This is a genomic window from Mesorhizobium sp. ESP7-2 (genome assembly GCF_020164715.1).
Classification (GTDB): Bacteria; Pseudomonadota; Alphaproteobacteria; order Rhizobiales; family Rhizobiaceae; genus Mesorhizobium.
This window is the reverse complement of sequence record NZ_JAIUGQ010000024.1, coordinates 57,672-101,640: the sequence shown is the minus strand read 5'-3', so window position 1 is coordinate 101,640 and position 43,969 is coordinate 57,672. Positions and strand designations below refer to the sequence as shown.

Genomic DNA, 43,969 nt, shown 5'->3' with positions numbered 1-43,969 from the left:
CATAGACATCGACTGTAGCCCGCGGGTTCCTGCATGAGAGGCTTTCGTACGCCTGACGGCACCCGAAACCCTTCCCAGAGTCAGACATACCTGTGAATCTCTGCGCGGCCCCAAAGCAGACATTGGATCCAAAATCGCCTAACATATCCTATGGAAATGGAAAATATGCTTAAAATATAACATCTTAGATAACCTGCTTAGCAACTGTCATAATATCATCGTCCAGTTTGTAGAGGCTTTGGCCGACAAAGGCCTCCTCGAACGCCTGTAAGATACCGAACATCGAAAGGCTCTCGAGCCGCCGGCCTGGCGTCCGCAGCTGCATGAGCAGGCGGAATAGCTGAATCTTGAAGAGCAGTATTCGAATTGCCCTTGGTGACGGCCGGCGTCCGATCGTGCGAAAATATCCCGGAACCAGCCGCTCGAGCTCGCCAACCTCGTCACGTGTAAATCGGACGTCGGCCGCACCAAAGGACGGCTCTGGTGTGTCCGCCTGGGCATTTCCAGGATCTTCCTCGGAGGTTTGTGCGAGGAGGCGCCTATATGTTTCTGCTGCCTGCTTGGCTTCGGCGGCGGTTTGGTCCCGGTGCCGCACCACGTCCGGATTTGCAGCAAGCCGCACCTCCGGTGTATTGCCGCTGACTCGTCTATTCCAATTCTCAGCCGCACTGTTTTGGTGCGTCCTGGCGCGCATTTCGTGTGGGAGTGCCTCCATGCCAACATCATTCATTCCGGGCACGCCCCTAAGCCGCCGATTCGACGGGGCGTCGACGTCCACAAGCTCGCGCCTTTTGCCTGTAAGCACGTCCTGCACGACCGCCTCGGCGGCCTGTTGTGAGCTTTGAGCGCGTTTCATATCCTGTTCAGCTGTGAGGAGCCGGGCTGCTCGCCTGGCCCGCTGGTCTTGTTGTTGCTTTTGCTCGATGATGTCGAGCTCACGCGACGAAAGTCGAAGAACCAGGTCGGCGACGTCATGATCGCTGAGCGTCGGAAATCTCAGGTGGCAGGCAAACAGTTTCTCACTCTGTTCCGCGACAATCTCCTGGCTCGCTAAGAATTTGGCATCCGTAAGAGTTGCCACAGGGAACTCGCCGGCTCGCTCTTCGATCATTTTTTCATAACGCTTGGCGATTGCATGCGCCAACACCCGCTCGTCGACCAGCATAAGGACTTGAAGCCTCTGACTGATGCTTGGGTCGTCGACTAAGAGCTTCATATTTTCGATGACGTTCAACATTTCGTCGGGAGTGCAACGATCAAGATCATCGATGATCAGCAACACCCGGTTTGGGGTCACCTCTTTGAGCATCCAAGGACCAAAAAGCGTCACCGCTGCCAATGCTATCCAAGCAACCAGAAGGATCCAATTCCCGAGTTCCCCGCCTGACTCGACAGGACCCACGAAAAGGTCGCCCAACCTGATGATAAGTCCTTTCGGAAGGAAGCTGGACAAGAACTCGAAGCCAGTGATTAGGAGCCCGCTTTGAGGCGCTTTCGACTGGCCAATCAGCCCATAGATCCAGCCCGTTGCCACCAACAAAAGAACAAGCGCCGGAGCAATCAAGCGCGCCGCGGGTCGCGGTTCTGCCGGCCGCGCAGTGCCCTGGGCGGGCGGAGCTTGGCTCTCGGAAGAGGAAGCGCTGGCCGGCTCGGTCGTCCAAGCCAGAAGAAGCGCCTTAATGTCCTCCCCGACAAGCGCCAGCATGCCCAGACGTTCAGGTGTTGAGCCAAGCCGTGCGCTCTTCTCGAAAATAGTTCGAATTTTGGTGCCAACCTTGGGCGTAATTGCCGCAATGTGTGCGAGTGCTCCCACGCCGATTAACGAGCCAAGGATGGTGGCGAGCTGCACAGTTGCGCTGAGCGGGATCGCCAAGAGAGCGAGCGCCACAAGTGTGCCTACGAGCGGCCAGGGCCCGTAGCGGAAGTGAGCCGTTCTCGCAGCCAGCGCCGCTTTCGCTGGCGTACTCATGCCCGCGCTCGCCCGATCTACGAGGCTTTTGTAGAGATAAATCCAGGCTTCAGGCGGCTGACGGTATTTCCAGGCATTGTGATGGACGACGTCGTAATGCGTATCTGCTGATGGAATTTCCGATAGCTTGATGGTCTTTTTGAATTTCTCTGGGAATTCGAGCAGCGGCGTTAGGAGTCGTGTTAGCGTGGTTTTGCCGCTTCCCCACGGTCCAAAGAGCGCGAATGTGAATTCACCTTTTGCGGTTCGCAGAATCGTGGCGAGCCCGATAGCATATTTTTCAACGCCGAGCGCAAGCTCATCATCATAGGCTTCTCGTACCATTGCCGGCATGCGGCCGGCGCTTGTTTTTCCCCCTCCCCTGATGGCGTCCACCAGTCTCCCGATATCAGGATTTTCAATGCGCCGCTCGGAAAGGCCTGATTTTGGATCCTCGAAACTCTGCTGGATGATGTCGGTTATGTGGACCTGCTGCGCACCGCTTAAACTCGTCAAAACCTGTCTCATTCCGGGCCCAAAGCGGACACCAATGAACTGTTCTGCTGCCGGGATTTGTTCGAAGAGCCGTATGGTCGGGGTGGGCGTGTCCCTAAAGAAATCATCTGCCATTGCTTCAAGTGTGGTCGCGTATCCGTCGTTGACGATTTCGCCCCAGGCCCGCAGACGGCCAAGCTCGCCGTCCGATAAATAGCTCTCAGCGCTGGGGCTTGTATCGGCCAGCAATCGTGCCATTAGCAACGTGTTGAGGAAGACGGTCGTGGTCGACAGGATATCGTGTTCGGCTCTCTTCGCCCGCAGGGACCTGACGCATTCAAGCAAGATATGGGCACAGACGGGACTGAGTGCATAATCCCCCAACTCCGAAGCATTCGCGAAAAGATTGCTGAGTAGAGGTTCGATCTGCCTTCGAACCACGTCGCTGGCGTTTGGCACAGTTACGGTCGGCATCGCTTGCCCCACTATCGCGGTGAACTGAGGTCGGCGGCGAACACAGGAGGGACACTCGCCAGACTTAGCGCGAGAAAGACAAGGGCCGGCCACCAGGCTGTCATTGCACGCACCCCAGGTCCCGGCTCGCTGTGAACGCAATCACCACGATTTGCGCATCGTACCATGGATCATTTCGTCGGCCTTGAGCCGCGCCTCCGACAGCACTCTAAGCGACCATCACTGGACAAAGGCGGCACCGCCTTGACTCCGGTTGACACAGTCACTGGAGGCAGCGTTGGAGTTTGAGAGCACTGCAAGAAGCTTGTCCCAATTCGTTGCCACGGTGGGGTGCTCCGACTCGGAATATTCCGCCCAGTTAAGAACGGCATTTGCGTCCTCCTGATAGTCGAAAATTGGACTGCCCTTGCTGAACAAGGCAAGGACAAGCTTTTTGACGTCAGGCGAATATAAGGTCACGGACTTCTTCGTCGGCTCGGTGAAGGTGAGCGATCCCGGCAGCAGCCAATGCGTGCCGATGGCATCGCGCAACACCCGAGGCATATCGATCTCATGCACGGTGGCGATCGATCCCTGCGGTCCGTGCTCGCAATAGATGTCGTGTATGTCTGAGAACACTTCGCCCTCCATTCCCAGGCCGAGCTGTCCACCCGCTTGCAACACCGAATTGAAGCCAAAGCTCTCAGTATACCCTCCCGCCGAAGCAGAGACATCGGCAATGACGATGCGCAGCGGCGCCAAGGACACTGACTTGTCCAACGATTTCAAAGCGTCCCGAATAAAAAGGTAGAGCGTCATTGCGCCGCGATTTTCAACTGCGCCGCCGTCCGTCACCCAATAGCGCTGTCGAACAGAGTCTTTTTCACTCGGCAATACATCAATGGCTGCGTCGGAGAAGACGGGCGGAAAATTCGCACTAAGAGCAGCGGCGCGGGCGATCGAGAGGCTTACGTCATCGATAGGGACGATTTTCATTGCGGCCGGCTCATTTGTCGCTGCCCCGTTTGACGCCTTCTGGTTTGGCGCCTTGAGGTTCGTCAGCACGAGCCGCCCGCCCGCGACGCTGCCGTCCAGCTGTTTTGGACATTTTGAAATGAGCTCTGGAAGTGAAAGATCCTTATCACCGCAGGTTGGCTTTGCATCGAACGAACCCAACATCGACGTGTTGAATATAAGGCCAAAGGACGGGGACTCCATCGTCCCCGCGCCCATGTTGCAGACGAACGATTCTGCAAGGATATTGCCTAAACGGGTTCGCGCTGGCATCCACCCGGAGACCTGTTCGTTTTTCTCCGGCTTTTTTTCACCGCATACCGCCGGCTGCCAACTGCGACGTCCAAAGGTTGTCCTCAGGTCGCCGGCCCTTTCGAGAACGTCCTCGAAAAAGGGATCTGCCATAACCTTCGAGAAATTCGCCCAAGCATCCTCATTTGGGTTACCGGGTCGTCGAAGTTCGCTCTCATGCAAAGCAAAGTAAGCCAGAGCGGCACTACCACCGGATACACCGCTGACGAGGACGACGTTACAGATCTTGCCTTTTTGGGCGAGACCGTGAAGAACCGACGCCGTGTAGATGGCGGCGCGAGTGCCGCCGCCAGATGCGGCGACGGCAATTCTGGCATCGCTTGGGCCTAAGGGCGGGCACTCCCCTGTTTTCCCAGTCTCAGACGCGAGCAAACTTGCGGGGTCAAGGCTCCTGGACGTCGCGCGATGGATTTCCAGTTCCGGCGGCTGAACCGCGTAGAAGAACGAGATCGAAGACGGTCCTGCGATTAGTAGGAAGGCCAGGGCGCCTGTGATTACAGGAAAGACCAAGGCAGAACGTTGAAAGTTGCGCACGCTTGGCAGCGGGTCGGGAAACAAGCTCTTTGTTTCCGGCATCTGTTCGATCTGCTGGCGAAAGGTGGCTAGCAGTTCCGATGGGGTCTCGAACTGCAAGGCTGCCCCTTGGGCTTCGTATCCCTCCTCGTACTGGCCCTGAATTTTCAAACGCCCTGCCCCATGCAGGGCTATGATACGGCCGTCCGGCTTGACCGGACTGAGATGCTGTTTGCCGATATAGTTGTATCGCACCTCGAATGGAGGCCCAACGGCGACACTACCGCCGAGCAGACGGATAACCCTGCGCGCTGCGAACTGATCGCACCAGAAGGCATAGTACCAGGCCGCCAGATAGCAAAGCGCGAGGTAACCCATGATTTTGGTGTTGCCGTATCCGGTGCTGCCGGCGTTGAATAGATAAGTGATGTAGTGGACGTCGTTTAGGCGTGCCAGGGCAACGACAATGACCAGCAGGCTAATGGCAAACTGCGGGCCGACGAAGAATAGACGACCGACGGTCTTGAGGATCTCCATCAATCTCTCAAAAAGCGCGCCAAGAAAGAGCCCTATCCAGGCTAGAAGGCCCGCGATGACAAACACCCACGACAGAAAACGATCTGGTACAAAGAGCACCAAAAGAGATCCGGGAAAAAGGAGCTCGACTGGGTACCGAACCGGAACAATAAGCCATGCAGAAAACAGCGCGGCGAAGGGACTTGTGCCCATGAAATCATAGCGATTTGTCGGTGGAAACAGGTCGACTGTTGGAAGCGCCCGCGCAAGTTCGCCTCGTCCATTGGGATTGAACAATCGCACGGCTATACACCACGCTATGCAGAGCGCGATCGCCAAGATGACGATAATCGCAACGCCAATGTGCAACCGTAGAGATCCTGAATGATCGTCGTAGGTTTCAGGTTGGGCGAAGAGAAGGATTGGGGTGATCAAGACACCCAGGATCACAAGCTGCCCAGCAAGAAGGTATCGCTGGATCCATGGCTGCAACCACGCTCCAATATGAAGCGCGAGCTGCAGCATCAGTCCGAATATCAACAGCTCGATGGTCGCGGGGACGAACCGGAATGTCGGGCAGCCAAGCGCGATAACCACGATCAGCATGGCAGACATGGCTGGCACATACCAAGCATAGCCGTCCGGAGCGACCCAGCTCCAATACCATGCCCGGCCCGTCGGCAATGGCTGGTTCACAAAGCCATCGAACCTTCGCCACAAGCGAACGAGCTTCCTCGTCTTGGCACCCAGCCAATTATAGAGGCCCGACTGGTCAATTGCGGTATTGGGCTGATCCAAAGCAAACTCCTTGGCTTTCGTCATGTATCGGATGGCCCATTCCTGTCCGGTCTATCGTGAATACGCGAGTCCGAATGCTGGGTGTTTATACGCCCCACCCAAGGCTCAATCAGGCTTTCCGCGACACTCGGCATAGCCATGCTGATCTGGCCGGCGCCATTCCTGCGGGTCAGTTTAACGGGGTTGTGGACTTTCCCTGGTTCCATTTCTCAAGCTTCCCCAGGAAGCCCCACGCTGCAAGGCCAAGAAATATGGGCATTGTGAAAGCGCTTAACCCGATGCTTGGCGTGATACTCGACAGGGCAGTCGCCACCCCAGTCAGAACAGGCTCGACTGGCGGAACACATGGCGGGACATATGGCACGACAGTCGAAACGCCCGGTATAACAGTCGGAACACCCGGCGGCACAGTCGAAGTCGCCAATTTGGAAAGCAGCTGCGTAATGATCGCACCTCCAATACCAATCGCCGATTTCTTTCCGTCGAGCAGGTTCCCGATCGTCTGACCGAGCGCGCCGTTCACCTGACCTAACGGTGCGTCCTTGGCTTGGCCGGGGAGCAGGATCGCCGAGACCAGATCAAGTGCCTTCCGCAAGCGATCGTCCTGGCTGCCGCCCTGATTAACAGGCGGGACGGTGTTCGCTATGCGTTGGACTGCACCTCCCAACGCACTGACAATGTCCGGGATGTCGCTGTTCACGCCGGCCGGACTTGCACCGGCAGGCGAAGGCACCTTATCGGGCCTTTCGGTCAACGAACGAATAGCGGCCTGCAGAGATTCGAGCTTCTCGCGAATATCATGCGCACCAACATCTGGCCCGGGCTGCAACTGCCGGTCAATCGCCGCGATCGTGAGACGATCTGCCAACCCGGTATCGTCCAGTCCGTTCAGTTGCTGAAAGCGCGACAAAGCTGTCCTGGTCAGAGGGCCGCTCCTCCCGTCTTCGACCAGCTGCGGGTCTGCTCCCAGGGCGTTCAAGGAATGCTGAAGCCAGACAACATCCTTGGCCATCTCATCATCTGGTTCCACGCTTGTCGCGCCGCCGCTCGCATCGATGCTGATTGTGGGGTCAAGACCGAGCAGAGCCTTCAAGATCACTGCGGTCCCGAGCTGCGTGTCGACAAAATTGGGGTCGAAGACATGGTCTTTGACATACTTGCCGCCGCGCGCCTCGGGCGGCCCGTACAAGGTTGACCCACCGTAAAGGTACGGAGAATTCACGCCTTTTCCGTGATAGCCATAACCATTGAACCCCTCGAGCCTGAACAGAGTTCGCGCAATCCCCCAGTCGCTCGCGCCGACAAAGCCCTCCAGGCGCAGCGCGTCCAGGGCTCCGTCGACAAAAGCGTTCGGCCCGGTGAATGGCCCACGGCCTTTGGGAACGATGGTGGTGCGCTGGCCAAGAGGCTGGCCATTGCCGAGATAGGTGCCGAAGTTCAACGAGGACTCGCGGTAATGGCAGAGTCCGACGAACCACCACGGAACACCTGTCCGGCTCTCGATCTGGGTATAAATCGCCTTGCCATCCAGGATGCGCTTGGCTTCCTTTTTGACGACGACGGCTCTGTTGGATCGAATTTCCAGCCTCCCCCAGTTATGCTCATAACCGTCCTTATATTCATCAAAGAGTGCCATTGCCCATATCCCCTTCGAGTAACTACGCTAGACTTTCGGTCCCTCCCGTTCAGGCCGGCTTGATGCGGTATCGCCCCTGCGAGACAGCAGCCCGGTTTCTGATCTTGTTTTGCGGCACTCCTCTGAGCACCTGGACGATGTCGTTTCGAACCACGGGAAACACCCGGTAGTACTGATGTTCTTCCGGATCCTTGGTAAAGGACGTCACATCAGCGCAGTCGATTGCGGTGACCTTGTCGCTGATTGTCGCCATATTGTCGGGACCATCGCTTCCCAGCCGCGGCCCGTTGAATTTTGTCCTGTCACTCAGTGTGTTCAGAACCCAGTCCTTCAATGAATGGTATACGGAAACCGACTGGCCGATCCTGGGCAGGAACTTCAACTTTGCCGGGTCGTCAAAGGCGTCGGCATCCTCATCGGCTGCGGCGAGCACGATCTTGTCGAACGTTCGCCTCAGAACCGAGGGGTCGGGCACATTCTGGGGCAGAGGCACCATGTCCGAGACGGCTTCGCCCGAGTGGCTGGCCACCGCCGGGTCAGGTAGCCGCATGAGCGCCTGCAGCGCATTGCGAAGAACGTAATTGCCCATGCTGTGGCACAGCAGATGGATCGGCTGGTCGCATGCCAGATCAGGGGGCAAGGAATCCACATAATCATGCAGGCGTCGGATCGTGCGCGCGACGGCCGGACCCGACATGAGAGCGGTTTTCCTGTCGTGCGTGTAGTCAGTGTAAGGTAGGGGAACGCCGAGTGGCGAACCTCGCGACGGCCAGGTGAAAGCGAACATCTTGGCATCCAGACCATAGAACGCCGAAATCCAGCCTGCGCGCTCGATCGCGTCGGTGAAGCTGTTGCTGAACCCATGGATGAAAGCGATGGTCGGCCGCTGGGACGTTTTCATGTCGTTGCGCAGGGCGTCGAATATCGTAGAGCTCCCCAGCTGCGGCTGACCGCCTTGAGCGGGAATGAGCTGCTCGTCCGCCACATGCAGGGATCCCGCGACCATCGTGTTGGTCCGCGCGTCGAGATCGACGTCCACATCGGCGCTGCCGTAACGCACATTGAGGCCGCCAACCGGTCCGGGATCGTCTCCGAACCGGGTGATCCTGCCGCTACCGGGATCGGTGTAGGGCTGGCGATTTGTCGCAAAGTAGACTTTGACGGCCACGTCTTGGCTCCGCATTTACATAGGAGAATTGGCTCGGACTGCGCAGCGAGGTCGGAGATTTCTTGGCAATGCCCTTGAGGAGATGACCCATCACCTCCCCCAGGCGTGGGTTTCACCGGTAGTGAAGGGCCGGCCCGGTGCCGAGCCCGTATGAGACCAGGTCCTTTAGTCTGAAGCCTGTCCCGGTCACGGGTTGCCACAAAGGGTCGAGCGACAGGTAGGACATGCCGTCGCCGAACAACAGTCCAAGGAACGCCTCCGCCACGATACGACCGCCCACCGGTCCAAGCTGCGGCGTGGCACGAATGCCGCCACCCGTTACCGGGATAGGCATGTCTGTCTTGTTCATTGCCGCTTCGGCAAGGACATAGGTCCAAAGTGGGCAATTGTCGGCGAAGACATTGCCGTCGCCACCTTTGGCTTTGACGGCATCGATGATGGGGCCCACGACGTCGCCAGCCTCGGGGGGAGGGTCCACAGCCTTGCCGATTATGATGTCCGCATCGACCATTGGAACGATGCCCATGGCGCGTGCGACGCTCTGGCCAGACGGCAGGCCGAGGAGCCAGCCCCGCAAAAGATTGCGCTCGCCCAGTGAGGCCGGGGGGTCACCCGCCACGGTTTTCGGCAGATGGTGCAGGAAACCGACGAGGGATGTGTCGATCCGATAGGCAAATTGCAGCCGATGCATGTTTGCCGGATCTCCAGTCTCGGGATCCGATCCTCCGGCGCGTTCGTCAATATCGATAAATCGACCCCAATCCAGGGCGCGACCCGGCTTCATTGTCTGTAAACCGGTAAGTGCCTCTTCATGCGGCTGGCCGCCAGGTGGGAAGATCGGCAGCAGCTTGTGATCGTTCAGCCGATAACCCGGCCTTATCATCGAATGGCCAAGCCGGTAGGCCGCGACCGAAAATTCCACGGGCATGAACGGCAGGTTGCGCCAGTGGAAGTACCGCAATTGCTTTCGATCGAAGCGGCCGTCGGTCTTGAGCGCGGCAAGGATTGGTGCCGAAACGATCCTGGCCAGGAGGTCATTGACGACAACATACTGGTAGTGGAAGCGGACGAGCTGCTGAATCGCTTCAAAATCCAGGCCCGGATTGTCGTCGATCATCCGGTTGTGCACATTGAGCATCAGCCCTTGCAGCTGCGACACCAGACTGTTTTCGTCGTTACGGGGGTCACCGATAATTGCCCGTCCGGCGAAGCGCGGCAGATCGTGTCCGTGCTGGCCGCCCGCTCCTGTCATTGCATCGCCGTGGCGGAACCGTCCCTCTTTTGTGTACATGTAGGGCTGGTCGGCCGGACCCCGGCCATAGACATTGTCCAGGTTGAAGCTCGGCGTGCGGAAATCCGTCAGCCCATCGGGGTCCAGCGATTTGCGCAAGGTGCTGACGGGATCGAAGGTGATGTCGTGGTCGACGAACTGGCCAAAATAAGTATAGAGCGCAGGAATCCCGCTTTCTTCGGCGTCGAGCCCATCTTTCGGCTTGTCAATATCGGCAGACATGGCGGCACCGAGCGCCTTGAGGTTACGCCGGTTGTCATCGTCGGTTGCCCCGAACGTTGCGGGGGCCAGATTTCGGAACATACGGCCGAAGCGGCCTTCGAACAGCGGCGATCGTGTCGCATTAATACCCCGGGGCGGAGTGCCATGCGTTCCCATTTTTGATCTCCCTGTCTTGTCGGTTGCCGATTGCAGGATGGCTTTGTGTTGAAGAACCCGCCTACGCCGCTTCCCAGCGGCCGCGAGGCACATAACCGGCCCGCCCCAGTCATGGCCCCGCGGCGGCGCTCCGGGAGGATGCGAGTTCACGCCGATCTTCAGTCGTCCCGATGCGTTCCGGTCCGGGTGGTCTGGGCCGGCGATGGTCGAGATGACCTTTCTGAATTGACCTTTAGACCAGCCAGCGTGAAATCAGCGTGAGATGGGACCATCTTTGGCTCCCGTATTTTTGCGGAGCCTGGACCCTCTTGCACGCAACGTTTTGTTGACCCGATCAAAATCGTAAGGCGAAAGTGGCAGACAACAGGGAAAGGTTTTCTTCAGCAGCGAGGATGGTGATTTGACCGCCGCTAATGCGTTTGAACTGGCAGCGCGATTTTGTTCACGGCCGCAAGAATTGGCGCCCGAGCAGGCTGCAATGGCACGCGGGTTGCTCAGTGCTCTCGGCTACCTTGACTCTGGCGACATAGATCCAGACCTGAGGGTGACAAATAATCGCCAGGGATTGCTGTCAGCAGCGGCAGATTTTGGCAATCTGTTCCGCTTGCACGCCCGCTACGCACCGGGGCTGTACTTCTTTGGTGCACAGGTACACCGCAACTGGGGAGATTCTGTCTCAGCCACTTCTGCCAGCTTCAGCGGTGTCGGCCTCACGCCGGGGCGAGCATTCGAGGCCTGCATCGGCGAGGGCATCGAATATCACAGCGAATGGCACGTGCCGCACGGGACGATGAACCACTCGAGCGCAGATGCTGTAAGCCATTGGCAGGACGCCCGACTGGCCGAACACCTGGACGATTTCCGTGTGCAATCCGGTTTTGGTGAAAGTGACCGGTGGGTGCCCGTGCGGCGGCTGGACGACGACCGACAGGGCTATTTGCCCGAGACACTTTTCATTCGCAGCGCAGCCCGAGGCGCCTGGGTGACCAGTTGCGGATGCGCCGCGGGGATGACCCACGAGGCTGCCCTGACCTCGGCGCTGCTGGAAACAATCGAGCGCGATGCTGCCGCCGCCTGGTGGCGCAGCAGGCGCGGCGCCCGGTTGATCGGACTGGAAGCGCTTGCCGGCTGGGGTGCACTCGATCTGCTTGCACGGATAAGGCAAGAGAAGCCCGGCAGATGCACCCAGTTGCTCGACATATCGGGTGAGTTTCCATCGCCTGTGATCGCGGCGCTATCCTTCGACGCGGATGGTGGCGGCCTGGCGGTCGGGCTGGCCTGCAGGCTGGACGCGGGCAGCGCCCTGAAGGCGGCGCTGCTCGAAATGTGCCAGATGGAGTTAGCTCTCGACCTGACGGCGATGAAGCACAGGGAGCAGGGAGATGAGACACTCGATGAGGTCGAGCGCCTGCAGGCGGAGCGCTCCCAGATCCCTGGCGCAACCGACACTGGCCTCGTCTCACACCTGTCCGGTGGCTTGCTGATGGACAAAAATGCCGAGAAGGGCTTGAATTTCGTATCCTTGGTTGGCGAAATGCTTAAAAAGCAATACCGCATATATGCTGCAGATCTGACCACGCCGATGTTTGACATTCCCGTTGCCAAAGTCTTCGTCCCTGGGCTGCAGCCTTTTCCGTCGCCGTTCCAGTCGCGCCGGCTTCGTTCCCTGATCGATCAGGCCGGCCCGAGCGGCCGTGCCGATCTTATGTAGATTGAGGCAGGGAGCTGCGGGGCAAGATGATCGGGCAAAAACCCCCAACGAAGACTGCGCCGCTGATCAGCGTCACGACACTTGACAAGGTCGCGCTGAGCCAACTTGGGCGGGACGTCGCCTTGAGAAACCGCAAGTCGCGCGCCGTCCTTGCCTATCTTGCACTCAGTCCTCATGGCTTTGAAACACGCGAGCGTATCTGCGGCTTGCTCTGGAGTGAATCGGACGAGGCACGAGCAAGGGCCTCGCTGAGGCAAACCGTAGTCGATCTCAAGGACTGCCTGGCTGAAGTCGAAGGGGTTTTCTTCGGGGACCGGCTCAACGTGACGCTGAAGCAGTCGCTCGTCACTGTGGATGTAAGTGAGATCAGGCACGATCTGAAAACTGGCCGTATTCCTCCCATCCTTCTGGAGAGGCAGCGTGTCGCCGAAAGCTTTCTCAATGACCTGGACGACATCGATCCTTCGTTTCGCAATTGGGTCCTCGTCCAGCGGCAATGTCTTCAGGACGAATTTATCTCATGTCTGGAAGCCATGGCCAAAGCCGCGACGGACTGGCCAGCGCTAAAGCGAGCCGGACAAGCCCTGCTCAATCTCGATCCGACCAACGAGATCGGGTGCCGGGCGGTCATGGAAGCGTCGGCTCGGATGGGCGATCAGGCAACGGCCTTGAGGGCTTATAAGGGGCTTTGGGACCTGCTTGAAACAGAGTTCGATAGCGAACCTTCAGCGGCCACGCAGGCACTGGTCAGCGACATCAAGCTGGGCACGATCGGCAGCGCGGGCAGGGGCGCTGTGACCGCAATCGCGGCCGAGGCGTTCGGGTCGCAGGCGCAACGGCTGCAAGAGCCCGCAGCCGGCGTGCTGCTGTTCGTACGGGAGTTCGAATTGGTGAGCGGTTCCGTCCGTGCGCGCAACGCCGTGCGTATTTTCCGCAGCGAACTGGTCGCGTCACTGGTGCGGTTCCGCGACTGGGCGGTGATGGAATGGGAGGGGCAGCCACCCCGCCTCACCGAGAATGCCTATTGCATCGAGGCAACCGGGTTTCTCGACGGGCCGACATTTCGTGTCAGCATGACGCTCAAGCAGCTTGCCTCCGGGCGCTACATCTGGAGCGAGCAGTTTGTCATCGAGAACAGCCAGTGGTACCAGACCCAACAGAGGCTCATCCGCCGCATCGCCGTCGCACTGGGTGTAAGCATGTCGTCCGAACGGCTGGTTCAGATCGCCAGCATCCCGGACCTGTCGCTGGAGCAGTTCGACCGCTGGCTGAGAGCGCAGGAGCTGATCTTTCAGTGGCGCCCGGAGTCCGAGGAACGGGCAGAGGCGCTCTTCCGATCAATCATCGCGGAGTCGCCCCAATTCGCTGCCGCCCATGCCGGGTTGGCCGGCATCATCAATTCGCGACATCTGATCTTTCCCGGCATAGGCCGCCGGCGCGAACGCCATGCCGAAGCGTTGATCTTTGCCAAACAGGCAACCCAGATCGATCCGATAGATTCTCGAAGCCAACTGCATCTGGGGTGGTCGTACGCCATGAACGGCATTCCGCAGCAGGCGGCCATCAGCTTCCTTCTGGCCTGTGAACTCAATGGCAACGACCCTTGGACGTTGGTCTCTGCGTCTCTCGGGCTTGCCTATTGCGATGATCGCGAGAACGCGAGCCGCATAGCTACTCTGGCGTTGCAGACCGGGCTTGGGGTTTCGCAATTGCAATGGAGCTATCAGGCAGGCGTGCGGTTCCTGCTTGGCGACTATGCCGGTTGCGTCGAAGCGGCCGATCGCGCCGCCGACAGCGTGTCCTATATCGGCGGCTGGAAGGCTGCGGCTCTCGCCTTGCTCGGCAACGAGAGGGCCGCGCACGAAGAGGCCGACCGATTTTTGGAGCAGCTGAAGACGGAGTGGTTTGGCTATTCCCCTCCGGAGCCTGACAATGTGGGCACGTGGCTCATGGACAGCTTTCCGATCAGCAGTCCAGAGGCCCTCGAGACGCTGCGCCGAGGGCTGGCCGGGGCTGGGATAGTCGTCAGCCATGAACAGTTGCCGGGGTCCCGCCTATCGGCAGCCCCGAATGGTGTAGTCGGCGATGCGTGAATAGAAGAAGCTGTCGCGGTTGAACGGCACCTTCTCGAGAATGGCATCGAAATAGAAATCCGGAATGCCGTAATCTGTCATGCCGCCCTGTTCGGTCTGAAGCTTCTTTTGCGATTGCGTCACCTGGTTGTTGGGCGGCAGCCGCAGAAAGAAGACGTGGTCATAGCCTTGGACAATCTGAATTTCCTTGTAGCGGTCGGGCACGACGACGAGTCCATCCAACTGTGCCTTGAACTCGGCCAAGTCACGTGGACGGGTGCTGGGATCCTGTGCCCATTGCACCACCTTGCGGCCGGCCGCCTCGAAGTTGAGGGTTTGTATCGGTTCGGGAAAGGCGTCCAAATTATCGACGGGGTCGGCCATTTTACGCTCCAGGAGTTGTAGACGGGGTGATAAACCGGGGCCAGGCGTCGCTCAGATTGAGCGCGCTGGCGACGAAAAGAATCAGGTCGGCCATTGTTCGCGGGATGCCGGTGGGAAACAAACTGGCGGCGAGGTCTTGCGTAATCGGATCGTCTTCGATCATGGCACGCGAGGCCGCGAATCTCGCCATGAAGACATCCCCTACAATCACCGATCCGATGGTACCGAAACACAGCCCGTCCTGCTCGATCGCGGCCTCGAACAACAGCCAGAACAACAACGGCGGATTTTCTGCCAGCTCAGCTGACTCAGCCGCGGTGAAGGCAACGGTCGATCCTTGAAGCCAGGATCGAATAGCCTGATGCCGTTTCTCGGCATCGCCCAGCAGCGGCGAGACCGCGAGAGCGGCCTGCGGTAGCTGTTCGATCAAGGCATCGAGCCTGAGCAGACCGCCAATGGCTCCTCGGACCAAATCGCTGAACAACAGTCCGGACGCATTCGGATCGGGCAGAGCGGCCTTGTCTGCTTCGCTCAACTGACTCGCCGCGGCCGGGTCGAGTGCTTTGGAATCAGGGCCAACGCAAAGGATGGGCATGCTGTAGGCACTAAGCAGCACTTGGTTGATCGTTGGCCCGATACGCCGACTGAACTGCGGCGTCGAGCCCGCAATCTGGAAGAAGTGCGACCAATCGGCAACCCAGTGCTCGGAGACAGGGAATTTATGCGGGCGCGACGAGGAGCGGTTGAGCAAGACGTTCTCTAGCCCCTCCCCTTCCGGATGCTGGTCATTAAACACATAGGAAAGTCGGACCATGGCATGACCCAAGCGATATGCCGCGTGGGAAAACTCTATCGGGACACCTTGCGGCTGCATGTCGACAAGGGGTCTGAACCCGTTCGCATGGTAGAGGTCCCAGATCGGCTTGGCGATGAGGCGCGGCAGCAAGTCGTTTTGCAGCACACTCCGGTAAATCGCCGTCGTAACCCGGCGTGCCCGGTCGAAAAGAAACGCACCTGCGGGCAGTTCGACGTCCTTTTTGGGTATACCGCTGCTGCTCAGTGCGCCGGCCACGGCATTGTGCAGGTGCAGGAAAAGCGCCGTCATTTGCGCTATGTTGGCGTTGTCGTCGCTACGTTGGTCCGCGACCAGGACGTCCGTCCGACCAGCTTCGAACCCATCGCTCAGATCGGCCTGTTGAAAGCGTGGCAAGTCGCGCATGGCAAAGGGACAGGCGCCCGCGGGCATCGCCATGGCGATCGGTGACGGCGGTGCCATCGGCCCGGTACGCATTAGCGACCTCACAGCTTCGCCAGGCTTGGCCACCACATACAAACCAGGGCTAGAGAACGGTCCGCCGCCATAAAGCACGTCGAGAAGGAGCGCCTCTTCGCGTTCATTACGGCGCCCTGCCTCGCGGGCGGCCAACAAAGGACTGAGCGAGGAGTTGCGGATAATGTCGTGTGCCGCGAACTGTGCAAGATAGGTGTATCCTGCAGGGATCCGCTCGTTGGTTGTACTGCCACCTCCAGCGGGCGGCACACTCATCTTTCGCAACAGCTTGGCAAACAGGGACTGCGTTGCCCACGGCGTATCCAGGCCATGATAGAGCCTGGCTTCGTCCGCGCCAGCAGAATAGCCAAAGTTGCGAAAATCGACCTGACGCGGATCGACAGTGGCGCCGATGCTTTGAACACCGCCCGTCAGAGTCGGCCCAGTCGCACTGGTCCCGCGATGAGCGTTCATGCCAGTTCTCCCCGTCCCTTGGCCGCTATTCCATATGTGTCGTGAAACCAGCGTGAAATGCTACCGATTTCGCGGCGCGAGAGGAGGTTCATTTGAATTTCTTGAGCCTCGCCTCATGCATCGACCTACAACTTGGGATGGGTTCGGCTGCTATCCGACGGCCCCTCCCCGAAAGCGGATCGACAGCTAACGGCCCCTTATCGGTCATTGGATTTGACAAAGGTGAACCTATGCCGATGGCAGTGATGTGCCTGCCGATCGATCACCCCTAGTCGCTATTGCACCGTCCCGCTCTGGCGCGCCACGAAACAGGGTCAGCGATCCATCGATTGACATCGGATTCGCGCCAGCCCGCCCCGTTGATGCTGATCTTGATCTGCGCCGGGAACGTCCCTTCAGCGATCTTGCGATAGATGGTCGAGCGGGACAGACCGGTCCGGTCAAGGACGGTTCTGAGGCGTATGATACGATCTGGCTCGGACATAGCCCGCCTGCTTCTCACTGGTTGTTGCAGGTATCTGCTGGGACAACAGGTTGCACCTAAGCCGAGCACAATCGGCTTTGTCGCCTCATCCGCCTGTAGCGTGGAAACGGCGGCAAATCGGAGGGGTTCAGATACCGACTCCTCGCCCCTTACCGATGCCATGGCTGAATGCGAGTTCCGCCCCGAGTCGGCGGCCGGAATCGACGTGAATGCCGAGTTCGCGCTTGCGGTTGGCGAGGAGCGATTCAAGTTGCGGATCGCGTTCGAGGCTTTTTGCCATGTCGGACATCGCCGAGCGGGTTGACTTGTAGCCGGACATGTCGCCTGCCTGGTATTGGCGCTGACCCACGCGGTCGAGCTTGCTCCATTGATCCACGAAACGGTCTGCCCGGCGGCCCGGATCAATATCCAGTCCGGTGCGGATTTCGGTTTCGAGTTGAAGAGCCAGCACGATGCGATTGACCCGTCCGGCCGCCGCTTCACGAACCAGCTCAGGGTTCTTCACATAGGCCGCTTCGGCATCGCGCCAGCCATGCGGCCGAACCTTGTCGAAAGCGCTGCGGGCATCCCTCAATTCGCGCATCTGCTCGGGACTACCTTGCCCGTCGGCATTTCCAGTGCTGAGGATCGCGTCGAGTGCACGCGCGTGAAGCACAAGCGCTTTGGTGCGAGCGCTGCGCAAGACCGCTTCCGACTCCACCGCCGCATCCGTGTGGCCGTGCGCTCCCATACCGGGAACTTCTCTTCCTGGCGTGGGACCGGCATCTCCGATCTGCGCTCTAACATCTCCCCTTCCCGGCCTGCGAACACGTTCCTGGCCGGGCTCGGCGTCTCCGGGTGAGCGCAATCCCTCCAGCAGCTCGCCGACCCTGTGGCGCAGCTTCTCCGGAACAATCCGGCGCACGATCTCGACCACGCGCTCGCGGAACGTGATGCCGCGCCGCTCGGCATAGCTCTGCGCTGGGTCGGCTTGCCCGTAATCCAACGCCATGTCTTTCGCGCGGTCACGTGACAGCGTGCGGACGAGCCGTTCGCGGGTCGCGAAGTCGTCGCTGCCGTAGTGCAGACTCATTCCGTCTCGATGCCGGGATAGCGCGACATAGCTGCCGTGCGCATCCATACCCGGCGTTGCCAGGACATGGGTCAGGTCAACCGTCATGCCTTGCGCCTTGTGGATGGTCGCGGCATAGCCGTGGTCAATGTGAGCATAGTCCTTCAGGTCAAAGCGCACCGACCGACCGTCGTCGGTGCGCACAGTCACGCTCTGTGTGCTGACGTCTTCGATCACACCGAGCGTGCCGTTTTTGACGCCGAGTCCGCGCTCGTTGCGCAGGAACATGACGCGGTCGCCACCGGCAAAGGTCCTTGCACCGCGCTCCACATTCACCTGAACATCGTCGCCGAGATCGTGGGCAGCGCGCATGCGCTCACGAGCTGCCTGGTTGAGCGCAAGCACCTCGTCGTTTGTCTGAGTGAGAATGATCCGGATTGCCTGTGGCCGCGTCTGCCTGTCGCGATCCCAGCGCTCGACCAGATCGCTGCGCGCCTCATCGCGCAACGCAGCCTGGTGCACCATGCCTTGCTCGTCATAAGCATCGATCGCAGCACCGATCCGGCCGGTTGCCAGATCGCGCGTTGCGTCACGCTGCCAGTCCTCTCGCTGCCGACGCACCTGGCCGATTTCGACGCCGCCATGACGTTCGTGAATCGAGCGGAATGCAGCACCGGCTTCGATCGCCTGCAGCTGCTGCGGATCGCCAACAAGGACGACTTTTGCGCCGACGTCCGCCGCATGCGAGAGCACGCGCTCCAACTGGCGCGTGCCGACCATGCCGGCTTCATCGATCACCAGGACATCACGCGCGGTGAGCAGATCGCGGCCCTGTCCCCAACCATGTTCCATACTGGCGATGGTGCGCGAAGCAATTCCTGATCCGCTTTGGAGATTCTCTGCAGCAATGCCGGAGAGTGCCGCGCCTCGGACCTCATAGCCCGCTGCTGCCCATGCCTGGCGCGCGACGCCCAGCATGGCGCTCTTGCCCGTACCAGCAAAGCCGACCACGACACCAAGACCGTGGCCGTCAGTGACATGAGCGAGCGCTTCGGCCTGCTCGCCTGACAGAACAAGCCCGCGTTGCGCTGCGCGCGCCAGAGCAGCTTCACGTTGCGCATCACTCACCGCATGACGTTCCTCCCCGGCCATCAATTCTGCCGCGCGGTGCAGGCGCTGTTCGGTCTCGATCATCTGCTGGGTGGTGAACCGGTCTTCGCCGCTTCCGTCCTTGCCCAGTTCGATGAGATCGGGCGAATTGCTGATGGCCGCCATGACCGCGTTGAACTGTTCGATGCCATCGCTGTGCCGATGCGCGAACTTCGCAATGTCCTTTCGGGTGAAAGTCGATTGCTGATGCGTGATGGCATCCAGTGCCACGGATGGATCGGCAATGATGCGCGCACCATTGTTGCGGGCGATCTCGCGATGCAGTTCGGCGCGATCTGCTTCACTGTCACCAGCGTCTGGGCCACTGCCCTCAATGCGCTGGGCTGACGCACCAATCTGCGTCTGCGGCTCAAGAGCAATACCCTGGGCTTCCAGACTGCGATGATCGATGCGGGCGTCGATGTCGAGTTCGGCAAGGCGTTCGTTGGCAAGCTCCGCCCATCGTTCGCGCCAGCGCTCGACCAGCCCGGTGCTGTTCCACTTGCGTACCTTCGCTCCGAAACCGTCTTCATCAACCGACCGCATCGTGAGCATGACATGGGCATGAGGTTTGGGGCTGCCATCCTCCGCCCTGTCCCAATGCACATTGAGATCGGCGACCATGCCCTTACTGACAAATTCGGCCTGCACGAAGTCGCGCGCCAGTTCGATGCCTTGCGCCTGGCTCAGTTCACGTGGGAGGGCGAACTCCACCTCCCGGGCAAGCTGCGCATCCTTCCTCACCTCGAATGCTTCGACATCGTTCCACAGCCGCTCGCGGTCGCTCCAGGATTCCGGCGCATTGTCCGGCAGCATCACCTCGGAATGGACGACGCCGCGCTTGGCGGAGAAGTCATGAGTGCGTTCGATCCGCTCGTCATGCAACCGCGAAGCCGAGCGGTAGGCAGCTGAAGCCACAGCACTGCTCCCAGCCTTGCGGCCAATGACCTTGACGTGAAGATGATAGATCGCCATCGCGACAGGATCATTTGCACGGCAAAGCGTACGTCGGCACGACGTATAAGCGCGCCCTCCCTCGAAAAATTCTCGGGATGGACCAGCCCGTCCCGGGCTGTCTCGGCTACCCTGAAGCCTTGCGGCAGGCGCTCCCCTATCATTGGCGCATTGACGTCAGATGGAGAAAGCCATGCGTAAACCAAGGGACTTCGATGCGGAACTGAAAGCACTGGAAGACAAGGCGCGAGAACTCAAAACGCGAAAAGTGCAGCAGCTCGGAGAATTGGTGATCGTCACCGGCGCCGATCAGCTCAGCACCGCCGAACTGGCCGGCGCGCTGGTCGCAATCGCCGAAACGAAAGATGCCGCAAAGCGTGAGGCATGGGCCAAGCGTGGGGTGACGTTTTTCGAGAGCAGGTCTCGGCGAGCTGCTTCGGCATCTAGCCGAAAGCAGCGCAGCGCTCCAGCGCAACCGGGCAGCACTCAATCGCCGACAAGCGGCTCTGGCTCGCAATGACATGCGCACCTGGCAGGTCGAACGCCGTAAGCGCACACGGCAGTTCATCGAACTTGGCGGGCTCGTCGCCAAGGCGGGCATTGTCGAGCTCACCAATGACGATCGCGCCATGATCTACGGCGCGATGCTTTGGATCGCCGCCAAGCTGCACAGCGATGAAGGCGAACATGCGCGAGATCTATGGGCCGCGAAGGGTAGCCAGGCGTTCGATGTTGAACGGCGTGAAGAGCGGATGGGACGGCGAACTTAGCCACAGTTGGGGCGAGCAGCGGCCGGCATGAAGCCAGAACAGCAGACTTCCGCCGGTGCGGCAGCGCCGCAGTCAAGCGCTTGCGCAGGAGGCCTTCGCAACCCTCATCGCTACCGGCGACAATCTTCTCTCGCGGGCCTTGATCCAGATGACGAAGGGCGCAACGCTTGAGAAGGCGAAGTCGTCAAAGCAGGTGCTGCCCTATGAGCATACTTCAAACGCCAGATCGTGTTCCCCTCGAAACCTCCCACGCCCCACAAATGCGATCATGCACACTGCGCGTTGATACAAACTCTATAGCCAGGGTGCGAGCCAGCGGCAGTGCTCTGCACAGCTGGAACGGGCGGAAAATGGAAGGGCGGAAAAGCGAAGGAAGCTCCTCGCTTTCCATGAGATCGGCAAGGGCACCTCAGCCGTGGGACGACAGAAGCGAAACTTACTCTTGTCATGTTGCGCAAGAGATGTGGATTTTACAGAGAAAGGTACTATTTGCCTCTTTGGCGGGACAGGGAAATCAAACGTCGCTCAATGCGTCCGATACAATAAGAGGAAATTAGATGACCACTGCTCTCGAACAAGACGGCCAACTGGATACAGTGTCCATAGCGGCTGACATTGTCGCCGCCTATGTGTCGAACAATCCACTGCCGGTCGGCGAGTTGCCGAAATTGATCGGCGATATCCACGGCGCTTTGAAAGGTATCGGCACGCCCGCGACGGAACCTGTGGTCAAGCAGGAACCGGCAGTATCGATCAAGAAGTCGGTGACACCGGACTTCATCATCTGCCTGGAGGACGGAAAAAAGTTCAAATCGCTCAAGCGGCATCTTCAGCACTTTAACCTGACCCCCGACCAATATCGGCAGAAGTGGAACCTGCCGACCGACTATCCGATGGTGGCGCCGAACTATGCGGCGACCCGGTCGGCCCTTGCGAAATCAATTGGACTCGGGCGCAAAGCGCCAGCGCCCACTCCTGCTGCGGTAGAAAAACGCAAGCCGGTCGTGCGAGCGGCGGCAGCAAAAACAACTGCGGCTGCAATCAAGTCGCCGGTGAAGAAGGCGCGCAAGGCGCTGGCCAAAGCGTAGCCTGCACCGTCTGCCAGAGGCCTAGGCTGAGGCTGACCTGAACATGGCGAAGCCCCGCCTTGCGGCGGGGCTTCGTGCTAAGTCGGGTCACTCTGAAAATCAGATATTGCATAATTAGCGTTTCGCTTTTGTGCTGACGCAGCTCCCATTTGGTCGACTGCCACCCATACGCACGGAGAAAAGGCGTCGGTCAGTTCACAAAAGACGAGACAGATCACGCCCTTCGGGATGCGCTTAGCGGCCTCGGCGATTGCGCGGTGGGGATCGAGCGGGGCACCCGGCAAAAGAGATGCCGGTTCGAAGAGCCGGCGTTGCATCGAGCATCAACCTCGATCACCCGACTTGGAAATCTGCATGCGCGTTCTCCTCATGCGCATCAGAACCTTTTTGGCCAACGTCAGCGTAGGTGACCCGAACATGGATATTCGCAACCTGATCGGGCGTTCGGGCGGCTGATTGACCTCAAAAAAACTACGGAAAAACACGGGGCGCATGGTTTGGATCGTCCTCAAGCGTTCCCGCCAGATTTCGATCCGAAACCCGCCGAACGGCTTCCGCAGCCAAATATTGAGAACGCATTGCCAGTTCGCCGATCTGGACACGGGTCAGTCCGTGTTCGTCATATCGCGTTCTTACGTAGTTTGGCATATTGGCGGCCGCACGAGCGAACCGATCATCCGACTTACTGGGACGAAGCCGGATAATCTCGGCCACCAGGGACGAGAGTCCATGGCTAAAGGTTCGTCGAGTAGGTTCATCCACGCCAAGCCAGGCTAGCGTCCCCTTCATCGCGAGTTCCGCCGCTAGACAGGCGCTTTGAACTGCGGCGTCAAGCATGTGGCGACCACGCTCAAGCAAGGCCGCGGTGGCCTCAATGGATGAACCGCTCTTTCCCCACAGTATATCCGCTTCGGCGTTTTGCCCCGCGCGATCCATTACGCCATAACCAAAATCCCAAACGTCAGAAACTGAATAGGACGCGCGCCAAACTTGATCCGGCTGGTTCCGGAACATGACCTCCAGTTCTTCCCAAAGAATGTCGATCTGCCTGAGGGGTTGGACTGAAAACGTGCCATAGCCAAGGTTAACGCGCGCCAAATAGAACCGGTCACGCAAACCCACGCCACCAATCTGAACTGCCGGCATCGAAAAATCACCGGAAGGGTAGAGGTGTTTGTACGCGGCATTCACAGTTGCCCATACCTGGTTGTCGAGAATATCTCCGCCGCCACGGTTTCGAATGATCCGCATAGCGACGTGGAAAGGCCTTTGATGGAGCTTCAATCCTGCGTCGATAAGTGTTTGTCAAAGGCCTCGATTTCGCTGTCGTTCATCGCATTTCCAGTGTGTGATTGATTTAGCGCGCGTGTCTCGCCGGCGAAGAGAGCCTACTATGCAATAAGAAAACCAAATAGAAACAAATCCATGGCTGTTTTCGATTTACGCGTGGCAGTATATGCCTTTCTCGGGGAATGAGCGTAGGGGGGCAATATGGAAGAAGCGTGGGACGCGCGTCAGAGCGGGTGGAAAAAGCAGCCGGAGGACGCGCGGCTATCCTCGGACATCGACTACTCTCGTATCGTCCATTCCGGATCTTTTCGAAGGCTCCAGGGCAAAACTCAAATCCTTAACCTGGGCGACAGTGACTTTTACCGAACCCGTCTGACCCATTCTCTTGAAGTCGCGCAAATCGCTGGCGGCATTGCCCGCCAGTTAATGCTGCTCACGGATCATCCTGCCTTCCGACATCTGCCATCGGCAAGCCTAATCCAGGCCATTGGGTTCGCCCACGACCTCGGTCATCCGCCTTTCGGACATGGAGGCGAGGTCGCCCTCAATTACTGCATGCGCGAGCACGGAGGCTTTGAAGGAAATGGGCACACCATTCGGATCGTCAGCCGGCTTGAAAGCTTCTCCGAGCGTCACGGATCCGATCTTTCGCGTCGATGCCTGCTTGGACTTCTCAAATATCCAGCGCCGTACAGCGCGGTCTTCAATCCAGCGAAGCCGGCCGAGATGGATGAGCGGCCCACCTCAATCAGGATCATCGATCGAAAAAAATCGAAGCCACCAAAATGTTTCCTCGACAGCGAGACCGACGTTGTAGATTGGGTTTTCGAACCCTTAGGCAGGACAGACCGAGAGAGGTTTCAGGCTCTTAAGGAAACAAAGGGGGAGCATGCCAAGACAATTCATAAATCGTTCGATTGCAGCATCATGGATATAGCGGACGACATTGCCTACGGCGTCCATGACCTCGAGGATTCCATTGCCCTGGGTCTAATCAAGGAACATGAATTTCGCGCACTCGTGCCGGAGGCTGCATGCACCGCGTTCCTGGAATCCTTGAAAGCCAAGTACCCCAAGGAGTTCGCGAATGACGTATACGAAGTGGTTGTGAAGAAGCTGTTCTCAGACGGGAAGAGCAGAAAACACTACATTGGTCGCCTCGTTCATCATTTCATGACCAGTGTAACAATTGAGGAGGTGCCAGAGTTCGCCGAACCGCTTCTCCGTTTCCGGGCCGTTATGCCTCGAAGATATGGGGTTCTGCTGGATGCGCTGAAAAGTGCTGTTGTCGACAAGGTCATCCGAAGCGCGAATGTCCAGCACCTTGAATTCAAGGGCCAGAAGATGGTTGTGTCGGTATTTGAGGCGATCAATTCCGAACCCAAGGCGTTTCTTCCCGCAGACGCCTACGAGGCGTTCCAAAAATCGGGAGACGACGTCCGGACCATCTGCGATTACGTCGCGGGCATGACTGATTGGTTTCTGCTCAAAACCTATGATCGACTTTTCAGTCCTCGAATGGGTTCCGTCTTCGATAAACTCTAAGAAACAGAACTGCCTTGACGCGTGGTGCCGTGCCTTCATTTAGTGCGCGGGCGGTACGTCAGGCTCACAACCTCACAGTCACAGGTTCAAATCTGTCCCGCAACCAACCTCCTTAGTGAAATCAATGAGATGGCGTGCCTCGGCGGCCTCTTCATTTGGTGCCAGGATCTCGCAAACATCCCAAATATTTCATCTACTTTACAACGGGTTAGCAAGTTTCCGTCATCCGTTACAATCCATCGACGAAAACTCCTTGGCACAAGAACTCTCGGCTTTTGGGGCGCTGTTTGACCGCTCTTCCGAAGCGGCCGAGCAATCGCGGGAGACCCTCATTCCCCTCGATCAGTAAGACGGAACGCCATTTGTGCGGAACAGCGTGGGGGTGCTAGCATGGCCCAACCATGTCCGAATTGCCGACTGCACCTGAAAGCGAATACCAGTTGATCGGCCCCTCCGAGGAAGGCACCGTCAGCGACCTTCTTTCCGGGCTATCACCAAAAGACGGCCGTCAAAGACTTCAGGCATTGATCGCCGAATGGCTTCGCATGGAAAATCTTGTTGTGCTTACCGGCGCCGGCACATCAGTTTCGTCGGGCGGAAAGACAATGGTCGAGCTGGAAAAAGCCGTCCTCGCGGCGGTGAAGGCGATGGCGAAGTGCCCAGCCACCATTAAGGTCATCATTGACGCGCGCACGGCGGATAAGAGCACTGAGAAAACTGGCTTTGAGGATTGGCTCTCGTACCTCGTGAATGCCAGTTACATCGGAACCGCCACGCGGTCCCCCTTTGGCGGAGTAATATGGAAAGGGGAGGCTAGCCCGAGCGTGTTGGAACTCGCCTGGCTTGTTAAGGAGGCCGGCAAGGTCATCTTCGCAGAATGTGCCCTGTCCTTGCCCAGCACGGGCGCCGTGAGTTCGACAGCGATCGCGCCGCAGCTTGCCTTTCTGGCGAAGCTGGTCGCTCGCGATAGCAATCTCGGCCGTGCCCATCTCTTCACTCTGAACTACGACACTCTTTTTGAGCAGGCCCTCGAATTACTCGGCATTCAGTATTTTGACGGATTCACCGGCCGCGCCGACGCCCGGTTTGACCCCTCCGTGTATGGGCTCGACATCTACTATCCCGGCGAAATAGCGGAGGGCAGGGTCAGGCGCTTCGACAAATTTCTGCATTTTTACAAGCTTCACGGGTCAATTCACTGGCAGGTTCGCGGTGATGAGCTGCGGGCTCGCCATCCAGACCTAAGCGACTATGTGAAATACGCAACCCTCGATCCGGTCGCCAAGGCCAAGATGATTGAGGAGCTTGGCGACAAGATTCCGTCCGTTGGCGTTCTGCCCACCGCGAACAAATTCGCTCAGACGCTTTCGATGCCATTTGCTCATCTCTTTCGCGCGTTCCAAATCCGGATGAGCGCACCACAGACGTTCGTGCTGGTACTCGGATATGGGTTTGGCGACGACCACGTCACTAAGATTATCGAGACGGCTCTCATGAATCCGTCGCTGGTTTTGCTCGTGGTTGAGCCCAACCCCAACAGCCCGACAATCGCCCGCATCCGCGGATACAAAGAGCTTGGCAAACGTGCGTTTGTGCTGACGGCGTCAGCGCCCGCCTTCAAGAAAGGCGCTTATCAAAAATCGACGTTTGATGATTTCGCGCGCGCTATCATGCCGGATGTTCAATGGCTGGACGATTTCTTGCGACTTCGCCGATTTGAGAAGCAGATCAAGGCGTCGAATGGTCCTGACGATCAGCCGGCGAATGGCTCGGCGTGACGATGGAAAACCCTCGGATTGTCGGCCATATCGTGGCGGTGCAAGGCTTTCGGGTGAAGGTCGAGCTTTTGCCCGAAACCAAATCCGCGCTTCGCGCTACGCTCGACGGCGTTCAGATCGCCGTGGCGATCAACGCTTATTTGACCTTTAGTCTGGGGGCTGGGCAATTTGTCATTGGCATCATTACCGACCTAGAGGCGCGCGAGACCTTTGATACCACCTCCGGGGACGACCTTTCGCTGGAGCTCATAAAACCGCGCAGGACGGCGAATATTCAACTCTTGGGCACCATTCAACAAAACGAAAAAATTGGTGCCTTTAGCCCGGGCATAACCATCCTGCCGACGCTAGATACCCCGGCCGAAATATGCTCCCCAGAAATCCTTCAGGCGGTGTTCGAAACGCCACCTCGTTGTAACAAGCCGGAGGATTATGGTGGCGAGGATTTCGACTACGATCTGCGAATTGGGTGGCCTACTGGACAACCTAATAGCGCGGTGCGCGCCTCCTACAATGATCTATTTTCGCGGCCGCTCGCCATTGTTGGCAATACCGGCTCTGGAAAGTCGTTCACCGTTTCAAATCTTTTACAAAAGGCCATGCGAGCGCTTGGCGACAAAGGCGATGAGCCGCACGTTTTTGTCCTTGATATCAACGGGGAGTACGGCAAGGCATTCCCGCCGGCATCCCCGCCTCGATCGCCGGACCGGATTTATCTGAATGGAGCTGAGTTCGGAATTCCGCTCTGGTTCATGAACGCGTCCGAAATTTGCACCTGGTTGAGCGCATCGGAGCAAACTCAAGAGCCCGTTCTAAAGGACTGGTGGGCCATCGCGAAGGCCAGCGGCGAGGACGGCGCGCTCGTGACGGGGTCAAACATGCTGCGGCATGCCGTGTCCAAGGTCTTGATCATACTTCAGGTCTTAGATGCTCAGCAGAAGCCGTATAAGAAGATATGCTGCCAACAATTCAAAATCCTGAAGGACTACGTGGGCGCGCGGCAGCTCGATGGAATGACCGAGCTGCGCGAAACTCTTCTCCCTCATGCCGCTCAGTACAAGGCGGATGGGAAGGATGTGGATTGGAGTTCACCAGAGAACGAATTTGACATCCGGGCTGCAGCGGAGACTGTCCTGGCAAATCTGAGGGCCTTAATTGCCGGCGACGTCGCCGTCGCGACGATGAGCGCAACGACAGCGGATAGTCCACGATTTATTCCGCGTGGCCGACTTGTCGATCCCACGCTGTTCGACAGCGCCACGGCTCCGGAAGATGTCGGAAGGGTGGAGGCGCATCTTACGACCCTCAAACTTCGTCTGAAAGCTCGTTTGGATGACCCGCGCTGGCAATCATTCCTCAACTATGAAAACGAGGCCACTAACATTCCCTCCCTATCGATTTGGATGGACAAACTAGGCCTTGGAAAGCGGAAGGGGCCGCGAGTTTCGATTATTGATCTATCAATGCTGAGTTACGAAGTTTTGCCCTATGCCTGCACGATCATCGGTCGTGTTCTTTTGGAGGCGAGAGAAAATCTTCCCGCCGAGAGACGTTACAAACATCCCTGGTTATTGGTTCTGGAGGAAGCCCATAACTACGCGAGACCTCCCCGCACCGACGAGGAAAGAGGGCAGACCCTCTCGCGGCTCGCGTTTGAAAGAATAGCCAAGGAAGGAAGGAAATTTGGCCTGTCACTTGTTATCGCCAGCCAGCGACCCAGCGAAATCAGTCAGACAATCATCAGCCAATGTGCCAATTTCATAAGCCATCGCCTTCAGAACCCAGACGATATCGACCATTTTCGTCGGATCATTCCAATGCAGGCTCGTAGGCTGCTCGATCAAGTCACAATCCTTGCCTCTGGCGAGGCGATCGTCTTTGGAAGCGCTTTTCATATCCCAGCGCGCGTGCAATTCGACCGCCCGAATCCGGGTCCTTTCAGCCAAACTGCTGCTCCCTACCACGAGTGGCGAACGGAACCCGCGCCATTTCCGCTATCAACCATTATCGAGGCGTGGGGTGCCGAACCGAAGAAACCCGCAAGAAATACGGAAACCCCGGTTTCGGCCGCGAAGCCGGATGAAGGCGACGACACGCCTTTCTGATAGTCGGGAACGAACATTTATGAGACCCCGTCTCGACATGAGTGGCCTCACATCGCCTGGTACGATTAGGGTCGTCAAACGACAGTATCCAACCATTTCATAATCTGGTCCGCAACAGGCATACCCCAAGGCCACCTGTTCGCTGCGCGCGGACCGCACTAATCTAAACGCTAAATCAGTCGAAGAAGAATGTTGACTTGCGCGTCCGCACCAAGTCGCCAATGCCGTTCTGTGGTGTCCAGGTGACAACGTCGACTCGCCACGCAAGTTTTGCGCCTAATCGTTGAGCCCCCGCATCCAGCTCCGAACTGTCCATCGTACAAAGTGTCCCGCACCTCGTGCTCCCGCCAGGGGCATGGATCGGCGTCCAGTGATCAAGCCAAAGTACTGTCTTTGCAACTCGGGTACCGGATGTTTCAACGAACAGTCCGTTCGCGTCAGCGTCAAGTTTGCCGCCTTTGTTAAGGGTGTATGGGCATGGCACCATAAGCCCGACGCCTATGAATTCGTCATGCCAAGTTCCGTGCATCAACGGCATCGCAGAGAATGTCACGGGCCATGCAGATCCTGCGTCACCAGACACAGCAACGTCAACCAACTCGATTTCTGGCAAGTCGCCTCTGAGCGAAAACTTGTCCGGAAAGACAAACCTTTCTGGGGTCAGCCATTTCTCAGTGTGGTCGGGAACGAACTCCGGCGTCGCAAGATAAGCCCGCGCTTCGATTCTTCCAAATTCCGAAACCTCTTGCGGTGTGGGCATACTCAAAGACACCACCCTGAATGCTGCACCTTCGTTCAGCCGCGACAATAGCTGCCTTGTACAACTCTCAAGATCTGCACTATCCGCACTCAGTTCGACCGCACATTCCTGAAGGCCGGTTGGCCGGGCCTGCGGCTCGAGTTCGAATAGCCCCGGAAGCACCGGCACGATATCCGCTAGATATTGGACCGCTTGTCGCAAGGGCATCCCCCACTCCAGTACCGCGTGGGCTATCGTTCGCTCGTATGCCGACCGAAAGACCTCGCTCTGGCGCGTTACCACCTGCGGATGCGCGCCCGACTGCGCTAGGACAAAATCGCCAAAATAGTAGGGATAGTCAGAGTATGGGATTGCCGACCGCTGCCGAACTCGCTCCCACTCAAAAGCCCACTGCCGAAAGAATGGAAGGCCAAACTTGCGTTCTAACCCCCGCATATGTGTCTCGAGTATCGGCGGTACGTCTTGACGCTTGTGCTCGTTAAAGTACGAGGGCGGTTGATAATCCTCGGGCGCTTCCTGGGTGTCCGCATCCCATCTTCGAGGGCCCGAGCCGGGACCGTAGATTTGCTCTAGGAGGAAGTCCGATAGAATTGAACGGCAAGACATCGCCGTCACAACCTCTGCCAGTGACGGTCGCGAAGCCGCATTTGTAACTAGGATGACCGACAGGCCCGTAGCGGTCTCGGATTCTAGCCTTCTAGCGGCTATCCAGTTGAGCAAGGACTTCGAAGCAAGCGCGTTCGAATGCGGCGATTCCAAAAGTGCTCGTAGCTGTTTCGCCGTTCGCCAGCGAATGAGTTTGACGGGCCAGCTCAGTCGCTCGGTCAGAAGTTCAATCGCAACGCAAGACGCAGCTAAGTCAGCCATGGAGCCTCAGGGATTGGCTGATCTTTGACTTCTTCGGTGAGGCAATGAACGAGGGCGTGAGCGACTGTCGCTGCGATGTCAATCTGACCGACGAGAATGAGGAAGCCCACCAGATAGCGTTGACCAATCACAAATGAGCCTCCGGCAGATCGTCCGTATCGGTCGGCGACAGCGGTATCCACAATGAACTTCCACCACTCCGAGCCGTACAGTCTTGCTGCCGTAGACAACCTCCTCATCACTTCGTCCTCGGGCGCCCAATAGCTAGCCCATCCGTTGCGCATGCTATGAGCGCGAACGAGCCATTTATAGGCCGCCTTCTTTCCCTCCAGCTTCCGGCTCACTTCGAAAATATCATCAAGGCTATCCTCAATGTGATAAGTAGATTTTCCGGAAGTAAAAAACTGATCGATGGAGTCAATTGCAACCTTTCCCTCGCCCTCGGAAGTCCAATGGGAGAGCCATCCGCTTACGAACGCTCTTCGATTCCGAAAATCGAATGCGGCCTTGCCCACTTCACTTGCAACCTTTCCGAATTGATCGGCCTTGAACTTTGCCGGCTTCGTCCGCCACGGCTTTCCAGCTCCGAGCCCGTTGCTTCTACTCGACCGGTCGTGACGGTCTTTCGGCTCACCACCAAGAAAGGCGACTTGATCCGCGTGGAGCTTTTCCGCAGCTGCGTCGTGTGCTCCTGCCGCGCCGAGCGCACCGAGCGTACCATGGTCCATGAGGGTTGCTGCTAGGGCTGCGACTGCTTCGCTGCCGAAGTCTCCGACCGTAAAGAATTCCTTGATGCACTCATCGGCATACCGCCACTCTTCGCACTCAACGTGGTGGGCGTAAAACATCGGCAGTTTCTCAGGCCTCGTCTTTGCGACAACTTCGATCAACTTGGAGCGTACGTGGTCGGTCTCGTCTCCGTCGGTGAACTTTGTGATCTGTTCGACGATTGGAGTGAGCTTCAGGATCGCCGGCAGCGCATCTGCGCCACCAGCAAGGTGGACCTGTTCGACAGCATCAAGCGCCTCGATCCCACTCATGTCCTTTCGGTTGCCATACCCCATTAGACAGTCAGCAGCCCGCCTTATGAGCTCAGGTTCGCGTCCAAGCCCGTATGCGGCCGAGAACTTAGCGAGTTTCACCCAAGTGTCCGTGCGCTCCATAAATTCGGTAACGGTCGAGGCGAGCGCCTCAACGCTATCCCGCAGAAGTACTTCGGCACCAGTTTGGTCAAGTATCCGCCGCTCGTCAGAGGTATCATCTTCGATCCAGAGGGAATCGACCCAATGAATCGAGCTCCGCGCAACCTCCAGCTCACTTAGAGCGACCTGGGAACTAGCCTCGTTTCTCAGGGAAATGAGGTGCAGATCACAAGCTATCTGTCGGAGCGCGCCGCGAAATTCAATGTATCTACGATAGTCCGCCTCGTTGCTGTTCCCTCTAAACCGCACTTCCGCCAGATCCGCTGCCCCGAGGTAAGGGGCAGAAAAGCTGAGTTCCAACTTTCCGGCCGCGATGTAGCTTGCGGTTCGTTCGAGACAGTGGATTGCCTCCGACAGCCAGCCCACTTGGTCCAAGTCCAGTCCCGGATACACCCATGAGAAATTGCCCTCGGCCCGAAAGGCAGTCGCTAGAGCTGAGAAAAACACTGTGTGCAAGAAGCGATCAGCGCCCGAACCCATACCTGCTCGCATCTCCTCGTCACCGAGCCTGGCTGGGGCGACGGGCAAAGCCATTGAGCCGACAGGTTGGTCTCGCGTCCCGAAATAGCAGGCCAACAAAGGACTTACCGAACTCGGCGGACGCGGCACCCGAGAACTCATTTCCACATCAAGGTACCCCAAGGTGCGGACTAACTCGTCTTGGACGATCTTGCTGACTGGACTCCAGGCACTCGTTAGTTTGGCCAAAAGCCATATCAAAACGTCAAGGTTGGCCGCTTTCCCGACTGCCCGCGTATATTCGATCAGTAAACTGCTGAAGTCCTTAAATCCTTCCAGGAAACTTAGTACGCGACCTGCTGTCTCGATGCCGCTTCCGCCGGCTGCGTGCAACAGGTGGTGAGTGAGCTGCATGAATTCATTCTCCGGACGATGCCTAAGCTCGATCCAGACATTTATACGTCGCGTGAGTTCTCCGACGCAGATATCCCGAAGCTCATCTTCAAACCCCGCCGGTGCAGTACCTGCAAGTGTTGCAAGTTGAGAATCGGATACACTCTCCACCTCGTCGGAGTAGATCCTTACCTGCTGCCAGTTTTTCGCTGCCGCGAGCGCGGACGTCTTGAATGCAGCAAAATCCTGCGACTGCTGTTCGGGCGAATTCAACAGGCGTATTCGAAGCCAACGCAACGTTGTCGTCCGAGGAAGATCAGCTGCTTTGAAGGCCGCCCATTCGGCCGCTCGGAGAATTTCATGGGTCTGGCGCTCGTTCCACCCATTCGCCAGCGAGTCTACGATCCATTTCCGGGTCGTTCCGGCGAGCAGATCGACTGGGTCGCCCATCTGCGCCTTTGTGATCCACAGCCATCCCCAACGCCAATAATCAGGCGCCTCTACTTCGAGCCATTTAACGATGACAGGCAACAGGGCTTGGTAGGCCATGACATGGTCAGGCCGCTCGCGCACGTAGGCGAATATGCTCCCGTGGAAAGGTACCAGGCCCGACTGACGAACATCGAGCAGGAACGCGATCTCGGAGTAATCGCCGAAGCATTTCCGTATTCCGTCGCCAGGCCAATAGAATGTTGTGCCGGCAAGCGCATGAAGTGTGTTCCTGGCGGCTGTACTGAGCCCGCCCCACAGGGCCGCATAGTAGACTCGAATGTCGCCGTCTGGGCACGGTGGTAACGCCAGAACGTCCTCGGCCCTGACACGTTTATTTGAGAGAGCGAGACTCTCGAACGCGTAAATGAGGTGAAGAGGGTGACCCTGTGAAACCGTGAAAAATGCTTTGGCAATGGAATCGACAAGCTCGCGCCGCGTTTCGCTGCGGCGTAAGCGTAGAAGCAACCGCTTAGCCTTGTACTGCGCCTTCACCCAGGCCGAGACGGAAATCTCATCCATTGCCGGTATTTCCAGCCAGTCAACCTTTTTTGCAGACTGAACCAGACGCTTTGGAAGCTGATCTTCTAGGACTTTTTGGGTACCGACGACGAGGCTGACGTTGTCGAGCGAGGGAAGTAGGTGAACGAAGAGCTGATTGAGTTGGTCGACCCGAGCGGTGTCACGCCACACATGGTCTAAACCGTCAATAAGAATGTAGAGGCGCTGATGCTTCGCGGCGAGATACTCAGCGGCACTTTTGATCACTGACCGAAGCCGCGTGGGATCGTCACTGCCTCCAGGAACGCTTTCGGGGTATGATGCTGTAAGCTGGTTGACGAGCGAGGCTGCAATGGTAGCGAAAGACATTCGGTCCGGCGTCGTATCGTCCATTGCCAAGAAATAGTGGTGCCGTATCACTACGGCGCCATCGCCAGCCTTCCGCAGTCTCTCGGCCAGCAAGCTCAGGTACGTGCTTTTCCCTTTTCCCGGTGTGCCCCAAACGATTGTCAGCGGTGCGCCCTTCGTAAGCCGGGATGTGACTTCTGCATCAAACGCCTGACTTGGCACAATGTAATCGGGAGGAACGCGGAAATCCTGCCGGATCGGCTGTGGGCGTTGCCTTGTGATAGTTTGCGAAAGGTGCGCAAAAAGTACCCTTCCATCTGGTGGCGGCTGGTTTCGCCTAGTAGTCCAGGTACGCACTTGCTCTCGGAAGGCGAACCAACCGTTAGGGTCTAAGTCGGACGGCACTAGTTGGTCTCTCAAGAAGGCCTCGTAGTCGTCCAGATCGCGTTCGCTGTGGTCAAATTCGAAGCAGTTGAAAAATGCGATAGCTTCGGCTTTACCGCCGCAGTGGTTTTCGAGAGTAGCGCGCACTTCTGGGGACGCTTTTGACAAGTCGAGCCGTTTTCCGCTTAGACACGATGCGACCTCGGTTGATGGAACCCTATTCGTGCGAAGCGTCGCAGAATGGACTAACCCGGTTGCCGCAAGTTTTCGGAGCGAGGTCGCCCACTTCGTTAGGAGGGAGGTACCGTTCGGCTTCCTGTCCGTGAGCCACGCCCAGTTGAGGGGATAGTCAGTCTTGTCAACCGTGAACTTGACCTGGAGATACTCGAACGCGCCGTCTCGACGCGATACAACTACGTCATCCAGGGCAGTGCCATCATCGACTGCTTCCAGCTGAACCCAGCTGTAGGTATCGGGGTCGCGATAATATCTAATAAGCGCCTCGATCCCCACCAAGTCTTGGTATTCATATCCAACCCGAGTGATGGTCGATGGCTTGATGGTCCTGTTCGCCAATCTTTCCTCTACCTGCAAGATCTTAAGCTACCAGACGGCTAGGCTCGACCCAAGCACCACCAGCGTCATCCCGCCGCAACCACCTATAGATGATGCAGAAGCGTCTGCTCGATGAGCGCGGTATCCTCGTTGCGTACTTCGAACTGAGGAAATAGCCCGCCAGATAGGACTATCATCCATGAAAAAAGCAACAAGAGCCTGGAATGCCGAATTTGTCCGTCAGTTGTACGGAATCAACGTGCTGACCGATAAGGTCAAAAACTTCCACCTGTCGCGAGACAACACCCTCTCTAGGTGGAACGATGACGACGTGCTGATCAAGCATCACGTCATGAGCGGCCGGCAAGTGGATTCGGAATTGAATGTTGTCTTCCAACTCGTCGACATCGTGAATTGCCTTTGGTACTCGATGACGCCTGCAGGGCAGCGTTGGAAATAAAAACGGACGGGCAACGTACTTGTGAGAGTGGGAGGAACCAGTGAAAGAGACGGATTACCACAAACAGCTTTCCCATCCGTCAGAGCCGGTCCGGGAGATGGCCTTGATGTTCACAAATTACATCCCCATCGTTGGTCCAACTGTCACCTGGCTGACGGATCAGGTGTGGCCCGACCCCGGCCGTATCGCCAGAGATCATTTCCTGGTGGCTTTGGCGATGCGCGTAGATGAACTTCATGACAAACAGTCGGCCGAAGCGGCGATGCGGCAAGAACACTCGGCAGCGATCCTTGCCGACTCAATGAGCATTGCCTCGCGATCGTTCGGGGAGAAGAAGCTTCAGGCCCTTCGAAATGCGACCGCGAGTGGAATTTTTCACTCGCCCGAAAAGTATAATATGTCTGCACTCGTGCTGAGCATGATCGATAGGTTGACCGATGGTCACATAACAATGTTGCAGGAAATAGCCCGCCAAGGCCAATACGATTGGCAGTACGTTACCATGATAGGTGTCGAGTCCAAGGTCGATAAGATGGGAATGACCGACCCGACGGGCACCGTCATTTTTGAAGGCAGCGAACAAGAATTCATAGATAATGATTTGTTGAAGACGAATGGTATCCTCCGTGACGACCTACTCTCTCTCGGGCTGATCGCCCGACGTGAGACAATCTTTCCTGGGTCAAGTCTCGGGGGACCTCCGTCTAGTCATATAGAGGCAATTATCACTCCGAAAGCCGAACTGTTATTGAGAGAGATAGAAGGAACTCCGCCTAAACCTTCAATTGGAGAGGTGGAGTTCCCAAGCGGCCCGCCACGTTGAGCAGCGGGCCTACGCCCTGGTGTTGGCCCTGCGTCGAGTTCATTCCCGAGAATGGCGGCGGCGCTCGTGTGAGGCTAACCGGAGAACTGGCCGACGTTAGAAGCGGGCATCATTGAACGATAGGTAGTCCGAATTGGGCCAATACCTCGGGGACAAAAGTGAATGTGGGACACACTAATTCTGATCGCGACGACAGGCATTGTTTCCGTCGTGTGGTCAACATTCTGGACGTGGCTTGCCGAAGGCCGACAGCGAGCCGCTCAAGCAACGTACATTGCGATGCGAGCGGCTATCGCGCTTGAGGATTACGCGATCCGATGCTGGCAACTGGTCTATTCCGGGCCGGAGCATATGAAGCAGCATGGTTCTCCGCTTGCCAGCGGAGTACCGGATTTGGAGTCAATGCCCGAGAGCAGCGACTGGGTGAATGTCGACCCTGAGTTGGCGAACGAAGCCCTGTCGTTCTCGAATTCGGTAACAATTGTGCAGATGATGGCCGACCACGCTAAGCACTTGGAGAATAATCCCTTCGATGCTGAGACCTACGCCAAAGAGCGTGGCCGCGCCGCATGGGCCATAGCGGCCAAGCTTCGCACCAAGTATAAACTGTCAGAACGCGCCTATCAGGCCAAACTCCTTGCCGAGCTGCTGACTTGAGCGACGCGGGGACATGGGCGCCTGCCTGCTCATTGCCGGCCTTGGTTCATTGAGTACTGCTCCTGCCGAGTCTGTTGAGGCACGATCTAAATGACGGTGGACGGTTGACGTGTCGACTGACAACACGCCCGATTTGGCGCCCGCCGGTGCCAAGGGAGAAGCTTGCGAACGTCGCAGGCCGTCCGATAAACCCCAAATCTCGCCGATGCTCTGACAAGGCGTCACAAAGCTAATTGCCGATTGAAGTTTGAATAAGTTCGCTCCAACCAAACGCTTTCCCCTGCTCGTAGTGGAATATAAGTGACCGCATGAGCACCCGGGTGCCGGTCGACAATAAAAACAAGCACTTAGCTTTAAAGGCACGTTGCCCGTTACTCGCTCGCAACAGCGCTCAACGCGGCTGCCGGTTGGCGCGTCAACCTCGGGCGCGCCGCCAGTGGCGGCTTTCGGGCTAAGCTCTAGTTCCGATCGATCTTCGGCGACGTTTACATTCTACACTGAGCTTTGCCGATAGCAGAAGAGTGCTTCTTCGATAGTGGATCTCGCGATGTAGCGGTCTTCCGACTCAAATCCCCGCTGGCGAGCGAACATTTCCGATAACGACGTCTGCCCCACAGCGTATCCGAACGTCGCAATCTCTTTCACACGCACGCGCAATTCGGCCGGTGGCGCGAGACAGAAAGTTCGAAAAGCTCCCAGGAACCCCAGTTATTGAATAACCGCGGCCGGGCCGAATTCAGACAGCGGCTTTGGGTTCGGGATTGAAAAATTAGCCGTTCGACGTGCGGTTCTTAGACTGAGCCGAAGCCGCCATATCACTCTTCTCGAAACGCTCGCGCTATCTGATCGGCCAGTGGTTTTACGAGGTAGGACAGCATCGTTCGGCTGCCGGTAGAGAAGAACGCTTCGACGGGCATGCCCGGCGCCAAGGTGAGGCCATTCAGTTTCTTCAGCTCCCAGCGCGGTAGGCTGACGCGAACCGTGTAGAAGCCCGCGCCGCTTCGCTCATCGACGCTGAGATCGGCGGAGATCTCGTTGACGACGCCATTCAGTTCCGGTGTCACGCGCTGATTGAACGCCGAGAGTTTTAGGGCAACGTCCTGGCCTAGCGAAAGCTGGTCGATGTCCTGTGGCGCAATGCGGGCCTCGACGGTCAGATCGTCGGCCACCGGGACCACCAGCATGATCACCTCGCCCGGCGAAATGACGCCGCCGATCGTATGAACGGCGAGCTGATGAACGACGCCATCCTGCGGGCTGCGGATGTCGATACGCTTGAGCTGGTCTTCGGCCGACACCTTGCGTTCGACGAATTCGGATATCTTTCCCTGGACGTCACGGAGCTCGGTGGCAACCTCGCTGCGCAGATCCTGGTCGACCTGGATGATCTGCAAGCGGGTTTCGGCTATGCGGCCCTTGGACTGGGCGATCGATGCGGTCAGTTGCCCATGTTCGCCATCAAGTCGAACCGCGTCTCGCTCCAGTGCCGTGAGGCGGTCAATTGAGACGAGTTTCTTGAGCCAGAGAGTTCGGATGCTGTCGAGCTCGGTACGGATCAGCTCTATTTCCCGGCTCTTGGCGGTCCGTTGTTCGGCAAGCCCGGAAGCTTCTTGTGAAAGCTGCGCGATGCGTTCTTCCAGCTGCGCTTTCTGTCCGGCGCGGGCCTGCCGGCGAAAGTCGAACAGCGACTGTTCGCCGGCGATGGCACGCCCAACATTGGGGTCATCTCGCCTCGAAGTCAGCGAGGTCGGAAAGGCAATGTCGGCATGGTCGTCACGCTCGGCTTCAAGACGAGCCAGGCGAGCCTCGAACTCGTCGAGGCCCTTAGTGACGATAGCGAGGTTGGCGCGGGTTACTGTTTCGTCGAGGCGGATTAGGACCTGGCCGGATTTGACGGCATCGCCTTCGCGCACCAGGATCTCGCCGACCACGCCGCCGGTGGGATGCTGAACCTTCTTGACGCTGGAATCGACGACCAGCTTTCCCGATGCGATCACGGCGCCGGAAAGCTCGGTGACCGCCGCCAGGCTGCCGGCGCCGCCGACGAGCAGGATGCAGGCCGCCACGCCGCCTAACAGATAGCGCCGGATGGTCCGATCGATCATGGGAGCCGCGGCCATCAGGATACGTTCTCCTCAGGCGCGGACACCACCTTCAAAGGAACACCTCCCGGCCGGGTGACCTTGTTCAAGACCTCGTTCTTCGGTCCGAAAGCCTGGACCCGGCCATTGCCCATCACCAGGACCTGATCGAGGCTCGCCAGCGCGCTCGGACGATGCGCCACCACGACGGCGATGCCGCCACGGGCCCGGACCCCTTGGATCGCCTCGGTCAAGGCAGCCTCGCCTTCAGCATCGAGGTTTGAATTCGGCTCATCGAGAATGACCAGGAACGGGTCGCCATAAAGCGCTCGCGCCAACGCCACTCTTTGCCGCTGGCCGGCCGACAAGGCCGATCCAGCCTCGCCGATGCGTGTCTCGTAGCCTTCCGGCAGATGAACGACCAGGTCGTGCACGCCCGCCGCCCGGGCCGCCGACAATATCTTGTCCGAAGGCGCCTCGGGCTCGAAACGCGCGATGTTTTCGGCAATGGTGCCGTCGAACAGCTGCACATCCTGTGGCAGGTAGCCGACATGTCGGCCGAGTTCCTCCGGCGACCACTGGTCGAGCGTGGCGCCATCGAGCCTCACTGCGCCGCGCGCCGGCAGCCAGATGCCGGCAATCGCCCGCACGAGCGAGGATTTGCCGGAAGCGCTTGGCCCGATGATGCCAAGGCCAGCGCCCTTTTCCAAGGCGAAGCCCGCATCCTGCACCACCACGCGCCGCTCGCCCGGCGGGCTGACGCTGATGCCCTCGACCAGAAGGGCTGAGGTCGGCGCCGGCAGGGAAACGGTCGTCGCCGCCTCGGGAAGCAGTGCCAGCAACTGGGTAAGCCGTGCCCAGGCCTGGCGGGCGCTGACGAATCCTTTCCAGTGCGCAATGGCCAATTCGATCGGTGCCAACGCCCGACCCATCATGATCGAGCTGGCGATCATGATGCCGCCCGTCGCCTCCTGATGGATGACGAGCCAGGCGCCGATCGCCAGCATGCCCGACTGCAGCATCATGCGTAGGATCTTGGAGATGGTTCCGAGCGTGCCGGCCAGGTCGCTCGCCCTGGCATTGGTGCCGAGATAGTCGGCGTTGATACCAGCCCAGCGTTCGGCGATGCGCGAACCAAAGCCCATCGCTTGCAACACCTCGACATTGCGGCGCGTCGCCTCGGCAAGCGTGTTGCGCGCGGCCGCCTGTCTGTTCGCCTTTTTGGCCGGCTCGCGCGTGCGCGCTTCGGCAAGCAGCGTCAGGCTGAACAGGATGATCGCGCCGCCCAGCGCCGTCATGCCGATCCAGAAATGGAAGAGGAAGCAGATGCCGAGGTAAAGCGGCATCCACGGCAGATCGAAAAGCGCCGTCGGGCCAGCGCTCGACAGGAACGACCGCACCTGATCGAGATCGCGCAGGGACTGAAGACCATCGCCAGCGAGCTTGGTACGCAAAGGCAACCGCATCAGTGCGGTATAGACCTGACCGCTCAGCTGGGAATCCAGCCCCATGCCGATGCGCACGAGAAGCCGTGAGCGGATCAGTTCGAGGACGCCCTGGAAAACGAAGAGCATGCCAGCAAACACCGCAAGTCCGACCAGCGTCGGCACGCTGCGGCCGGGGATGACGCGGTCATAGACCTGCAGCATGAAGAACGAGCCGGTCAGCGCCAGGATGTTGACGACGCCGCTCATCAAGGCCACGCCAGAGAAAGCGCGCTTGAACGACGAAAGAACCGCCGCGAGCGTTGCTCGCGGCGGCGGGGATGGATTGAGTTGCATCGTTGCCGTCACCAGACTTCCAGTTCAAACACTCAAGCCGCGATGAACTGGAAGTCGTCCTGGTGCAGGCTCGTCAGCGCGACATTCTTCAGGGTAACCACATTGCTGGCGTCATGCGTGATGACCGTGTCGGCGCCGACCTGGGTGGCGGCAGACAACACCGAGGCAAAGTCGGCGAAGACGTCGTTTTCGAACTCGATAACGTCCTCGGTACCGGGGCCTGTGACAAAGTCGTTGATCACCTGGTTGCCGAAGTTCGGACCGAAGACGAAAGTGTCGCCGCCTTCGGTGACTTCGATCGTGGCATGCACGCCATTGGGCGTCATGGTCTGGTCGGTATGGTCGGCATCATGCAGGCCGTAGGTCAGCGTGTCAGTGCCGGTAAACCCTTCGTCCGGCTGGTAGACATAGGAATCCGCCGCACTACTCCAGGAGATGGTTCCATGCTCCGGCTGCACCCAGATGTAGTGCTCGGCATTGGCGCCCGAGGGGATCACGTCATTGGCCATCAGGTTCAGGACGATCGGCGTGTCTTCGCGCGTCGACAGCGCGTCATCATTGCCGACCCACGCATCGGGGTCGGTCCCGCCTTGCGTGACCTCGATCGAGACATGCACGCCGTTGGGCGTCATGGTCTGGTCGAGATGGTCGGCATCGTGCAGACCGTAGGTCAGCGTATCGGTACCGACAAATCCGGCGTCCGGTTCATAGACATAGGAATTGTCGGCGCTGCTCCAGTAGACCGATCCGTGCTCCGGCTGCACCCAGATGAAGTGCTCGGCATTCGCGCCGGCCGGGATCAGATCGTTGGCCATGAGGTTGAGCACCAGCGCGGTGCCCGCGGTCGTGGAAAGCGCATCATCGGTGCCGATCCATTCCGCCGGCTGGGCCGGGCCAATCGTCAGCGACAGCGTGTCGAACACCTGCAGCGCGCCGTCGGACGCCGTGACGGTGACGTCGATCGCGCCTTCGGACCCCGACGGCGGCTCGCCCGACAGCGTACGCGTAACCGCATCGAAGGTCAGCCAGGACGGAAGAGCCGATCCGTCGGCCAGTTTGGCCGACAGCGTGAGCGATTGCCCGTCTGGATCGGAGAAGGTGTTTGCCGGCAGGACGGCGCTGAACGACGCGCCTTCCGAGGTTTGATAATCCGGCAGCGCATGGGCAATGACCGGCGTATGAGCCCGGGCAGTAAAATCGGCCTTCGCCCAGATCGTGCCGTTGGCGAAGCGCACTGTCTCGACACCACGATCCCAGTTCGGGTCGCCGGTCCCGGCAAGTGTTATCCGGCCACCGTCGCCGGCACCCGCTGCGCTTTCGCCGATGACCAGGACAACGTCGTTGCCGGCCGCGAGATCGAATGTCACCGATGATGGATCGATGCCGTTCAGGATCAGCGTGTCGTTGCCGCCGAAGGTGTAATAGGCATTGGCTTCGTTGATGATGTCGTTGCCGTTGCCCCTGACGTAGATGTAGGTGTCGTCACCCAGGCCACCGATCAGCGTATCGTTGCCTGGTCCAGCCTGGACCGTATCGCTCGAGTTGAAGCCGGTGATCGTGTCGTCGCCCGATGTATTGGCTCCTTCGAGATAGCGCATTTTGAGATCCGTCTTGGACCACACCGTGCCGTCGTCGAAGCGCACGCTTTCGATGCCTCGATCCCAGTTTGAATCGCCGGTTCCGACAAGCGTGATCCGGCCGCCATCGCCGGCGCCGGCCGCGCTGTCGCCGATGACCAGGACGATATCCCCGTCGGAAAGATCGAAGGTGATGGATGCCGGGGCGATGCTTTGCAGGATCAGCGTGTCGTTGCCGCCGAAAGTGTAATAGCCATTTCCTTCGTTGACGACGTCGTTGCCGTTGCCTCTGGTGTAGATGTAGGTGTCGTCGCCCAGCCCGCCGATCAGCGTGTCGTTGCCCGGCCCGGCATGGAACGTATCGCTCGAGTTGAAGCCGGTGATCGTGTCATCGCCCGATGTGTTGGCTCCATCGAGATAGCGCGTCTTGAGATCAGTCTTGGACCACACCGTGCCGTCGTCGAAACGCACGGTTTCAATGCCGCGATCCCAGTTCGAATCGCCGGTCCCTACAAGCGTGATCCGGCCGCCATCGCCGGTGCCAGGAGCGCTTTCGGCAATGACGACAACCAGATCGCCGTCGAGAAGATCGAAGCTCACTGATGGCGGCGTTACATTGTGCAGGATAAGCGAGTCGTTGCCGCCAAAGGTGTAATAGGCGTTGCCTTCATGGACGACGTCGTTGCCGTCGCCCCTGGTGTAGATGTAGGTGTCGTCGCCGAGCCCGCCGATCAGCGTATCGTTTCCAGGCCCGGCATGGAACGTATCGCTCGAGTTGAAGCCAGTGACCGTGTCATCACCCGACGTGTTAACTCCATCGAGATAGCGCGTTTTCAGGTCCGTCTTGGACCACACCGTGCCGTCGTCGAAGCGCACGGCTTCGATGCCGCGATCCCAGTTTGAATCGCCTGTCCCGACAAGCGTGATGCGGCCACCGTCGCCGGTTCCAGGGGCGCTTTCGGCGATGATCAGGATGAGGTCGCGATCGGTCGTGAGATCGAAGGAAACGGATGCCGGCGCGATGTTGTGCAGGATCAGCGTGTCGTTGCCGCCGAACGTGTAATAGGCATTGCCCTCGTTGACGATGTCGTTGCCGTCGCCACGGCTATAGATGTAGGTGTCATCGCCCAGACCGCCGTTCAGCGTGTCGTTGCCAAGGCCACCCTGGAAGGTTTCGGACGCGTTCGTTCCGTTGAGCACGTCGTCGCCATCCAGCGAGCCCGAAGCAAGGGACAATTCGCGCAAGGTAGTCCTGTTCCAGATCGTTCCGTCGTCGAACTCGACTGTTTCTATGCCATTCTGCCCATTGTCGGTCCCCGATCCGACCAGCAGGATCTCGCCGCCGTCCCCTGCCCCGGAAGCCGTCTCGGCAATCCTGAGAATGATGTCGTTGCCGGAGCGGAACACCGTGACGGAAGCGGTGGTTATTGCATGCAGCACGGCCCGGTCCGTACCGCTGGCATAGGCGCCCGCGGTGGTATCATCGAACACGTCATTGCCGTCGCCACGGCTGTAGGCATAGGTGTCGTTACCGGCCCAGCCCGTGAGTGTGTCGTTGCCATGGCCGCCTGTGAGTGTTTCGTCGCCATTGGTGCCGACGATGGTGTCGTTGCCGGTCGTCGTCTGGCGGTCCACGATAAGCTGACGCAGTTCGGCGCGTGTCAGCGTCTGGTCGCCGAATTCGAAGAACTCGATCTGGTCCAGCAAGGGCAGAGCTAACACCTCGCCGGTCTGGATCAGGGTAAATGTAGCCCCGTTCATCGTCGCCCCGGTCACGGCTATGGCAACATCGGCCGTATCGATCCCGGCGCCGAACCTGATCCTGTCCTGGTCGGTGCTTACCCAGATGGAATCCGAGCTTTCCGAAATCGTATCGTTGCCGTCGCCGTAGCCGAACACGTAGGTATCAGCCCCGCCGGCGCCGTCCAGCAGGTCGTTGCCGGCGCCACCGTAGATGGTGTCGTCGGTCCAGAAGCCTCGGATCG

Annotated in this window: 26 protein-coding genes (1 of these 26 running past the window's edge); 11 read left to right on the top strand and 15 right to left on the bottom strand. The window is 58.5% G+C overall.

Translation table 11 applies throughout. The annotated features are described in order from the left end of the window. Nucleotides 1–184: 184 nt before the first annotated feature. The 5 genes from LB543_RS21600 to LB543_RS21580 form a co-directional block, all read right to left on the bottom strand. A complete protein-coding gene (locus LB543_RS21600; RefSeq protein WP_224615482.1) occupies nucleotides 185–2,917 on the bottom strand; it encodes a P-loop NTPase fold protein in 2,733 nt (910 codons plus the stop codon). A gap of 219 nt (nucleotides 2,918–3,136) precedes the next feature. Beyond that, nucleotides 3,137–6,073, bottom strand: a complete 2,937-nt coding sequence (locus LB543_RS21595) for a patatin-like phospholipase family protein (RefSeq protein WP_224615481.1) — start codon at nucleotides 6,071–6,073, stop codon at nucleotides 3,137–3,139. Between the two features lie 145 nt (nucleotides 6,074–6,218). Further along, nucleotides 6,219–7,685 (bottom strand): peptidoglycan-binding protein, encoded by a 1,467-nt coding sequence (locus LB543_RS21590; protein WP_224615480.1) that lies wholly within the window; start codon nucleotides 7,683–7,685, stop codon nucleotides 6,219–6,221. A 49-nt stretch (nucleotides 7,686–7,734) separates the two neighbouring features. Further along, complete coding sequence (locus LB543_RS21585; protein WP_224615479.1) at nucleotides 7,735–8,853, bottom strand: alpha/beta fold hydrolase; 1,119 nt, start codon at nucleotides 8,851–8,853, stop codon at nucleotides 7,735–7,737. Between the two features lie 112 nt (nucleotides 8,854–8,965). Then, a complete protein-coding gene (locus tag LB543_RS21580; protein WP_224615478.1) occupies nucleotides 8,966–10,522 on the bottom strand; it encodes a peroxidase family protein in 1,557 nt (518 codons plus the stop codon). A 400-nt stretch (nucleotides 10,523–10,922) separates the two neighbouring features. Here LB543_RS21580 and LB543_RS21575 point away from each other — a divergent pair, with 400 nt between their 5' ends. Together LB543_RS21575 and LB543_RS21570 are read left to right on the top strand one after the other, a co-directional pair. Further along, a complete protein-coding gene (locus LB543_RS21575) occupies nucleotides 10,923–12,233 on the top strand; it encodes a YcaO-like family protein (protein ID WP_224615477.1) in 1,311 nt (436 codons plus the stop codon). Nucleotides 12,234–12,259: 26 nt separating this feature from the next. Next, on the top strand, nucleotides 12,260–14,326 hold the full coding sequence (locus LB543_RS21570) for a BTAD domain-containing putative transcriptional regulator (protein ID WP_224615476.1): 2,067 nt from the start codon (nucleotides 12,260–12,262) through the stop codon (nucleotides 14,324–14,326). On the opposite strand, the gene LB543_RS21565 is transcribed toward LB543_RS21570, so the two are convergent. From LB543_RS21565 to traA, 4 genes are all read right to left on the bottom strand, one after another. Beyond that, nucleotides 14,288–14,689 (bottom strand): hypothetical protein, encoded by a 402-nt coding sequence (locus LB543_RS21565; RefSeq protein WP_224615475.1) that lies wholly within the window; start codon nucleotides 14,687–14,689, stop codon nucleotides 14,288–14,290. The genes LB543_RS21570 and LB543_RS21565 overlap by 39 nt on opposite strands. Before the next feature lies 1 nt (nucleotide 14,690). Next, nucleotides 14,691–16,433, bottom strand: a complete 1,743-nt coding sequence (locus LB543_RS21560; protein ID WP_224615474.1) for a peroxidase family protein — start codon at nucleotides 16,431–16,433, stop codon at nucleotides 14,691–14,693. Nucleotides 16,434–16,701: 268 nt separating this feature from the next. Beyond that, nucleotides 16,702–16,917 (bottom strand): helix-turn-helix transcriptional regulator, encoded by a 216-nt coding sequence (locus tag LB543_RS21555; RefSeq protein WP_224615473.1) that lies wholly within the window; start codon nucleotides 16,915–16,917, stop codon nucleotides 16,702–16,704. Nucleotides 16,918–17,044: 127 nt separating this feature from the next. Then, on the bottom strand, nucleotides 17,045–20,092 hold the full coding sequence (traA, locus tag LB543_RS21550; RefSeq protein WP_224615472.1) for a Ti-type conjugative transfer relaxase TraA: 3,048 nt from the start codon (nucleotides 20,090–20,092) through the stop codon (nucleotides 17,045–17,047). A 172-nt stretch (nucleotides 20,093–20,264) separates the two neighbouring features. Here traA and LB543_RS21545 point away from each other — a divergent pair, with 172 nt between their 5' ends. From LB543_RS21545 to LB543_RS21535, 3 genes are all read left to right on the top strand, one after another. Then, nucleotides 20,265–20,591, top strand: a complete 327-nt coding sequence (locus LB543_RS21545) for a conjugal transfer protein TraD (RefSeq protein ID WP_224615489.1) — start codon at nucleotides 20,265–20,267, stop codon at nucleotides 20,589–20,591. A gap of 1 nt (nucleotide 20,592) precedes the next feature. Beyond that, nucleotides 20,593–20,841 carry a conjugal transfer protein TraD gene (locus LB543_RS21540; protein WP_224615471.1) on the top strand — a complete coding sequence of 83 codons (249 nt, stop codon included), beginning with the start codon at nucleotides 20,593–20,595 and terminating at the stop codon, nucleotides 20,839–20,841. 557 nt (nucleotides 20,842–21,398) lie between these two features. Continuing rightward, nucleotides 21,399–21,929: a MucR family transcriptional regulator gene (locus LB543_RS21535; protein ID WP_224615470.1), complete on the top strand. Its 531-nt coding sequence runs from the start codon at nucleotides 21,399–21,401 to the stop codon at nucleotides 21,927–21,929. Nucleotides 21,930–22,400: 471 nt separating this feature from the next. On the opposite strand, the gene LB543_RS21530 is transcribed toward LB543_RS21535, so the two are convergent. Then, a complete protein-coding gene (locus LB543_RS21530; protein WP_224615469.1) occupies nucleotides 22,401–23,213 on the bottom strand; it encodes a HEPN domain-containing protein in 813 nt (270 codons plus the stop codon). Nucleotides 23,214–23,420: 207 nt separating this feature from the next. Between LB543_RS21530 and LB543_RS21525 the strand changes: the two genes are divergently transcribed. The 3 genes from LB543_RS21525 to LB543_RS21515 all read left to right on the top strand — a co-directional run bounded on the left by LB543_RS21525 (nucleotide 23,421) and on the right by LB543_RS21515 (nucleotide 28,647). After that, entirely contained in the window at nucleotides 23,421–24,764 is a 1,344-nt protein-coding gene (locus LB543_RS21525) for an anti-phage deoxyguanosine triphosphatase (RefSeq protein WP_224615468.1), read from the top strand. A gap of 401 nt (nucleotides 24,765–25,165) precedes the next feature. Beyond that, entirely contained in the window at nucleotides 25,166–26,542 is a 1,377-nt protein-coding gene (locus tag LB543_RS21520; protein WP_224615467.1) for an SIR2 family protein, read from the top strand. A 2-nt stretch (nucleotides 26,543–26,544) separates the two neighbouring features. Then, the gene (locus LB543_RS21515; protein ID WP_224615488.1) at nucleotides 26,545–28,647 is read left to right on the top strand and encodes an ATP-binding protein; all 2,103 of its coding nucleotides are present in this window, start codon (nucleotides 26,545–26,547) and stop codon (nucleotides 28,645–28,647) included. Between the two features lie 175 nt (nucleotides 28,648–28,822). Here LB543_RS21515 and LB543_RS21510 read toward each other — a convergent pair whose 3' ends face one another. Continuing rightward, the gene (locus LB543_RS21510; RefSeq protein ID WP_224615466.1) at nucleotides 28,823–29,614 is read right to left on the bottom strand and encodes a hypothetical protein; all 792 of its coding nucleotides are present in this window, start codon (nucleotides 29,612–29,614) and stop codon (nucleotides 28,823–28,825) included. Between the two features lie 647 nt (nucleotides 29,615–30,261). Beyond that, nucleotides 30,262–34,626, bottom strand: a complete 4,365-nt coding sequence (locus LB543_RS21505; protein ID WP_224615465.1) for a dsDNA nuclease domain-containing protein — start codon at nucleotides 34,624–34,626, stop codon at nucleotides 30,262–30,264. Nucleotides 34,627–34,804: 178 nt separating this feature from the next. On the opposite strand from LB543_RS21505, the gene LB543_RS21500 reads away from it, so the two are divergent. From LB543_RS21500 to LB543_RS21490, 3 genes are all read left to right on the top strand, one after another. Then, nucleotides 34,805–35,065, top strand: a complete 261-nt coding sequence (locus LB543_RS21500; RefSeq protein WP_224615464.1) for a hypothetical protein — start codon at nucleotides 34,805–34,807, stop codon at nucleotides 35,063–35,065. Between the two features lie 40 nt (nucleotides 35,066–35,105). Continuing rightward, nucleotides 35,106–35,888: a hypothetical protein gene (locus LB543_RS21495; RefSeq protein WP_224615463.1), complete on the top strand. Its 783-nt coding sequence runs from the start codon at nucleotides 35,106–35,108 to the stop codon at nucleotides 35,886–35,888. A gap of 162 nt (nucleotides 35,889–36,050) precedes the next feature. Beyond that, nucleotides 36,051–36,545 carry a hypothetical protein gene (locus tag LB543_RS21490; RefSeq protein WP_224615462.1) on the top strand — a complete coding sequence of 165 codons (495 nt, stop codon included), beginning with the start codon at nucleotides 36,051–36,053 and terminating at the stop codon, nucleotides 36,543–36,545. A gap of 815 nt (nucleotides 36,546–37,360) precedes the next feature. Here the strand turns inward: LB543_RS21490 and LB543_RS21485 are convergent. The 3 genes in view from LB543_RS21485 to LB543_RS21475 are tightly spaced (at most 32 nt apart) and all read right to left on the bottom strand, a layout consistent with a single transcriptional unit that may run on beyond the window. Next, nucleotides 37,361–38,665: an HlyD family type I secretion periplasmic adaptor subunit gene (locus tag LB543_RS21485; RefSeq protein ID WP_224615461.1), complete on the bottom strand. Its 1,305-nt coding sequence runs from the start codon at nucleotides 38,663–38,665 to the stop codon at nucleotides 37,361–37,363. Further along, complete coding sequence (locus LB543_RS21480) at nucleotides 38,665–40,407, bottom strand: type I secretion system permease/ATPase (RefSeq protein WP_224615487.1); 1,743 nt, start codon at nucleotides 40,405–40,407, stop codon at nucleotides 38,665–38,667. Before LB543_RS21480 ends, LB543_RS21485 begins: the two co-directional genes overlap by 1 nt. A gap of 32 nt (nucleotides 40,408–40,439) precedes the next feature. Beyond that, nucleotides 40,440–43,969 carry the 3' portion of a calcium-binding protein gene (locus tag LB543_RS21475; RefSeq protein ID WP_224615486.1) on the bottom strand. 4,831 nt of this gene lie beyond the right edge of the window, so the window shows 3,530 of its 8,361 coding nt (coding positions 4,832–8,361); the start codon falls outside the window, past its right edge; the stop codon is at nucleotides 40,440–40,442.

What these genes read in the sequence shown, in the direction of transcription:
- LB543_RS21600 (WP_224615482.1), bottom strand. Translation starts at nt 2,917, where the DNA reads ATGCCGACCGTAACTGTGCCAAACGCCAGCGACGTGGTTCGAAGGCAG.
- LB543_RS21595 (WP_224615481.1), bottom strand. Translation starts at nt 6,073, where the DNA reads ATGACGAAAGCCAAGGAGTTTGCTTTGGATCAGCCCAATACCGCAATT.
- LB543_RS21590 (WP_224615480.1), bottom strand. Translation starts at nt 7,685, where the DNA reads ATGGCACTCTTTGATGAATATAAGGACGGTTATGAGCATAACTGGGGG.
- LB543_RS21580 (WP_224615478.1), bottom strand. Translation starts at nt 10,522, where the DNA reads ATGGGAACGCATGGCACTCCGCCCCGGGGTATTAATGCGACACGATCG.
- LB543_RS21570 (WP_224615476.1), top strand. Translation starts at nt 12,260, where the DNA reads ATGATCGGGCAAAAACCCCCAACGAAGACTGCGCCGCTGATCAGCGTC.
- LB543_RS21565 (WP_224615475.1), bottom strand. Translation starts at nt 14,689, where the DNA reads ATGGCCGACCCCGTCGATAATTTGGACGCCTTTCCCGAACCGATACAA.
- LB543_RS21560 (WP_224615474.1), bottom strand. Translation starts at nt 16,433, where the DNA reads ATGAACGCTCATCGCGGGACCAGTGCGACTGGGCCGACTCTGACGGGC.
- LB543_RS21555 (WP_224615473.1), bottom strand. Translation starts at nt 16,917, where the DNA reads ATGTCCGAGCCAGATCGTATCATACGCCTCAGAACCGTCCTTGACCGG.
- traA (WP_224615472.1), bottom strand. Translation starts at nt 20,092, where the DNA reads ATGGCGATCTATCATCTTCACGTCAAGGTCATTGGCCGCAAGGCTGGG.
- LB543_RS21545 (WP_224615489.1), top strand. Translation starts at nt 20,265, where the DNA reads ATGCGTAAACCAAGGGACTTCGATGCGGAACTGAAAGCACTGGAAGAC.
- LB543_RS21540 (WP_224615471.1), top strand. Translation starts at nt 20,593, where the DNA reads ATGCGCACCTGGCAGGTCGAACGCCGTAAGCGCACACGGCAGTTCATC.
- LB543_RS21535 (WP_224615470.1), top strand. Translation starts at nt 21,399, where the DNA reads ATGACCACTGCTCTCGAACAAGACGGCCAACTGGATACAGTGTCCATA.
- LB543_RS21525 (WP_224615468.1), top strand. Translation starts at nt 23,421, where the DNA reads ATGGAAGAAGCGTGGGACGCGCGTCAGAGCGGGTGGAAAAAGCAGCCG.
- LB543_RS21520 (WP_224615467.1), top strand. Translation starts at nt 25,166, where the DNA reads ATGTCCGAATTGCCGACTGCACCTGAAAGCGAATACCAGTTGATCGGC.
- LB543_RS21515 (WP_224615488.1), top strand. Translation starts at nt 26,545, where the DNA reads ATGGAAAACCCTCGGATTGTCGGCCATATCGTGGCGGTGCAAGGCTTT.
- LB543_RS21510 (WP_224615466.1), bottom strand. Translation starts at nt 29,614, where the DNA reads ATGCCCTTGCGACAAGCGGTCCAATATCTAGCGGATATCGTGCCGGTG.
- LB543_RS21500 (WP_224615464.1), top strand. Translation starts at nt 34,805, where the DNA reads ATGAAAAAAGCAACAAGAGCCTGGAATGCCGAATTTGTCCGTCAGTTG.
- LB543_RS21490 (WP_224615462.1), top strand. Translation starts at nt 36,051, where the DNA reads ATGTGGGACACACTAATTCTGATCGCGACGACAGGCATTGTTTCCGTC.
- LB543_RS21485 (WP_224615461.1), bottom strand. Translation starts at nt 38,665, where the DNA reads ATGGCCGCGGCTCCCATGATCGATCGGACCATCCGGCGCTATCTGTTA.
- LB543_RS21480 (WP_224615487.1), bottom strand. Translation starts at nt 40,407, where the DNA reads ATGCAACTCAATCCATCCCCGCCGCCGCGAGCAACGCTCGCGGCGGTT.